The sequence below is a fragment of the Dolomitihabitans soli genome, from assembly GCF_022213955.1.
GTDB classification, from domain to species: Bacteria; Actinomycetota; Actinomycetes; order Streptosporangiales; family Streptosporangiaceae; genus Streptosporangium_A; species Streptosporangium_A soli.
Window position 1 is genome coordinate 1 of the sequence record NZ_JAKNTW010000031.1, and the last position, 57,671, is coordinate 57,671.

Genomic DNA, 57,671 nt, shown 5'->3' on the forward strand with positions numbered 1-57,671 from the left:
CGCACCGTGTACCTCCCGACCCTGATCGCCGGGCGGCCGGACAACAACGGCAACTGGGAACTGATCATGACCGATGCCGCCATCGGCATCGCCGTACACCTGGACGACCGGGCCTCGTTCGACCGGGCTGTCGCGACCTGGCGCGGCCGACTGCCCGCCTACATCTACCTGAAGACGGACGGCTCGCTGCCCAAGGCACCACCAGGCAGCAAGTACAACACCAAAGCCGAGATCATCGACTACTGGAAAGGCCAGACCACGTTCGTGGACGGCCTGGCACAGGAAACCTGCCGCGACTTCTGGCACACCGGATGGGGCATCGCGGCCATCTCCCACGTCGCCGAGACCGCCCGCATCCAGGGGGTGGACCTGTACGCCAAGGCCAAGCACCGGCTGCGGTTCGCGATGGACTTCCACGCCAAATTGCAACTGGGCGCGACGGTCCCGTCGTGGCTCTGCGGTGGGAAGCTCAAGCGCGACCTGGGGGACCACTTCGAGGTCGGCTACAACGCCCTGCACCACGGACTCGGCTACGACATGCCGTACGCCAAGAAGTGGGTCGAGCAGAAACGCCCCGCAGGGGCGTCGCACTTCCTGGGCTGGGAGACCCTCACCCACGCGCAGAACCCCGCCCGCTCCTCCGTGGAGAGCGCCTCGGTTTACGGGGCGATGCCGGACGGGAAGTTGACCTACACCGCCATTGACGCCGCTACCGGACAGCGCACGCGTGGCGCTTTCGTGTCGACGACCACTCTGGGTTTCACTCCCAAGGCGATGGCGACGCTGGATTTCAATACCCTCCTGGTCACCGATAAGGAGGGACGGCTCTACCGAGTCGATATCCGGACCAATCGCGACAGCCTCATCTTCGAGCCGCCTGTCTATCTCGGCAGCGGCTACACCCACGACCTCCTCGCCTACGACGGCAACGGCCACCTGTTCGGCATCGCCGACGGGACCCTGCGCCGCTACACCGTTAATGCGATCAAGCCCACGATCGACAACATCGTCAGCGGCTCTGTCATCGGCGACGGCTTCGCCCTCAAGACCCTGACCGCGACCGGCCCCAACTGGATCCTCGGCACGACGGCCGGCGGCAAGCTGATCTCTTACCGGATCGACGGCCCTGGCTCCTGGAGAAGGTACGAGCTTCGCGACACCACCTGGCAGGTCTTCGACCATCTCCTGTCGCCCGGCGGGGGCGTGTACTACGGCCACCGGAGCAATGGCTCGCTCTTCCGCTACGCTGACAAGAACCCCTACGACGGCCAAGGCGACGACCTCAGCAGCCAGAGCGCCGTCGGCACCGAAGGCTGGACCCAAACCCTTCTGTCCGCCCAACCCGCCAGCATCAGCTGACCGAACAGCCGACAGCCGCTGGAGGACCCCGGATACCTACCGAGGTCCTCCAGCGTGGCCTGGCCCTCGATGCCTGACGGCGGGCGGCCCTGCCAATGCCGGCGAAGGCCATCACGAGCAGGAACACGCCGATGATCAGGGCGAGCCAGGCCAGCCAGGTGGGCTTGGCGTGTCCGGTGGCGCCGAGAGTGCCCAGCAGCGTGATCAGGACCACCCAGCTCATGATCAGCCAGGTGGCCTCGAAGAGCAGGGCTTTGGCGCGGCCGTTGGCGCTGATCAGCAGGGCGATGACGGCCACGACCGGGAACGGTGAGACGATCAGCCCGAGGGTGTAGGGCAGCATGTCGGCGAAGGCCTCACCCATGGTCACTCTCCCGGTAGGCGGTGGCTGCGGCCTCGTTGGAGTCGTAGTAGGTGAGGTCGGTCAGGCCGTAGTGGTCCAGCAGGTGGCGCAGGCCGGTGGTGGCGCGGGCGACGGCGAAGGTGACGCCGCGTTCGCGTAGCACGGCGGTGGTCTCGCGGAGGGTCTGGGCGCCGGTGGTGTCGACGTCGGTGATGGCCTCGGCATCCAGGACGATCCACCGGGCGCCCTGGTCGGCCAGGTGGGTGATCTCGGCTTTGAAGGTGTCGGCGTTGGCGAAGAAGAGCTGGCTTTCGAAGCGGTAGACGGCCAGCGGGCCGCCGGCGGCGCCGCGGATGTAGCGGCCGTGCTCACCTGGGCGCAGGGTGGCGGTGCTGGGCCGGGAGGCACGCCGTACGACATCCACGGCAGACAGCAGGAAGGCGATGACGACGGCGGTGAGCGAGCCGAGCACCGGGACGCCGAGCAGGCAGACGACGGCGATCCAGAATTCGGAGCGGCGCAGCCGCCACAGCTCGGCCAGCTTGCGGACGTCGATGAGCCGGATGACGGCGACGGCGACGATGCCCGCCAGAGCCGCGTTCGGCAGGTAGGCGAGCAGGCCGGAGAAGAACGCGACCAGGACGGCGACCACGATCGCGCAGACGGCGCTGGGGATCTGGGAACGGGAGCCGGTGGCGTCCATGGCGGCGGTGCGCGAGGCGCTGGAGCCGATGGTCATCGACTGGGTGAGCCCGGCGGCGATGTTGGCCAGGCCGAAGGCCCGCAGCTCCTGATTGGCGTCGAGGGAATAGCCGTGTTGTTCGGCGTAGCGGCGGGCGGTGAGCAGGCCGTCGGCCAGGGTGACGGCGCAGATCGCGATGGCGCCGGGGATGAGCGCGGCCCACTGGCCGAGCGTGATCTGCGGCCAGTGCGGGACGGGGAGCCCGGAGGGGACGTTGCCGAGGACCGAGACGCCGCGCTGGTCGAGCCCGGCCCAGGCCACCACCGCCGTCGCGACCACCAGCGCGATCAGCGGGCCCGGCAGCGCGGGGGCGAGCCTGCGCAGCGCGACGATCACCAGTATGGTCGCGACGCCGACGATGATGCTCCACGCCTGGGCCTGCGGGATCTTGTTGATGATCTCCCACAGCTCGGGGAAGAACCGGTCGGCGGTGGTGTGGATGCCGAGGATCTTCTCGACCTGGCTGGTGAGGATCTCGACGGCCAGGCCGGCGATGAAGCCGACCAGGACCGGTTCGGACAGGAAGTTGGCCAGGAAGCCCAGCTTGAAGGCGTAGAACAGCAGGAACACCACCGCGCAGACGAGCGCCTGGGCGTAGGCCAGCTCGGCGTACTGCGGGCTGCCGGGGCGGGCGGCCATCGCCACCAGCAGGGAGGCGATGAGCGCGGCGATGGGCGCGTCCGGGCTGGCGACGAGCTGGCGGGAGGAGCACAGCAGCGCGAACACCAGCATCGGCACGATGGCGGCGTACAGGCCGACGATCGGCGGCAGCCCGGCGATCTGCGCGTAGCCGATGTTGAGCGGGATGGCCAGCGCGGCGAGGGTGACCCCGGCGGTGATCTCCCGGGGCAGGCTCAGCGGGCCGCGCATGCCCGCGGCGAACCACGTCACCACAGCAGCCCGCCCGGCCGTACGCCGGCCGGCAGCACCCCGACGACCGACGGGGCGGCCATCACCGCGATGACCGGGATCGGGCCGATCGCCACGGACAAGGCGAAAGGCGGCAGCCCCCCAGCAACCCCACCCACACCACTCTCCCCTATCGCGACTGGCGTACCCCTTTTGACCTGGGATGATGCTTGACGATCTCGCAGGCTTCCCCTGGCCCCTGCCTGGCTACGAACCAGGCGTCGGCCACAGGAGGGGAGGCTGCGGGTGGGCTGGTCCGCCGTCCCCGGCTGGACGGAGCTGCGCGGCTACCGGCGCGCGTGGCTGCGCCCGGACCTGCTGGCGGCGTTGTCGCTGTGGGCGGTGCTGGTGCCACAGGCGTTCGCCTACGCACAACTGGCCGGGCTGCCCGCGGCGACCGGCCTGTACACGGCCCTCGGCGCGATGATCGGGTACGCGATCTTCGGCGGGGCCCGCTTCCTGAACGTCGGCCCCGAGTCGTCGGTCGCGATCGTGGTGGCCAGTGCGCTCGCCGCCGTCCCGGGTCGGGAGCACCCCGTCCTGGCGGCGCAGCTCGCGCTGCTGATCGCCGTCTTCCTGATGATCGGGTACGTGGTCCGCGCCGGCGTGCTGATGCGCCTGCTGTCCACGCCCGTCCTGACCGGCTACCTGGCGGGTTCCGGCGTGGTGATCATCGCCAGCCAGCTCGGCAAGGTGACCGGTATCAGTGCGAGCGGCACGACCCTTGCCAAGGCCGTTGCTGTGCTGCACGACCTTGCGAACGTGAACGTGTGGGCCCTTGGGTGCGCGGTCCTGACCGCCGCGGCCGTGCTGCTGATCGGCCACTACGCCAGCCGTCTGCCCGGCCCGCTCATCGCCCTGGCCGTGGCGACCACGGTCGTCGCGCTGGCCGGACTGGACGCTCGGCTGGACGTCCTCGGCCCGGCCGAAGGCGGGCTGCCGGTGCCGAAACTGCCCCGGACCGGCCTGGCCGACACGATGCGCCTGATGGGCCCCGCATTGAGCATCGCGCTGCTGGTGTACGCCGGCAGCGTGCTCACCGCCCGCTCCATGGCGGCCAAGGAAGGCAAGGACGCCGACCCGCAGCAGGAGTTCCTCGGCCTGGCCGCGGCCAACGCCGCCGCCGGTCTGCTGGGTGGCTTCCCCGCCAATGGCAGCGACTCGCGCAGCGCCCTGCTGGCCGGATCGGATGCGCGGACCCGGATGGCCGGGCTCGGCGCGGCGGTGGCCGTGGTGGTCACCCTGCTGGCGCTGATGCCGCTGATCCGCGACCTGCCCCAAGCAGCCCTGGGCGCCGTCATCATCCTCACCGCCGCCCGGCTGATCGACCTGCCGGCCTTTCGCAGGCTCTGGCGAATCCGCCGCACGGACTTCGTGCTCGCGTCCGTCACCGCGCTCGGCGTGCTGACCTTCGGCGTGCTCGAGGGCATCGTGGCCGGGGTGGTCGTCTCGCTGCTGGAGGTGCTGCGCCGGGCGGTGATGCCGTACACGGCGGTGCTCGGCCGTACCGGCGAGGAGCACGCCTACCGCGACGTCGTCAACTACCGCGACGCTGAGACACTGCCCGGCCTCGTCGTCTACCGCTTCGACGCACCGCTGTTCTTCGCCAACGCCGACGTCCTCCGCACCGAACTGTCCCGCCTGATAGCCGACGCCGAACCGCCCCTGCGGCAGATCGTCCTTGACGCCGAAGCCGTCTACGACATGGACACCACCGGCGTGGAAGCGCTGCACCGGGTCGTCGATGACTGCGACCGCGCCGGCGTGCGACTGGCGCTCGCCCGCACCCGTACCCCAGTGCGGGCCCTCATGCGTGACACCGGCCTGGACGGGCGCGTCCAGTTCTTCCACCGGGTGGCCGACGCGGTCGCCGCCTACCGTGCCGACCACCCCGAACTTCAGCCGGCGGTGCGATCGGCGCGTCCGCACCGCCGGCGGTTCCTGGACCGGCTGCGCGCCCTGCTGGCCGGGCGACGCTCAGGCGCCTGACACCCTGGCCTTATGGCCGCCGCACGATCAGGTTGACCTCCTGGCGAACGAACAGGCCCATCACTGCGTTGAGCGGCCATGCGCTCGCCGCTCGTCACCGGCCGGGAGAAGGAAGACAGGTAAGCCCGGCCCTGCCCGCGTACGAGACGATCACTCACCCGAAATGCTTACTCTTGGAACTCTCCTGGCCTTCATCGGAGACGCGCGAGGGCAGCACCGTCCCATGGCAGACCTTCCCTTTCACGACCGAGCCGACTTCGAGGCCGCCGACCGCGGGTTCCTGGCCGCGCTGAGCCCCGCGGTGGTCAAGACCGACGGCCGGGTCGTGTGGGACACCGACTCCTACGGCTTCCTGGAGCAGGAGTGCCCGGACAGCGCGCATCCCAGCCTGTGGCGGCAGGGGCAGTTGTGCGTCAAGCAGGGCCTGTATGAGGTGACCGGCGGCATCTATCAGATCCGCGGCCTGGACCTGTCGAACATGACCCTGATCGAGGGCGAGACGGGCGTCATCGTGATCGACCCGCTGCTGTCGGTCGAGTGCGCGGCGGCGGGGCTGAAGCTCTACCGCGACCAGCGAGGGGACCGCCCGGTCCTCGCGGTGATCTACACCCACTCCCACGCCGACCACTTCGGCGGGGTACGCGGCGTCACCGACGGTAGCGTGCCGATCCTGGCGCCCGCCGGGTTCATGGAGCACGCGGTGTCGGAGAACGTCTACGCCGGCACCGCGATGAACCGCCGGGCCACCTACATGTACGGCCCGGCCCTGCCACGCTCGCCGGAGGGCCAGATCGGCTGCGGGCTGGGCATGACTACCTCGACCGGGACGATCTCCCTCATCCCGCCGAGCAAGGACATCACGCACACCGGGCAGGAGGAGACGCTCGACGGCGTACGGATCATCTTCCAGCTCACCCCGGGCACCGAGGCCCCTGCGGAGATGAACTTCCTCATCCCCGACCGCCGGGCGCTGTGCATGGCCGAGAACGCCACGCACAACCAGCACAACATCCTCACGCTGCGCGGTGCGCTGGTGCGTGACACGCGCATCTGGTCGCGTTATCTGACCGAGGCGATCGCCCTGTTCGCCGACAAGGCCGACGTCTGCTTCGCCTCGCACCACTGGCCCACCTGGGGCAGCCAGAACATCGTCACCTTCCTGTCGCAGCAGCGCGACATGTACGCCTACATGCACGACCAGACGCTGCGGATGATGAACAAGGGCATGACGGGCACCGAGATTGCCGAGGCGATGCGGATGCCGCCCGCTCTGGAGCAGGCGTGGCACACCCACGGCTACTACGGCTCGGTCAGCCACAACGTCAAGGCCATCTACCAGCGCTACCTGGGCTGGTTCGACGGCAACCCGGCCCATCTGTGGGAGCATCCGCCCATCGAGCAGGCGCGCCGCTACGTCGAGTGCATGGGCGGACGCGACGGCGTCCTCGCCTTCGCCCGCCGCTACATCGACGACGGCGACCTGCGGTTCGCCGCCTCGCTGCTCAACCACGCCGTCTTCGCCGACGCCGGCGACCGCCAGGCGCGCAGTATGCTCGCCGAGGTCTACACCCGGCTCGGCCACGGCTGCGAGAACGGCACCTGGCGCAACTTCTACCTGGTCGGCGCGCTGGAGCTGACCGGCGACGTCGTCCCCGCCAACCTCGACACCACCTCGCCGGAGATGATCGAGGCCCTGACGGTCGAGCAGGTCTTCGACTCCCTGGCCATCCGCGTCGACGGACCCAAGGCGTGGAACGAGAGCCTGGCCATCGACTGGCGGCTGACGGATCTGAACCAGCGCCACCGCACCACCCTGTCCAACGGCGCGCTCATCCACCAGGCCGACCCGCCGCCGCAGCCGGTGGACCTGACGCTCACGCTCACCAACCAGCACCTGATCGGCCTGCTCACCGGCCGATCAGCCGACGGCATCGAGCACGAGGGCGACATGAACGTCCTGCGCCGCCTGACCGCCGTGCTGGAAGACCCGGACCCCGCGTTCCCCATCGTGACGCCCTGAAGGCGAGCAGGCCGCGCTCGCGGGCCCTGACGTATCGGCTCACTTCACCGACCTGGACGAGCGCCACCACGCCTTATCCCGTCGGCTCTTTCAGCTTCGCAACGGGACTCGCGTGCGCCGGCAAGCTGTCGGTCCCAACCCAGGCCCGCCGTGCGGATACCAGCCGCCGGCAGTGCCGCCCCAGCGCGGCGGCCGTCGCCCAGCGCGGCACCTGCACGCGTGAAGCGACCCTTCGGGCGGCCCTCAGCGCGTTCAAGACAGTGATGGTGTCGAAGCGGTTGGCTGGCCGGCTGTCAGGGGTCCACGCCACCGCCAGCATGCCCCCCAGCAGCCCCAAAATCATGCCCGCCAGGAAACCGCCCAGGTTGGAGTAGACGAAGGACGCCAGGGACAACAGCACCGCGATCACCCCGAGGAACACCCGCTGGCCGGGCTGCAGCCAGAGGAGTACCCCCGCGATCATCATGACCAGGGCGATCAGATAGCCGGCTCCGACCGTGCCGAACATGATGGCCACCGGCAGCGCGTCGATCGCGAGCGGGATGGACAGCAACTCCAGCCCCGCAGCCACGATGAACAGCCCGCCCCAGAACGGCCGGGAACGCCGCCACGACTTCATGATCTTCCGCCCTTCGTCTCGGGCCATGCCCGCCTGCCGGCCGAGAGGCCGGGCCAGGTCCGCCTCAGTAGCACTCGCGCTCACCACGCACCACGTTGAGGCCGAGGTCGGGCAGGCTGAACGTCGCGGCCGTGACGGCCCACGCGCCCAGCCTGACGTTGCGCAAGGTGACCGCTCTGGCCTGGCCGCCGAAGGTGCCGGCCGGCCCCCTGCCACCAGGTACCTCCTCCAAGGTGCTGGCGTCACGACCCAGCTCAAGATCGCGAATGGAGGCGGCGGTCTGTCCCACCGCCACATCGATCACCAGGTCGTCGATGATCACCTCGTTGCCGCCCCGGCCGCCGGTGAGCCGGATCGTGATCGTGCCCACGGGTGTCTTCACCAGCGCGCTCGAGCACAGCTCGGTGATCGCGGCCCGCCGGACGCCGGCCACGATGACGGGGACGAGCCGGCCCTTCCTGGTCCGGTCCACGTCGCTGGCCAGGGAGAAGCCCTGGCCGCGCAGTTCACCGGCGAAGAGTTTGAAGCTGTTACCGGGCACCACGAACGTGGCGCCGATGACTCCTTGAGCCGTGGCACCGATCAGCAGTGACGTCATCGCCGCGACAGGAACGAGGGTCAGGCCGAAGCGCTTCCATCGCACGCGTCCCTGCTCGGCCATGATGCGCTCCACTTCACGTCGGCCCCGGACGAGCCAGCAATATTACAGAGAGTCACAGAGGGCCGCAGTCCGGTCTATCGCCGAGCATGCGGGACGTTCACAGTGCTCGTCGACATACACGCCGGAGGCCGTGGCGCTTATGGCCTGCGGCTGGACAAATTTGCCGATAACCAGAAAGGGCGCTCTCGTGCACCGATCGATTGGGAAGCGCTCATGCGAGCAGATCAAAGGCAGGCTGCGCTGGGCTGCGCGCTCGATGGATTGCACAGCTCCGCCGCTCGGGCTGGCGATGCAAACGTTCGGGACCACGGACGTCACCAGGACTATGGTCGCAAGCGGGGCGGGCCACGACCAGTTCTCTGGCAAGATAACGATCACAGACCAAGCCCGAGCTGGGAGCCTGAGCGACTCAGGCACCGCGAAGGACGGCTCCGACACACGCCGGGGAGCCTTCCACGAGCGGCAAGAAGCCTGAGCGCCGGAGCAGTGGCTGAACAGCCGCCCCGACCACTTCCACCTCTTCCATGACCTGGACGGGTTCGACCAGGTGCGCGGTGGTGGCCTGGATCCGCTCAGCCTGGGCAGCGCCAACATCGACCACCTCGTGCTGACCGGCGACAAATGGCTGATCGTCGACGCCAAAGGCTGCGGCGCCGGAGTACTGGCTGCAGTGCCCGGGGAGGTTGGTCAACCTGGTGATGGCCATGCGCTATCCCTGGGCCCGTGACAACCGGGTGCCGTTGGCCGCACCGCGTAGTACCTGGCCGAAGTAGGCGTCGGCCGGTTCCGTCGACCACGACGGTCGGCCGAGCCAGGCCCGGACCTGCTCGATGTGGATCACCTCGGAAGCTACTCGCGGGGACCGGCCTGTTCGATGGCGGCCGGACGTTGTTGTGCCGCGCGGATCCGCGAGACGTCCAGCTTGCTCGTGCGGTCGAAGCGATAGATGCCGTTCTGTTCCTGGAAGACGTCGGTGAGCTGGGTGTAGCAGTAGCCGAACATCCGGGGGTCGTCCAGCAGGACCGCGACCAGCCCGGCGAACCGCTGCTGGAGCTCCTCCTCGCTCGCGGGGCGTTCGCCGTACCCCCAGGAGCTCTCCCCGGGGCCCGCGTCCGGGTTCCACCAGATGCCCCCGAACTCGCTGCAGAAGTACGGCTGGCCGCGGTACGGCACCGACCATGCCGCGCCGTCGCGATCGGCGTTGATGAAGGGCGTCCCGTCGGCCAGGCCCGCCATCAGCTTGCCGAACGCCTCGGGATCCTGCTCGTAGCAGTGTGAGTCGTAGACGTCGGCGCCGGGAACCCGGTGTGCGTAGCCGGACGCGTCGATCACCGGGCGGGTGGGGTCGGCCGCCTTCGTGGCCAGGTACATGCCTCGGGTGACGTCGTCGAGCACGGTGATCTGGTCGTGCAGCCGCTGCGGTGTCTCGTTGAGGGGACACCAGCCGACGATGCACGGGTGGGAGTAGTCGCGCTCGACCGCCTCCAGCCACTGGGTCACGAACGACGCGGTCGGCTGCTGGTTGTGCCCGGGAGGGCCGCCGACATCGGCCCCCCAGTCCCCGAACTCGCCCCAGACCAGGAAACCCGCCCGGTCGGCGTGGTACAGGTACCGCTCCTCGAACACCTTCTGGTGCAGCCGGGCGCCGTTGAACCCCGCGGCCATGGCCAGCTCGATGTCGTGGCGCAGTGCCTCATCCGTGGGCGCGGTCATCAGACCGTCGGGATAGTAGCCCTGGTCGAGCACGAGCCGCTGGAAGCGCACCTCGCCGTTGAGCAGGACGGCAGGCCCGTCGATGGCGATCGAGCGGAGCCCCGCGTAGCTCGCGGCGGTGTCGACCATGGCGCCGTCGCCGTCGAGCAGGTCGATGCGCAGGTCGTACAGGTGCGGGTCCTCGGGGCTCCACAGCCGTACCCGGTCAGCCGGCAGCGGCAGCCACACCTCAGCGGCCAAGTCGAGGTCGGCGCGCGCCCGCGCCTGCGCGAGGACACCGGCCTGGTCCGACACCGTCACCCGGACCTGGTGCCCGGCGCGGTTGGCCGACACCGGCACGGTGACCCGCAACGCGGACGCCGCGACGTTCGGCGTGATCCGCGGCCGGCCGAGGTGCGCGTCGGGCACGGGCTCGCACCACACCGTCTGCCAGATACCGGTGGTGCGCCCGTAGACCGCACCCCGCCCCTGGAAGGCGGTCGCCTGCTTGCCACGCGCCTGAGGTCCGTTGCGGGGGTCCCGGGCGCGCACGACGACGGTGTACGTGTGCGCCGGGTCGGCCGCGGCGGCCAGGTCACAGGTGAACGGGGTGAACCCGCCCCGGTGCCGGCAGGCTTCGACGCCGTCCACCCACACCGTGGCGTCGTGGTCGACCGCCTGGAAATGCAGCAGCACCCGCCGCCCTGCCCAGTCTTCCGGCACCCGGACGTCACGGCGGTACCAGACGGCCGGATGGAAGTCCGGGTCGTCGATGCCGGACAGCGGTGCTTCCGGGCAGAACGGGACGACGATCTCGGCGGTCAGGTCCCGGTCGAGCAGGCCTCGCTCCAGCCCGGAGTCACCGGGATCCATCTCGAACTGCCAGGTTCCGTTCAGGCACTGCCATGCGGTGCGGGCGAACTGCGGTCGCGGGTACTCGGGGCGGGGGACGGCGGAGGTTTCAGGCACGGTGCTCACTTTCTCGTTGGGGTCGGGCAGAAGGTGATCAGGATTTGACGGCACCCGCGATGCCCTCGACGAAGTACCGCTGCAGGACGATGAACAGCGCGACGACCGGCAGCATCGAGATCGTCGCCGCGGCGGCCATGCCCGACCAGTCGGTGGTGTTCTCGCCGACGAACGCGAGCATGCCGACGCTGACGGTGCGCAGGTCAGGCCGGGAGAACGTGAAGACCAGCGGCAGGAAGAACGCGTTCCAGGTGGATAGGAAGGTCAGTACGGTGACCGTGGCCGTCACCGGCTTGGCCAGCGGCAGCATGATGCGGAAGAAGACGGTCGCGAACCCGGCGCCGTCGATGAGCGCGCTCTCGGTCAGTTCCTTGGGAATGCCGCGGAAGTATCCGACGTAGAGCAGGATCGCCGCCACGTTCGCGGCGCCCGACATCGCCAGGATCATGCCGGTCTGTGAGTTCAGCAGGCCGAGCCGCTGGGAGAGGTCGACCACCGGGATGATGGTGTATCCGGCCGGAACGAACAGCGTGGCGACCAGGACGCCCATGACGACCCGGCGCCCGCGGAACTCGTGGCGGGCGAGGACGTAGCCGGCCATGGCGCACCGGACGACCACGATCACCACCGTGCTCACCGTGACGATCACGGTGTTGAGCAGGTATTTCCCGAACTGCGCATCCGCCCACGCGCGCTCGTAGTTCTCCCACTGCGGGTTGCCCGGCAGCAGGTCGAGCCCCTTGGTGAACACCTCGGCCGACGTCTTCAGCGACGCGGCGATCATCCACAGGAACGGGTAGATCCACAGCAGGCAGCCGATGGCGAGCGCGGCGGCGGCCAGCCACCAGGGCAGCCGGCGCAGCGTTCCGCCCCAGGTCCGGCGATAGGTCCGGCGATTCCGCCTGGCCGGGCTCATGCCGCCCCCCTCGTCCGGCGGGTGGCGCGGAACGCGAGCAGTTGCAGCAGCCCCACGAGGCCGATGAACAGGCCGAACAGGACGGCGGCCGCGGAGGCGTACCCGAGCCGCGGGATCGTCGCGGCGAAGGCCCACCGGTAGATGTAGACCTCGATCACCTCGGTCGAGTAGAACGGGCCGCCCCCGGTCATGGTCAGGACGAGGTCGAAGACCTGCAACGACGCCTCGATCGACAGCAGGGTGATGATGACCAGGAAGGGTTTGAGCAGGGGCACGGTGATGTGCCGCAGGGTGGCCAGCCCGCCCGCGCCGTCGAGGCGCGCCGCCTCGTACACCTCGTTCGGCACGGTCTGCAACGCGGCCAGCCAGTAGATCAGGGTGATCCCGAACCACTTCCACACGTACACGGCGATCGTCGTGCCCAGCGCCGTCGACGACTGACCGAGGAAGTCGATGCCGTCCATCACCAGGCCGGCCTCACGCAACGCGAGGTTCACCGGGCCGCTCGCCGGGTCGAAGACGAACTGCATGACCACGCCGATGATCGCCGTGGTGGTGACCACCGGCAGGAACAGGGCGGTCCGGAACAGCTTGCGCAGCGGCATGCGGGGCGAGTTGAGGAGGATCGCGAGCAGCAGGGTGGCCAGCACCTGGAGCGGCACCGCGAAGACCATGAACGTCAACGTCAGCCGGAACGAGCTCCAGAACATCGGGTCGGCGAGGACCTCGCGGTAGTTGGCCATGCCGATGAACGACCGGTCCGTGTCGAACCCGTTCCAGTCGGTGAGCGAGTACACGTAGCTGCTGATGATCGGGTAGACGGTGAACGCCCCGTACAGCAGTACGGTCGGGGTCAGGAACAGCCAGATGAACGTGGTGTTGCGAGCGGCACCGCGAGGACGGCGCGGCCGCCGCGGGCCGGCGGAGGTCGGCGCGGAACGGAGGGCGAGCGTCATAGGCGGGCCTCGCGAGCGTGCCGCCCGGCGGTGCTCTCGTCGACCACCAGCCGCCATGGTGCCTCCAGCTGGGCAGGCGGGCTCTGGTCACCCTCGACGCGCTCCAGCAGGCGGGCCACGGCGAGCTCGGCGATCCGCTCCTTGTCGGGCGCGATGGTGGTCAACGCCGGGGTGACGAACCGGCCCTCCTCGATGCCGTCGAACCCGACGACGGCGACGTCTTCCGGCACCCGTAGCCCCCGGGACAGCACCGCCCGCACCGCCCCGATGGCGAGCAGGTCGTTGAAGCAGAACACCGCGTCCGGCGGCTCCGCCAGATCGAGCAGGCGGTCCATCGCGTGCCGGCCGTCCTCGCGCTGGTAGCGCCGCACCGGTATGGCGAGCTCGGGACGGACGGGCAGTCCCGCCTCGGCCAGTGCCTGCTCGTATCCGGCCGACCGATGCGCCGGGGTCTCCCGCCGCGGCAGGCTGGGCAGCGCCGCGGTCTCCGTCCGCGGCGGGTGGGGCACCCCGATGGCGGCGATCCGGGTCCGGCCCAGCGAGGCCAGGTGCGCCGTGGCGCACCGGGCCGCGGCGGTGTCGTCGATGGCGACGTGGTCCAAGCCGTCCACCCGCATCTCGCCCAGCATCACCGCCGGGCACTTGCCCGCCCAGCGACGCAACTCGTCCTCGGTCAAGCTGGACGGGCTGAAGATGAACCCGTCGAAGAGAGCCGACCGGTCCCGCCGCATGAGGATCTGCCGCTCCCGTTCGGCCATCCCCGCGGTGCGGTCGATGAGCACCGTGTACCCGCGTTCCTCGGCCCGGTCCACCACGTGGGCGGCCAGCTCGGTGAAGTACGGCACGTCCAGCGGCAGCACGAGGGCCAGCAGGTCGGACCGCCCTCGGTTCAGGCTGCGCGCTGCGACATTGGGCCGGTAGTCGAGTTCGTCCAGGGCCCGCTGCACCTGGGCGCGGGTCTCCTCGGCCACGTAGGCGAAGTTGTTCACGACGTTCGAGACGGTCCGCACCGAGACTCCCGCTCGCCGCGCCACGTCACGTTGTGTCACCACAGTCGTTCACCCTCCAGTCAGGAGCCGATGACACGGATGTTGAAGAAGAGTCTTGCCGCGCGGCATGCCGCGTGGCAAGAATGAATTTGCCACGCGGCAACACTTCTTTACAACCCCTTCACGGCCGCGGGGTGAGAGGCAGGACCGATGACCGCGATGACTCGGCGGGGATTCCTCGCCGCGGCGGGCGCCCTGACCGTCGCGACAGCGACCGGAGCGTGCGGCGGAGGCGGCGGAGGCGCCGGCGGCAACTCGCTGACCTGGTGGGACCACCAGAACCAGCTCCAGAAGACGAAGGCGGAGATCTTCGCCAAGTTCGCCAAGAGCCCTGGTGGCGCACCTGTCCAGTACACGTACTACAACCCCGCGAAGATGGGCCAGGCACTGCAACTGGCCAAACAGAGCGGCCAGCTCCCGGACCTGCGCACCAACGCGGGCCTCAACATACCCGCGGCGGCGCTCGTCGCCGCCGGCTGGGCGCAGCCGCTGAACCTCAGCGACGCGGCCGAGGCCCGGGTGGCGGACTCGCTCATCGAGGGCCTGCACATCTTCGACGGCAAGACCTACGCGTTTCCCATCTTCAGCCATCAGACCTACTCCGCGGTCACATGGTTCAACACCGAACTCGTCTCGCGCGCCGGGCTGGACCCGCAGGCGCCGCCGAAGACCTACGACGAGTTCCGAGCCGCGGCCAAGAAGGTGCAGAGCGCGTCGGGCGGCGAGGCGTACGGCTGGATCTGGAACATCGGCATGCCGGATCGGCTGGGCGAGCAGATCCACGACCTGGCGCAGGCGGCCGGGTTCGCGGGTGGCCACGCCGGGTTCGGGGGTGGCGTCGCGGTGCGGTATGAGACCGGCGAATTCGCCTACCAGTCCGACGAATACCTCAACGCGATCGAGTTTCTGGTCTCGCTGCGTCAGGACAAGGTGCTGGTGCCGGGAGCGAACTCCTGGGTCGACGACGTGGCGCGGGCCCGGTGGACCGCCGGGATGGCGGCGTATTACTTCGACGGGCCGTGGTGTCCCGGCGTGGCGCTGAAGGACACGCCCGAGTTCGGCAAGAAGCTCGGCGTTGGGCCGATTCTGGTGCCTGACGCGGACACCACCGTGGCCACATACCATGTGCCGCAGCCGGGAGACTACTGGTTGTCACCGACGACCAAGAAGGCCGCGGTGGCGAACGCCCTCCTGAACGACTACTTCGCCACGGAGGAGTACTCCCTCCAGGTCGCCAACACCATGTCGCAGCCCCCGCGCGACATCTCCGTGGTCGACCGCTCCGAGGCGCACCCCGCCTACAAGCAGCTGGTCGGCTGGTTCAAGGAGAGCGTCTTCCTCGCTCCCGACCCGGTCGTCGGCAACAAGGACATCCAGCAGGTGCTGATCGAGTACAAGCCGGTGCGCCCCACTGTCGGTGACATCGTGCAGGGTGCGCTCACCGGCGATGTCACGGACGTACGCGCGGCGCTGACCAAGCTGTCCAGCGACAGCGCCAAGGAGCGGGATCGGGCGATCAAGGCGGCGAAGAGCAAGGGCGCGCAGGTCAGTCCGGACGATTACGCCTTCCCCAACTGGAAACCGCGCAAGGACTACCCCGAGCCGATGTACGCGAAGCGCTAGCGGTCGCTCCCGGAGGCCTATCCCATGAACCGACCGAACATCGTGCTGGTCATGACCGACCAGCAGCGCGCCGGCTGGACCGCCGCGAGCGGCTTCGCGCTGGACACCATGCCCTTCCTCGACGGGCTGATGAGCACCGGCGTCCAGCTCCAGCGGGCGTACACCACGTCTCCGTTGTGCGTGCCCGCCCGGGTCAGCCTGCTCACCGGACGATACCCGTCCGCGCACCGGGTCCGGCAGAACAGCGCCGCGGAGCACGTGCTGCGCGGCGATGACTTGGTGGATGTGCTGCGTGGCGCCGGTTACGCGCTGCATCTGGCAGGTAAGACGCACTTCTACCGGAAGCCCGCCGACTTCGACACCTTCGCCGCGCCGTACTGGCATGATCGAGGCCCGGCCGACGCAGCGACGCCCGACCAGGCGCGGTTCGAGCAGTGGCTCGGCTCGCTCGACCACTCGGTCAGCCATGAGCCGACACCATTCCCGCTGGAGAGCCAGTTCCCGTACCGGATCGTCACCGACGCGATCAGCGCGATCGACCGGACGCCTGCCGACCAGCCGTTCTTCACCTGGCTGTCGTTCCCCGAACCGCACAACCCCTACCAGGTCCCGGAGCCGTACTTCAGCCTCTTCGACCCGGACCAGGTGCCTGAGCGGCTGGCCGGGCCCGAAGGCGCCGAGCGCAAGGGCGGCACGTACACCTGGCTGCGCCGGCTGATCGAGGAGAAGCGGCCCGGCTACGACGACGAGTGGCGGCGGTACCGCGCCAACTACTGCGGGATGCTCCGGCTCATCGACGACCAGCTCCGCCGGTTCTTCACGCACCTGCGCGACGGCGGGCGGGACGCGGACACGCTGGTGTTCTTCGTCGCCGACCACGGCGACTACGCCGGTGACTACGGCCTGCAACGCAAGGGCGCGGGCATGCCCGAGTGCCTGATGCGCATCCCGTTCGCCGTGGCGGGGCCGGGCGTGCGGGCGATGGTCAACAGCACCGACTTCGTTTCGCTCGCCGATCTGTTCCCGACGGTCTGCGACGCCCTCGACGTCGAGATCCCGCCCGGCGTCCAGGGCCGCAGTCTGTGGCCCATGCTCACCGGAGAGCCCTACCCGGCTGAGGAGTTCGCCAGCGCGTACGGTGAACGCGGGTTCGGTGGGCAGTCGTACGGCGTCGACGAGCGCCCTCCGTTGCACTTCCGCTACGAAGGTCGCACCTTCGACGAGCTCAACACCGTCACCCAGTCCGGGACCACGGTGATGCTCCGGCGCGCGCAGTGGAAGCTGCTCCTGAACGAGCGCGGCGTCGGCGAGCTCTACGACCTAGACGCCGACCCCGCGGAGCTGGACAACCGGTACGACGATCCCACGCTCGCCGAAATCCGCGCCTGCCTCACCACCGATCTCGCCCGCTGGATGATCCGCGTCCGGGACGACCTGCCGCAGGCGGCCTACACACTCAAACGCGCATCGCACAACTGGCGATAGTCCGGCCCCGCCTCACCCGGCACTCGACGATCGGCCCTGGTCGGCGTCGACAGGCGGGATCGTCCAAGCCGTCCCGGACGATCCCGCCTGCAGCCAGTCGTGTTCACGCGCGTACCGCGCCGTTCGGGTGCGTCAGTCCTGGAGGCTGGGGCGAGTGGCGGCGGACAGCAGGGTGAGCGCGGCCTGGCGGGCGGCGTCGCCCGCCCCGGCAGTGTCGTGATGCGCGGCGACGACGGTCGCCCCCTCGACCAGCATGAGTAGCTGCCGTCCCAGGACGGGCGGATCGACTGCCTGTGGAGGTGACGTCAGACATTCCGGGTCCGCCCGGGGCCTCACCCCACCGAGTGTGACTCGCTGGGCTCCTGATGTCGCGACGCCCGCGATCGAGGCGGTTCGCGTCGCTGTTGTCACCGAGCAGGCCGCGATGAGCCACGAAAGACGCGCCAAGGCGCTCTATATCAGTCGCAATGCCCCGCGGACGTCGCTGAGGAGGGTCGTCATCGCCCGCTCGGCGGCATCCGGATCTCCAGTGCAGACGGCTTCCATGACGGCCTCGTGATAGCCGATGGTCTCGGGGACGGGGTAGTCGGAGCGGCCGTGCGTCGGTGACTCCCTGAGGACCTCCGCGATCGGATCGGCGAGGGCGGTGTACATCTCGTTGCCGGACGCGGCGAGGATGATCCGGTGGAACTCGATGTCCGCGGCGAGGTAGCGCATCGGGCGGTGCGTCGTGCCGTACCGGCGCATGTCCTCCGCCGCGGCGCGGAGTGTGGCGCGCTCGTCGGCGGAGGCCCGCAGCGTGGCCAGGTGCGCCGCGATCGGCTCGATCCCGAGTCGCAACTCGGTGAGGGACCGAAGCTGAGCGGCGCGGTGCCTGCTGTCCAGACGCCAGCGGATCACCCGGGTGTCGTAGACGTTCCACTGCCGTTCAGGTGAGATGCAGATGCCGGTGCGTCGCTGCGAGGTGATCATGCGCAGCGATTCCAGGATGCGCATGCACTCGCGCGCCACTCCGCGGGAGACGGAGTATCGCTGCTGCAGGTTCTCCAGGGTGAGAACCGATCCGGCCGGTAGCTCCCCACTGACGATGTCCGAACCTAGCGCGTCAAGGACCGCCGAATGGAGCGTCGAGGCCGACATATGATCACCCTACTCATAACCGGGACGGCCGTTTACCGTCCCGCCCAGGGGCCCACCCGCTCGGACGACGTTGCGCCAAGGGCGCGCACCGAGCAGAGCCGCCGCGTTGTGGGCGATGAGCTCGGCGTATCCGCGCGGCCGGCCACCGGCGGCGTGCGGACTGACGATCACGTTGGGCAGTGTCCACAGCGGCGAGTCCGCCGGTAGCGGCTCGGTCTCGAACACGTCCAGGGCGGCGCCGCCGAGACGCCCGCGGGCGAGTGCCTCTGCGAGGGCGGTCTCGTCAACGGTGCTGCCGCGACCGACGTTGACCAGCCAGGCGGTCGGAGGCAGCAGCCCGATACGGCGGGCGTCGAGCGTGTGCCTGGTCGCGGCGGTGTCCGGCAGGATCATGATCAGCAGGTCGGTTGCGGGCAGGAGGTCGTCGACGTCGTCGCCGGCCACGACTCGGAAGCCGTCACGCTCGCCGGCGGTGCTCGCCACGCCGGTGACCTCGCCGCCGAGCATCCGCAGATACGGGGCCAGGGTCCGGCCGATCCCGCCGAACCCCCAGATGAGACAGCGGGCGCCGGCCAGCGTGGTGAGTTCGCGAGTGTTGTCGAGGTCCTGCAGGCCGCCCCGGTCGCTCCAGTCACCCGCGAGTTGCGCGCGGATCAGCAGGTCCAGCCGACGCGTGGCGGCCATGCTCAGCATCAAGGCATGCTCGGCCACCGTCGCGTCGTGCAGCGTCGCTCCATTGCAGATGACGACGTCGTCGCCGAACCCGGCGGCGGTCACGGCTTCGTAACCGGCGCCGAGCGTCTGGACCCAGCGCAGCCGCGGCAGCCGGGGGACGGCGGCTTTCGTCCAGGCGCCGCCGCACCCCCAGAGCACCAGCCCTTGGGCGGATGCCGACGAGGCCGGCAGATCGCACGCCGGGTCGTAGGGGATCGCGCGGACGCCGTCGGGCAGGGCGATCGTCGTGTCGATCGTGGTGGGCAGCAGAACTTCGACGGGCTCGGTCATAGGTCAGTCCTTCGCTTCGAGTGTCTGGCGGCGTCGGCGGATCAAGGGCAGCGCCGTACTGAGCACTACCAGAAACGCCAGCATGAGCAACACGATGGCCGTCGGCGAGGACGCGAAGATGCCGAAGCCGCCATCGGAGAGCACCAGCGACCGGCGGAAGTTGGTCTCGAAGATCGGACCCAGGATGAAGGCCAGCACGATCGGCGCCGGCGGGATGCCGATGCTCCTCAGGAGATAGCCGACCAGGCCGGCGGCCACCATGACGCCGACGTCAAAAGTGTTTCCGTTGATCGTGTAGGCGCCGACGACGAGGATCGCCACCGTGAGTGTGGACATCACGGCGGGCGGGATCTTCGCGATCCGGACGAAGATCGGCAGCAGTGGGATGTTCATGACCAGCAGGATCAAGTTGCCGACCACCATCGAACCCACCACGCCCCAGAAGATGTCCGGGTGGTCGAAGATCAATGTCGGCCCCGGTGTGACGCCCTGGATCAGCAGCGCGCCGAAGATGACGGCGAGCACGCCGTTCGGTGGGAATCCGAGCGTGAGCAGCGGGATGAAGCTGGAGATACTGGCGGCGTTGTTGGCGGTCTCCGGTCCGGACACCGCCTGTGGCGCGCCGTGGCCGAACTTCTCCGGCGTGCGGGAGACCTTGCGCTCCACGCCGTAGGAGACCAGCGACGCCAGCACCCCTCCGCCACCGGGCACCAGACCGAGTGCGGTGCCGACCACCGAGCCCCTGCCGATGGCCCCGGCGTTCTCCTTGAGGTCGCGGCCCGTGGGCAGCACCCGGCCGACGTGGTTGGTCGTCGATACGCCGCGCCGATTCTCGACGATGTTGACGAGGATCTCGCTCAACCCGAACAAGCCCATGATCACGGCCACGATGTCGATGCCGCCCATGAGGTCGGGCACGCCGAACGCCCACCGGGTGGCGCCGGACATCGGGTCCTGCCCGATGGACGCCAGCAGCAGGCCGATGCCCACCGCCACCAGTGACTTGATCATTGTTCCGGCGGATGTGTAGGCGACCAGGATCAGCCCCAGGAACGCCAGGACCGTGTATTCGGGCGAGCCGAAGTTCAGCGCGAAGTCGGCCAGGGCCGGGGCGAACAGCACCAGGCAACAGGTGGCGATCAGCCCGCCGACGAAGGAGCCGATGGCCGCGAGCCCCAGCGCGCGACCGGCCTGGCCCTGCCTGGCCATTTCGTGCCCGTCAACGGTGCTGACGACCGAGGCCGCCTCGCCGGGGATGCGCAACAGCACCGAGGTGATGGTGCCGCCGTACATGGCACCGTAGTAGACGCCGGCCAGCAGGATCACCGCAGTGGACGGCTCCAGGCCGAAGGTGATCGGGAGCAGCAGCGCGACGGTCGGTGCGGGGCCGAGGCCGGGCAGGACTCCGACCATCATGCCGACGGACACGCCGAGCAGGACGAACAGCAGGTTCTCCGGGGCGAGGGCCACCTGCAGCCCGTCGGTCAGATTCTGCAGGATGTCCATGACTACCGGATCCCGGTCAGTGTGCCCAGCGGGGAGGGCACTTGGAGCAGTTCGATGAACACGACGACGATCCCCATCGTGATCGCGACCGCTCCGACCAGGCCGCGTAGCGGGGCCGTCCTGGTGATCACTGTGAACCAGTACAGGCAGACCAGCGCTGTGGTGACGGTGAGCCCGAGAAGAGTGAGCAAAGGCGGTGTCAGCGCCAGCAGGGGAACGGCCGCCGCGACGGCGACCCCGTCGGCGCGCGTGATACGGCTGACCCCGTCGATGACGACGCGCGGGTTCAGCAGCGCCACCAGGGTGAACGCGAGGGTGGCAGCCGAGATGCAGCCGACCCAGAACCCGGGCCCGGGCTCGGTCGGGCTGCCGAAGTCCAGTGTGGTGAACGCGCCGACGGTGGAGACGGCGGCCAGGAGCGTCACGACGGCGAAGCCGATCCGGCCGAACCGAAGGTCGGCGGGGGTGACGGCTGCGTCCGCGGGTGTGGTGGCCATGTCAGCCGCGGTTCTTGGCGTAGTCCGAGGCCGCCTGCCGTAGCAGCGTGGCGACCTGGTCACCGCCGATGAAGGAGCTGGGCGCCACGCCCTTGCCGAGACCGGTGACGACCTTGTCGGACGTCATGCAGTTCTTCATCGCGTTCTCAAGCCTGCCGACGACGTCGTCCGGAGTTTTGGGCTGGGTGGCGAGGAACCAGAAGGAGTCGGCGTAGGGGAGGTCGGTGTACCCCAGGGACTTCAGCGTCGGCACGTCCGGCATGGTCTCGATCGGCTCGGTGACCGCGGTGGCGAGCACGCGGACATCGCCGGACTCCACCCGGGGGAGCACGACCGCGGCGTCACCCGACACGTAGCCGGCCTGCACCTCACCGGAGAGCACGGCCGTCATGGTGCCGCCGTTGCCGTCGAACGGTACCGGGGTGATCCCCAGCCCGGTGGAGTCGATCAGTGTGTCGACGGAGATGCCCGGGACGCTCGTCGCGCCCGGGATCCCGAGTTTGACGGTGCCGGCCTTGGCCGCGGCGAAGAAGTCCTTTGCCGTCTTGAAGGGGGAGGCCGCCGGGACCACGAGAACGATCGGCGCCGTGCCGATCATCCCGACCGGCCGGAAGCTGTCGACGTCGTACCCGACGTCGCCTTCCAGGATGGGAGGCAGGACGGCGTTGGCCGCGGTGGTCGACACGAGCGTGTAGCCGTCCGCCTTGGCACGGGCGAACACGCCGTTGCCCACGGCACCGGATCCGCCCTCGCGGTTCTCCACCACGATGGTGGCGTCGAGCTCCTGTTCCAAACAGGGTGCCAGCACGCGTGTGGAGAGATCGGTGGACGACCCCGCCGGGACCGGGACGATGATGGAGATCGATTGCGACGGATATTCGGAGGAGGCCGGAGCCTCGGTCAGAGAACAGCCCGTGACGAGCAGAAGTCCAGCCGACGCGACGGCCGGGATGGTGGGGAACCTCATTGTTCTGATCTTTCTCGAAGTCGCCCGCGCCGGTCGGACGCCCTGTCTTCGTGCGGGTGTTTCGGCGCGGGCTGGGTCATTTCGATACGCCGGCTGGGAACACGTGGGTGTCGATGTCCGGGATGCGCGGCAGCCATTCGGTGTTCCAGCGCTGTTCGATGCCGTTCCGCCACGTCGTGGCCGCCGCGGTCAGCTCGGCCACGAGGGCCGGGTGGTCGCCCGCGCGGTTCACCGTCTCGTTCGGGTCGTCGGCTAGATCGGCGAGGAACACCGGCTCGGCCGGCGGCAGGCCCTCTTCGAGCTGGCCGTCCAGAACGAGTTTCCATCGGCCGTGCCGGATCGCCGTCTGCACGCCCTGCTCCCAGAACAGGTGCTCGTGCGGCGATCGGGCGCCGTCGGTGAGCACGGGCAGGACGTCGTGGCCGTCGAGCTCGTACCTCTCCGGCTCCCCGCCCGCCGCGGCGAGAACGGTGGGGAACACGTCCATGGCCGCCATCGGCTCCGCGACCACCTGTCCCGCAGGGATCGCGCGTGGCCAGCTGACGATGCCCGGTACGCGAATCCCTCCTTCGAAGAGGCTGAACTTGTGGCCCTTGAGCCCGCCGGAGCTGCTGGCGCGGTACGGAGTCTGGCTGCCGTCCATCCAGTTGCGGATCTCGCGGGACGGCCCGTTGTCGGACATGTAGAGCACGAGCGTGTCGTCCCGCACGCCTTGGCGGTCCAACTCGTCCATGACCGCGCCGACGGCATCGTCCAGCGCGCTGATCATCGCCGCCATGATCATCTGATCCCACGGCAGGTGGGCGAAGCGTTCCTTGTACTTCGCCGGCGCGTGCAGGGGATAGTGGGGTGCGTTGAACGGGACGTACAGGAAGAACGGCGATTTCGCCGCGGCGGCCTCGCGTACGGCGCGCGTCGCGCGGTCGGCCACCAGGTCGGTGAGATACTCGCCGTCGAGGTAGATCTCGCTCCCGTTTTCCCAGAGGTCGTGAAGCGGCGTGCCGAGATAGGTCTCGCCATTCATGGGCACCCGGCGGTTGTTCGGGCTGTAGTGGATGTGTGAGTAGTAGTCGACGGCCCCCGCCAGATGGCCGAACGTCCGGGCGAACCCGTGGGCCTCCGGCCGCGACTCCGGGGTGAGACCCAGGTGCCATTTCCCGACCAGTTCGGTGTGGTAGCCGACCTCCCGCAGCGCGCTCGCGAGCGTCGGCACGTCCTGGCTCAGGCCCGGCGTCGTCCGGTACCCCTGCAGGATCGACCGCACGCCCGCGTTTCCCGGATACCGTCCGCTCAGCAGGGCCGCCCGCGACGGTGAGCAGACCGGAGAGTTCGAGTACCAGCTGGTCAGCAAGGCGCCCGAGGCCGCCAGCGCGTCCAGCCGCGGCGTTCGCACCGTCGGTGATCCCATACACGACAGGTCGCCATAGCCATGGTCGTCTCCGACGAAGATCACCACGTTCGGCTGGTCAGGTCCGGCGCTCACAGCCATCGATCAGTACTCCTCACTCCTCGCGATAGCTCGGAAAGGTAGCATTTTTACCTGAAAGATACAATCTTTGGCGCTGGCCGATGAAACCCGCCGGCCCAGGCTGCAGACGGTGCGTGACCGGCTGTCCGAGCAGCGCACGGCAGGGCGGCGAGCCGTGGTGACGGGTTCGGCAGGGTTGCGTGAGCGCTGGTCGCCATGACCTCGGCACGGCGCCGGCGACCAGCGTGCTGACGGAGACCTCAAAGGTCGGGACTTGGGACCGTGTGCCGGCCGGCGAAAGGCGGATCAGTCCTCAACGCGGACGGGTGACACGACACACAGGCTGGGACCGCCTGGTGGCAGGCTCGCGTGGGTCACAGCCAATCATGCTTGGCCGCGTGCCAGACGAGCTGGAGCCTGGTCTCCACGCCGGCCAGACGGGTGAGTTCGCGCACGCGCCTCTGCACGGTCCGGTGACTGATGCCGAACTGCTTGCCGATCGCGAGATCGGTGTACCCGGCGATGATCAGAGACAGCAGCCGTTGATCCTCTGGGCCGAGCGTGTTCCCGGTCGCGGGGAAGGGCACCGCGCCTGCCCACACGGTTTCGAACACCCAGTTGAGCACGTCCAGCAAGGTGCCCGACGTGATCACCAGGGCGGCCGGTTCAACACTGGCCGACATCAACGGCACGAACGCCGCCCGCTCATCGAGGATCATCAGTTTGGTGGGCACGTCGGTCGCGATACGCATCAGCTCGCCGTTGGCGGCCGACCAGGCCAGCTGGTACGGATCGCCGGGCACGTCGATCATCCTGCGCTCGTACACGGTCCGGTAGACGATGCCGGAGGCCATGGCCACCTGCTGAGCCTGGTTGTCGGCCGAGATCACGATCGGCTCCTTGGCCAGGCTCTTGACCGTCTTCTGGGCCGCACGTTGCAGGTGCTGCCAGCGAGCCATGACCTCGGCGGCGCCGATCACGACCTCCACCGCCTCACGGGCGTCACGCAGGGCGGAACGCTCGCGATACTCCTCCATGAGGGTGGCTATGAACGTCTGCATCCGCTGCATCTCTCCGTGGCGGCGCAGCAGCCCGGGTCCGAAGGCGACGTCCGGCGCTGTGGCGAGCAGACGGTTGCCGGCCCGCCGGATGAACCCCTCCTCGACCAGGTGATCAACGGCTATGGAAACCTTCTCGGCGGGGCGCCCCAGGCGCTCTGCGAGCTCGCTCTCATCGCTCGAGGGCAGGCGGAGCAGGGCGAGGTAGGCGCTTTCCTCCAGGTCGTCAAGGCCGAGAGTGCGTAACAAATCGAACCTCCCTTTTCTTTGGATTATTGCGGACCCATATGCCTGACGTATTGCCGCCGTGTCGCTGATACGTCACGAATACTCCGTTGATCCGTAAACAACCTTGCCTGACTATCGCTGTCAGATGATCTCGCACCTTCGTGATCATCGAATCGTCGGAGCCCCTCCAAGGAGCACTGTGGATCGAAACACCAGGCGATGGCGCATGACCGTCGCCGGCATCCTCGCGGCCGTGGCCTTACCCCTGGCCGCGGGACCGGCCCTCGCCTACGACGACCCGACCGAGCCCGTTCAGGCGAAGACGGAGGCCGAAGTCCTTGAGCAGCTCGACAAGGACGACAAGGCCGTCTACTGGGTCCGGCTGAAGGACCAGGCCAACCTCGTCACCGCCCAGCGGGCCACTGACAAGGTCGCCAAGGGCAAGGCGGTCTATGCGGCCAAGACACAGACGGCCGGGCTCACCCAGAAGAACCTGATCGCGCTGCTCGACCAGGCGCAGGTCGAGTACGAGTCGTTCTGGATCGTCAACATGGTCAAGGTCATCGGCGACACCGCGACGCTGGAGCGGATCGCCGAGCTGCCCGAGGTCGCCGCCATCGAGGCCGACGACGCGATCGCGATCGACATGCCCGAGCCGGGCGAGGACGAGCCCTCGGTCAACGCCGTCGAGTGGAACATCAACGCCGTTAACGCGCCCAAGGTGTGGACCGACCTGGGAGTCAAGGGCGAGGGCATCGTCGTCGCCAACCTCGACTCCGGCGTCGACTACACCCACCCGGCGATCAGTTCCAAGTACCGGGGCCTGAACGCGGACGGCTCCTACAGCCACGCGTACAACTTCTTCGACCCCACCGGTATATGCACCGGCGGTGTCCCGTGTGACAACAACGGCCACGGCACCCACACCATGGGCACCATGGTGGGCGAGACCGCCGCCGACCAGATCGGCGTGGCGCCCGGCGCCAAGTGGATCGCGACCAAGGGCTGCGGCACCTCCAGTTGTGCCCGTGAGCACCTGCTGGCCGCCGGCCAGTGGATCGCCGCGCCCACCGACGCCGACGGGCAGAACCCCCGCCCCGACCTCGCCCCCGACGCGGTGAACAACTCGTGGGGCGCCAACGTGGTTGACCTGTGGTACACGCAGATCGTCGACTCGTGGGTCGCCGCCGGGATCTTCCCGTCCTTCTCCATCGGCAACGCCGGACCCTCCTGCGGCACCGCGGGCAGCCCCGGCGTCTACCAGCAGAGCTACGCCAGCGGCGGGTTCGACAGCGCCGGCAACGTCTACACCAACTCCTCGCGCGGTCCCGGCGTCGACGGCGACATCAAGCCGGACATCTCGGCCCCCGCCGTGAACGTCCGTTCCAGCGTGCCCGGCGGCGGCTACGGGTCCAAGACCGGCACCTCCATGGCGGCGCCGCACACGACCGCCACGGTGGCGCTGATCTGGTCCTACTCTCCCGCGTTGCGCGGCAACCTGGCCGAGACCCAGGCGCTGCTCGACCAGACGGCCCTCGACGTCAACAACGTCACCTGCGGCGGCACGGCAGCGAACAACAACGTCTGGGGTCAGGGCAAACTCGACACCTTCGCGACCGTCTCCATGGCGCCGCACGGCCCGACCGGCATCCTGGCCGGCAAGGCCACCTCGGGTGGCGAGCCCCTCCCCGGCGTGACGCTGACCATCGAGGGTCCGATCAAGCGCACGGTGGCCACCGGCGCCGACGGCACCTACGAGGCCAAGAACCTGTCCGTGGGCGACTACACGATCACGGCCACCAAGTTCGGCTACGAGAAGGTGACGGCGACCGCGACCATCCTGGAGAACCAGACGGTCACCAGGGACACCGCACTGACGGCCGCCCCCTCGGGCAAGGTGAGCGGCACGGTCAAGAGCCGGGCCGGGGTCGCGGCCAACGCCGCCATCACGGTGACGGGAACCCCGGTCACCGCTATCACCGACGACCAGGGCAAGTACGGCCTGACCCTGCCGCTGGGCGACTACAGCCTGGAGCTCTCCTCGCCCGACGACTGCGCCGCGGGCACGACCAAGGCGATCTCGGTCACCGGTGACATCACCGCCGACGTCGATCTGCCCGACCGGCTCGACTCCTACGGCTACGCCTGCACGGCAGGCAAGAAGCCCTGGGTCGAGGGCACCGACCCGGTCACCCTGACCGGTGACAGCGCCACCGCCGTCTTCACCCTGCCGTTCACCTTCAACCTGTACGGCAGGCCGTACACCTCCGGGCGGATCGGCACCAACGGCGGCATCGTGTTCAACGGCACCACGCTGAGCAACTCCAACGTCGCCGTTCCCTCGACCGCCACGCCGAACGCCGCGCTCTACGCCCTGTGGGACGACCTCTACCTGGACGAGGACTCAGCGGTCCGCACCGGGGTCACCGGCACCAGCCCGCACAGGACGTACGTGGTGGAATACCGCAACATCGCCTTCTACACCCCCCGTACGGCCCGGCTCTCCTTCGCGGTGCTGCTGGGTGAGGACGGTTCGATCAGCTTCCGCTACAAGGACGTCGACCCGACGGTCAGCAAGGAGACCGGCGCGGAGGCCACCATCGGCATCGAGAACCACACCGGCACCGTCGCGTTCCAGTACTCGCTGAACAAGCCCGCCCTGTCCGACGGGCTGAGCATCGACTTCAAGCCCACCACGACCGGCATCCTGTACGGCGCGGTCACCAACGCCAACGACGACAAGCCCGTCGCGGGCGCCACAGTGACGGTGAAGTCGGGTGAGACGGTGGCCGGCACCGTGACGACCCTCGCCGACGGCACCTACGCCGCCCAGTACCCGGCCGGGGACTACCAGGTCGAGTTGGCGGCGCCGCACTACGAGACCACGACGAAGTCGGTGACCCTGGAGGGCGCCGGGGTGGGCGAGGGCTCGGCCGCGCTGCGCACCGGCGCGGTGGCGTCCTCGCTCGACAGCCTCGAGGTGGTGGTCCCGGTCGCGCAGACGAGGACCAGGACGCTGGAACTCAGCAACCCCGGCCTCGGCACCACCTTCACCGTCGAGGGCGCCACCCCGTGGCTGACCCTCACCCCGGCCACCGGGAACCTGGCCACCGGCGGCACGACCACGCTGACATTCGGGATCGACACCTCCGCCGCGGCGCGGGGCACGCTCCTGGAGACCACCCTGGTGGTCACGTCGGAAAGCGGCAGGACACCGACGATCAGCATTCCGGTCAAGGTCGTCGTCCCCGCCTACCAGGCCGCCATCGACTCGGCCGCGAACACCTCCAGCGTGGACGCGGCCGGTGACACCTGGTACCAGGATCGGGCCTACTCCACCACCACCGGGGTCGGCTACCTCGGCACTACCTCCACCAAGTCCACCAGCCGCACCATCGCGGGCACCGACAACCAGAAGGCGTACCGCACCAACCGGCAGGGCATGTACGAGTACCGGTTCGACAACGTGCCGAACGGCACCTACACCGTCGAGCTGGGCTTCGCCGAGGTTGAGGGGACCAAGCCCAACAAGCGCGTCTTCGACGTCATGGTCGAGGACACCGAGGTACTGCCCAACCTCGACATCGCGCTGAAGGTGGGCACCTACACCGCGCATAACCGGACCTTCACCACCGAGGTGACCGACGGCCAGCTCAATGTCCGCTTCGTCGGCAGCGCGGGCAAGCCGCTGGTCAACACGATCAGGGTGACCGAGCGCTCCGACAAGTAAGTCCTGATCAGTGATCGGCCGGGGTCCCGTCCGGGGCCCCGGCCTCCTCATGCGCCCCGCGTCATCGTCCGGCAGCCGAACCCGTCGGCGTGGACGTTCAGCTGCGGCGCGGTGCGCCCTACCGGACCGGGTCTTCCCGGCGGCGTCAACGCACCGCGTGAGGCTACGGAGATAAATGCAGAATAGCTTCGTTGCATGTAATCTTGGGGTGAGGCTAGAAGAGCGGAGATACGCCGATGAGCGCCATCTCAACGGACCGGATCGCGGATTCCATCTACGACCGGCTACGCGAGGAGATCTTTGCCGGCGATCTGGCGCCAGGGGCACGGTTGAGCGTTCCCGCGCTCGCCGAACGGCTGGCGGTGAGCCGCAGTCCGGTACGCGAGGCCGTCTTCAGGCTGGTCCAGGACCGGCTGGCCAGCGAGGAGCCGCGCCGGGGCGCGGTGGTCGCGAAGATCGGCGCGCGCGAGCTCGCGGCCATCTATGACGTGCGCGAGGTACTGGAAGGGCTCGCCGCGCGGCTCGCGGTGGAGAACTCCGGGCGCAGGCTGGTCACGGCGCTGCACGACGTGCTCGCCGAGCATGAGCGTGCGGTCCGCGACGGCGACGTCGCGGCCGTCACCGAAGCCGACATGCGTTTCCACGCGCTGATCCGCCAGGCCTCCGGCAACCCCGAGGTCGGCCGCCTTCTGGACGCGGTGCAGACGCAGGTGCGCCTGGCCATGCGCACCACCAGGGTGACGGCCGGTCCCCGGCAGGCCATCGACGACCATCGGGCCATCCTCACCGCGATCGAGTCCGGCGATCCCGCCGCCGCCGAGCTTGCGGCGCGCGCGCACATCTTCCGGCTGCGCAGCGCCTTGCTGCGGCAGGCCGAGGGGGAGTGACCGGAATCGCCGTCGCGGGGCCGCGGTCCCGCGCGAACCGGCGGCCGGAGCGTCACCGGGTATCCGGCACCGCCGGATACCGGTGACGACCATCGTCGGGCGTCAAGTGATGCTGACGCCGAACACCTCGAGCATGGTGTAGATGCCCAGCAGCACGATGCCGACGCTGCTCAGCGCCAGCGCCGCCGTCATCCAGCGGTTCGCCTTGAACCGCTCGTCGACCTCGGTGGCGCGCAGCCGCCAGACCGCGACGGTGACGGCGAGGAGGAAGATCCCGGTCCCGATGGCACCGATCTGCACCATGAGCAGGGGTGACTGGACGAAGAGGTAGAAGACCGCCCACAGAGTGGGCAGGCAGAACGTCAGGATGCGCATCGTCCGCCGCCGGACTCTCGCATCGTTCCAGTCGAGCACCCCCAGGAGGCCGAGTGTGTTGGTCCACAGCCGGGGGACGGCGGCGGCGGAGGCGATGTGGGTGGAGAACAGCACCGCCACGGCACCGACCAGGAACAGGTACTCGGCCCAGGTCCCCAGCGTGTCGGTGTAGATGCGGGAGAGCGTGGTGAGCATCTCGTTCCCCTCGGGGACGAGGCCCTGCGGGTTCAGCACGCTCGCGCCGACCAGATAGAACGACAGCGTGCAGGCCGTACAGATGAGCCAGGACATCAGCACGTCGAGCCGCATCACCCGCAGCCAGCCCTCGGCGCGCCGGGCCCGCTCCTCGGTGCCGTCGTCGGGACCGGTCCAGCGGGCGTACCCCTTCTCCAGGCACCAGTACGTGTAGTTGGTCATGTCGTCGGCCCCGACGCCGGTCGAGCCGAACATCGCCAGAGCCAGCCCGATGGTGCCGGCCGGGATCATGAGGCTCAGCCCGGTCGCGAGCTGCGCGGGACTGTAGGAGAACTCGGTCCACGGCAGGATCAGCGCGATGGAGACGGTGGACAGGGTGAACACCGCCACCGATGCCGTGGTCACCCGCTCCACCATGCTGTACTTGCTGCTCTGCAGGAGCAGGACGGTGACCACCGCGATGATGACCGTCCAGGTGATCAGCGACGGTCCGGACATCGCCGCGCCGGTGATCGGCAGCATGATCGAGCAGGCCGCGGCGGTGGCTCCGATGACACCGCCGCGCTGGAAGTTCTTGGCGATGTCCAGGACGATCCACAGCCAGTTGATCCAGCCCATCCGGCCGATCCTCGGCGGGACCGTGCTGTAGCCGTCCAGCGCCGTCCGCCCGTTGAGAATGGCCCAGCGCGCCAGCTCCAGCTGGATCCACACCTTGACCGTGGCGCCGAAGATCACCAGCCAGAGCAGGACGAACCCGGCGCGGGCCCCCAGGGAGGTGGTGACGATCAGCTCACCGGAGCCCACCACCGAGGCGGACAGGACCAGCCCCGGGCCCAGGTAGCGCAGCCTGCCCGCCAGAGTTCGCGGGGGATCGCGAACGTCCTCGGGCCGTAGCCGGTACGCGTCGTCGAGTTCGGGTTCGTGCACGATTTCTTTCACCATGGCGCGGCTTCCTTTCCGCTCCGTGCGGACACGGGTACGCGTGGGAGGGTGCGGGTCCCGGTCAGTGCGACGGGGACGCGGTCGCGTCGAGGAAGCGCCGGGCGCCGTCGGCCAGGGCGTCGGGATCGCCGGCGAGCGCGCGTTCCCCGAACAGCTGGATGCCGACTCCGACCCCGTCGCATCCCGCGCGCACGCACTCGCCCGCGAGCCGTGCGTCGACACCGCCGGTGGCGAGCATCGGCACATCGGGCAGCGGCCCGCGCAGCTGCCGGATGTAGTCGGCGCCCACGGGGCTGATCGGGAAGACCTTGACCACATCGGCCCCCATCCGGACGGCCTGGACGATCTCGGTCGGGGTGAAGGCGCCGGGGATCGAGACCAGCCCGGCCTCCTTCGTCCGCGTCACCACGGCCTCGTCCACGTTGGGGGAGACCATGAACCGCGCGCCGGCGTCGGCCGCGCGCGAGACGTCGTCCGCGGTGAGCACGGTCCCCGCTCCGATGGGAATCTCGCCGCCGTACTCATCGTGCAGCGCCTTGATCGCCGCCAGCGGCTCGTCCCCGCTCAGCGTGACCTCGAAGAGCCGGATGCCCGCGCGGTGCAGCTCGGCGGTGGCCCGCAGGCACTGCCGTACCGTCTGGCCGCGGTAGATCACCATCACTCGATGCTCTCGGATGGACCGCAGCACGTCGTCAGCCATAGGAATCCCTTCGGGGGGTGGGTGGGGCGGGGGAGCCGGGTCAGAGGTGGCGGCGCGGGACGGCGTGTCCGCGCCGTCCGGCCAGGAAGTCGAAGTCCACCCCGGTATCGGCCTGCCGGACGTGCTGCCGGTACAGCCAGGTGTAGCCGCCCTCGGCGGCGGCGTCCTGCGCGGTGGTCCGGCCGGCTTCAAGGGCGGCCCGGCGGCGGGCGAGTTCGTCCTCCGGGACGTCCATGTCGATCCGGCGGGCCGGAACGTCGAGGATCACGCGGTCGCCGCTGCGGAGCAGGGCGAGCGGCCCGCCCACCGCGGACTCCGGCGCGACGTGCAGGACGACCGTGCCGTACGACGTTCCGCTCATCCGGCCGTCGGTGATCCGGACCATGTCCCGGATCCCGGCGTCCAGCAGCTTCCGGGGAATGGCGAGGTTGCCGATCTCGGGCATGCCGGGGTAGCCGGCGGGGCCCGCGTTGCGCACGACGAGCACGGTCGAGGCGTCCACCGGCAGGTCAGGGGCGTCGGCGCACTCGTGGTACTCCTCGATCGTGTCGAACACCAGGGCGGTACCGGTGTGCTGGAGCAACTCGTCGGACGCGGCCGAGATCTTGATCACGGCGCCGTCGGGCGCGAGGTTGCCGCGCAGGACCGCGGTGTGGCCGCCCGGCGCGCGCAGCGGTTCGGCGCGGGAACGGATCACCTCGCGGCCCCAGTTCTCGGCGTCGGCGGTGTTCTCGCCCAGGGTGCGGCCCGTGACGGTGGCGGCGCCGGTGTGCAGCAGGTCGCCGAGCTCCCGGATCACCGTGGGCAGGCCGCCCGCGTAGGCGAAGTCCTCCATCAGGAAGCGGCCGGAGGGCAGCAGGTCCACCAGCAGCGGGACATCGGCGGCGAGCGCGTCGAAGTCGTCGAGGCACAGGTCGACCTCGGCGCGCCCGGCCATCGCCAGCAGGTGGACGACCGCGTTCGTCGAGCCGCCGATGGCGGCGTTGACCCGGATCGCGTTCTCGAAGGAACGGCGGTCCAGGATCGCGGACGGGGTGAGCCGCTCGTCGACCATCGCGACGATGCGGCTCCCGGCCTGCTCGGCGATGTTGTGCCGGCGGGCGTCGACGGCCGGGACGGCCGCGCTGCCCGGAAGCGAGACGCCCAGCGCCTCGGCCAGGCAGGCCATGGTGGAGGCGGTCCCCATCGTCGTGCAGTGCCCGCTGCTGCGGGACAGGCAGGCCTCGGCCGCGCTGAAGTCGGCGCGGCTCATCCGGCCGGCGCGGAACTCCTCGCTGAACTTCCAGACATGCGTGCCCGATCCCGCGTCCTCACCGCGGAACTTGCCGTTGAGCATCGGCCCGCCGGTCACCATGATCGCCGGCAGGTCCGCGCTGAACGCACCCATGAGCTGGGCGGGAACGGTCTTGTCGCAACCGCCGAGCAGCACCACACCGTCCAGCGGATTGGCGCGCAGGCTCTCCTCGACGTCCATCGCCATGAGGTTGCGGAAGAGCATGGCCGAGGGGCGCATCAGGGTCTCGCCCAGCGACATGGTGGGGAACTCCAGCGGCATGCCCCCGGCCATCAGGACGCCGCGCTTCACCGACTCGGCCACCTGCCGGAGATGCGCGTTGCAGGGTGCGAGGTCCGACCAGCTGTTGCAGATCCCGATCACCGGACGGCCGTCGAACATCGACGATGAGTAGCCCTGGTTGTACATCTTGGACCGGTGTACGAATCCGAGCTTGCCGTCAAGTCCGAACCACGCGGCACTGCGCCGGGCACCGGGCAGGCCCGTCCCATCGTCTGGATTCACCGAGGTTTCCTCACTCGCCTAGAGGATTTACATGCAATTTCACAACATCGCATAAAATTAGCGTCGACTATATGTAGAAGTCAACGGTCCGAGGCGGGGGTCTCGCGCCCTCCGGCCGCCCGCGCGCCGTACTGACGGACTGCTGCGCGGAGGCTCTGGGGCCGTGCCGGCACGGCGTTGTTCAAGCTCAGGCCGGGTCGGAGGCGGACTTTTCCGCACCAGACGGATCCGGGGCAGGCCGGGCGCCGGACGTACTCGTCGCGCGCGAAGGCCCCACCGACGTCCCCGGATGCGTGGGGGAGGATCGGCAGGGCCTGGTGATGTCCGCGTACTACGTTGGTGTCTTCCGCGGGAAGCGCTGCTGTCAGCCGAGCGGTGCGGCGATCTGGATGAGGTCGATGTTCGGTGCGTAGCCGGACGAGGCGTTGGCGAATGTGATCGTGTTCGCGCCCGCCACCAGGTTCACGTCCACGACGGTGGTCCGGTAGTTCGACCAGCCGAGCGTGTTGCGGAAGTAGTGTCGCGTGGCCGTACCGCCGTTGGCCGAGATGTCGGCGTAGCGGTCGACGATGTTGGAGTTGTAGTTGGTCGCGCCCTCGCCCAGTTCGCCGTTGGCGTAGGTGACGACCATGCGGTAGCGGCCCGCGGACGGGACCGTCACGTTGTTGAAGCGGAGCGTGTTGGCTGCGCCCGCGCCGACCCAGCCGACGTAGCGGCCGCCGGAGGCCGCCCCGTCGGCGACGGTCACCGCCGTGCCGCCGAGGGTGTTGCCGGCCGTTTCGGCCTGGTAGGCGGTGATCGCGCCGGTGGCCGCGGTCACGTCCAGGTAGTCGACGTTGATCGCGTCCCGGTCGTCGCTCGCGTAGGCGTTGATGTCGACGCGGTTGATCCCGGCCGTCAGGAAGACCTTGGTGGTGACGGTGTTCCAGGTGTTCCAGTCCGCGGTGCCGGGTAGCGCCACGTCGGTGAGGTCCGTGCCGTTGAGCCGCAGGCGGATCGAACGGGCGGCGGGCGCGCCGCCGTAGGGGCCGGCCGAGTAGCGCAGGGCGAGGGTGAAGTAGCCGTCGTTCGGCGCCGTGACCACGAACTTGGTGCCGGCGTTGGTGCTGGCGCCGTAGCCCTCCGAGAACGAGGTGCCCGAATAGCCGGTGTTGGCGCCATACGTCACCCGTGCCGAACCCGACAACGCCGCGTACTCGGCTTCGTAGCGGGAGGCGGAGGCGGCCGGGGACAGGTCCTTGTCCGGGGTGAGGATCACCTGGTAGGCCGACGTGCCCTTCAGAGCGGTCAGCGGGATCGTGATCTGGCCTCCCGAGACCGCGTAGTCCGCCTCGGCCACCCGGTACGGGCCGCCGGAGGGGTTCAGCCCCGTGGTGTCGACGCCCCACACGGTCGCGTGCACCCGCGAGCCCAGCGCCGTTCCGATGCCCTTGACCACCACGTTCGTGTCGAAGGTGCCGCTCGCCGGGTTATTGCCACCGAAGATCACCCGTGCCTGTTTCTTGGCCGCGTCGTAGGCCGCCAGCCCCTGCAGGCTGCCGCCCGCCGCCGGCGGGGTGACCGCCACCGTCGTGCCGGTCAGCTCGCCGTACCACTTGTACAGCCACCAGCCTCCCGTCGCCTGGTTGTTACGGGTGACCAGGTCGTTCAAGCCGCCCGCCGTCGTCCAGTACGCCAGGCACCCGTCGACCTTGCTGTTCTCGAACCTGGCCACGAACTGCACCAGATTGCCCGGCACCCCCAGGTCGCCCGAGAAGCGGCCGTACTCGTTGATCGTGATCGGGCGCGGGCTGATGCCCAGGCTCGACTCGATCGCGCGGTAGCCGTCGTAGTGGCTCTGCCAGCCGGAGAAGAAGTCGTCGCCCAGTTCGTGCCAGGCCATCACGTCCGGCAGCACGTTGTTGTCGCGCGCGAACGTCAGGAATGCGCGCAGGTCCGCCGAGCGGTAGGAGGAGAAGCCCGGGCCCGCGATGCGGGCGCCCGGGTCGATGGAGCGGATCTTCTGGTGGGCGAGCTTGTAGTCGCCGAGGAAGCGCGTCAGGTCGCCGCGGTACCAGATCAGGTCGGGCTCGTTGAACGGCACGTAGACGTAGGAGGTCCGGTAAGGGTCGGCCACGACCTTCCGCGTCATCGTGTCGATCTTGGCGAGGTAGTCGGTCATGCCGAGGTTCTCGTACGGCCACTCCTTGTAGATGTCCTGCATGTAGATCTGGATCTCGCGGCCGCCCGCCCGCTTGAACATCGGCGCCACTTTGAGCGCATCGCCGTTCGGATGCTGCAGGCCGCCGGGCGCCTTCTGGGCCGTCACCTGGGGTTTCAGTGCGGCCAGCATCGTCTCGTTCGGAATGCCCTCATCGCCCAGCCCGTACAGGAAGCCCGTCGCGCCGTAGCGCAGCGCGCCGGTCTGCGCCGCCAGGTCCACGACCAGTTGGGACGCCGCCGCATGCCCCGGCGTGGCGGGAAGCGCGGCGGTTGCCGCGATCACGGCGATCGCTGCCGCCAGCCAACGTCTGCCTCTCATGCTGTGGTCACCTTTCTGCTGCTGCCCGGACCCCGAGATGCTCATCGTGTGACCGTTCACACAACGCCTGAGTGTGAACGGTCACATGGCCAAGGAAAAGGGGGAGTTACCGGGTTGTTACCCGCGGATGTCGAAGCCGGCGTACTCCTCAAGGTCGTGCCGGCAGCCGTAGAGAGGCACGCAACGGTCTGCACGGAACGTGAGCCGCAGACTCATGCGCCAACGATCATGCCCGGCTCGCGCCCGGCCCTGCGGCCTACCATGTGGTCGTGAGTCCGAATTCCCAGCGCGCGCCTCGCTCCGCCGCCATCCCCAGCATCCGGGACGTCGCCGCGGCCGCGGGCGTCTCCTACCAGACCGTCTCGCGAGTGCTGAACGACTCGCCCCGGGTACGGTCCGAGACGCGAACCGCGGTGCTGGGGGCCATCGAGCGGCTCGGCTTCCGGCCCAGCCGGGCCGCGCGCGCGCTGAGCCTGGGCCGCGCCCGCGGCATCACCGTCGTGACGTCCAACACCGTGCTGTACGGCTACGCCGCGACGCTGCAGGGGATCGAGGAGGCCGCCCGCGCCGAGGGCATGGCCATGGGCATCAGGGTCGTGGAGTCGGCCGAGCCCGCCGAGGTGAAACAGACTGTCGACTACGTCAGCGACGCCAGCGCCGGCGGCGTGGTGGTGATCGCGTTCGACCCGATGGGCACCGCGGTGCTGGAGGCGCTGCCGGAGCATGTGCCCGCCGTCGCGGCGGCCGAGCCGGCCGCGCCCGACCGGGGGAGGGTGGCGATCGCGCTGGACGAGCGCCGCGCCGCCGCGGATGCCACCGAGCACCTGCTGGCGCTGGGCCATCGCACCGTGCACCACGTGGCGACCCCGTCCGAGGGCCGCTCCAGCGGCCGGCAGGCGGGCTGGCGCGACGCGCTGGAGCGAGCAGGCGTCGAGGTCCCCGAGGTGCTGAGCTGCGGCTGGGACATCGGCTCGGCCTACGCGGCCGGGCAGTGGCTGTCCACGCAGGCGCGGACTACGGCCATCCTGTGCGGTAACGACGACATCGCCCAGGGCGTGCGCCGCGCGTTGTACGACGCCGGCAAGGATGTTCCCGGCGATGTGAGCATCGTCGGTTTCGACGACATCCCGGGTTCGGCGTACTGGACTCCCGCGCTGACCACCGTGCGGATGGACTTCGCCGGGCTGGGTCAGGCCTGCTATCGGGCGGCCGTGGCGGAGTTGACGGGGCAGGCGCAGCCCGTGCCCGTTCTCGTGCCGCCGAGCCTCGTGCTGCGCGAGTCCACCGCACCACCGCCGAGTGCCTGAATGCCGCATTTTCCACATCTGTGCGTAACGATCCGGCAAAGAGCTCTTCCCCTTGTGTCGTGTGGCCGCTCACACTGTCGCCATTGATGTGACCGGTCACACCCGCGGATGCCACGTGGCCGGTGCCGCCGTCTTACGAGGAGAGCCGTGATTCCTGCTGACGCCGTCGAGACCCTGCACTGGGGGCACGCAGGCCTCGCCGCCGTGCTGGAGATCCATCCAGATCGCCCGGTGGTGCTGCGCGAGCTGTCGGCGGGGTCACCGGCGCCGCGGGCCCGGGTGTCGCAACCGCTGGTGGAGATACTCACGCCCGGCGAAGGCCGGGCCAGAGCCTCGCAGCGGTTGTCGGAGACGGCGCTGGGCTGCCGCCTGCGCTACGCGGGCGCCGACCAGTCCAGCACCGGCGACTGGCATGAGCTGCGCGTCCGCATGCGCGACGAGGCGTCCAGGCTCGACGTGGAACTGCTCTTGCGTTCTCACGACGGAGTACCGGCCGTGCAGGCTCAGGTCCAGGTGACCAACGGCGGCGACGAGCCGGTCCTGCTCCTCGCCGTCACCTCCTTCGCCGCGGCCTTCCTGGGACGGCCGGTGAGCGAGCTCGACATCCTGCACGCCGACAGCGAATGGCTGGGCGAGAACCGCTGGACCAGACAGCCGCTGAGCGAGCACGTCGCCGACCTCGCCCTGGCCGGGCACGGCCAGCACGGGCGCGGCGCCTTCGCGCTGACCAGCTCCGGCACCTGGTCCAGCGGGCAGCACGTGCCGATGGGCGGGCTGACCGACCGGCGCACCGGCCAGACCTGGCTGTGGCAGATCGAGCACAACGGCCCCTGGCGCTGGGAAGCCGGAGATCGGCTGGACGGCGCCTACGTCGCCCTGTCGGGACCGACCGACATCGACCACCAGTGGAGCGAACTGCTCACTCCCGGGAAGTCGTTCACGACCGTGCCCGTCTCCATCGCCGTCTCCGGCGACGGCGTGGAGGCCGCCGCGGCGGCCCTGACCGCACACCGCCGCGCACTGCTGCGCCCCCACCCCGACCGGGCCGCGCTACCAGTCGTGTTCAACGACTACATGAACACGCTGATGGGCGACCCGACGACGGACAAGCTCCTGCCCCTCATCGACGCCGCGGCGGCGACCGGGGCGGAGGTCTTCTGTGTCGACGCCGGCTGGTACGACGACGACGGCGACTGGTGGGACAGCGTCGGAGAGTGGCAGCCCTCCCAGACCCGCTTCCCCCGCGGGCTGCAGGAGGTCCTGGCCCGCATCGCCGGCCACGGCATGACCGCCGGTCTCTGGCTGGAACCCGAGGTGATCGGCGTGCGCAGTCCGATGGCCGACAAACTGCCCGCCGAGGCGTTCCTCCAGCGCGGCGGCGTGCGCGTCACCGAACACGGCCGCTACCACCTGGACCTGCGCCACCCGGCCGCCGTCGCCCACCTCGACCAGGTGGTGGACCGGCTGGTGGGAGAGCTCGGCGTCGGCTACTTCAAGCTCGACTACAACATCAACCCCGGCGCGGGCACCGACCAGGACGCCACCTCCGTCGGCGCCGGCCTGCTCGCCCACAACCGGGCCCACCTGGCCTGGCTGGACGGAGTCCTGGACCGGCACCCCCACCTCGTGCTGGAGAACTGCGGCTCCGGCGCGATGCGCATGGACTACGCGCTGCTGACCCGCCTGCAGTTGCAGTCCACCAGCGACCAGCAGGACTTCCTGCGCTACCCGCCGATCGCGGTCGCCGCACCGCTGGCCCTGTTGCCCGAGCAGGCCGCCAACTGGGCCTACCCCCAGCCCGGAATGACGGACGAGGAGATCGTCTTCACCCTGTGCACCGGCATCCTGGGCCGCCTCTACCTGTCCGGCAACCTGCACCGGATGAGCGGCCCCCAGCTCGACCTGGTCAAGGACGGAGTCCGGCGCCACCAGAGCCTTCGCGCCGACCTGACCCGGGCGACGCCGTGCTGGCCGCTCGGCCTGCCCGGCTGGGACGACCCCTGGCTCGCCCTCGGCCTGCGCACCGAGGAGAGTACGCACGTGGGCATCTGGCGACGGCCGCCCGCACCGCAGGGCGCCGTCCTGTCACTTCCCCACCTCGCCGGCCACGACCTGCACGTCGAGACGGCCTACCCCGCCGAGCCGGGCGGCTGGTCGTACGAGTGGAACCCGCAGCAGGCCGAGCTGACCCTCACCAGCACCGTCTCCGGGCCAAGCGCTCGCATCCTCCGGCTCCGCCCGCTCTGACCCCCCCGACCCCTCTGACCCTTCGACGAAGGACATCACCGTGAGCCTCGCACCACGCGCCCTCACCTCGATCGCCGTCGCGGCGACCGCACTCGCAGCCCTTGCCGCCTGCAGCGACCCCGCCTCCGGACCCGCGATGCCGCCCACGGCCGGCGCCGCCACGGCCTGGCCCTCACCCACCACCCGGCTGGACGGTGTCACGCTCACCATCTGGGCCGCCCAGAACAGCAACACCATGCCCAAGCAGGTGACCGACGCCTTCACCCAGGCCACCGGCGCCAAGGTCGAGGTCGTCACCATCCCCGACCCGTACGAGCAGGGCGTGCAGACAAAGGTGGCCACCGGCGACAAGCCGGACCTGGCCTTCTGGCAGCCGACGGCGTCGATGCTCACCGCCCTCAACGCCCGCGCCAACCTTCAGCCGCTCGACGGCGCCCCCTGGATCTCCTCCCTGTCGCCCGAGCTGCGCGACATCACGGGCCTGCTGGGCAAGACCCGGTACGCCGCCCTCGTCACCAGTCCCGCCGTCGAGGGCGTCTACTACAACAAGGAGGTGTTCGCGGCCAACGGCGTCGAGCAGACACCGAAGAACTTCGACGAACTGGTCGAACTCGCCCGCACGCTCAAGGGCAAGGGCGTCACCCCCTTCTTCGAGATGGCCGGAGACAAGTGGGCCACCCAGTGGTGGGTGCAGGTCCAGCTCGCCGACGCCGCCCGCGACGGGCTGTGGGAGCGGGTCAACACCGGTAAGGAGACGTTCGAGGACAAGACGATCCTGGACGCGATCAAGAAGTACCGGGCGCTGATCGACGAAGGCCTGTTCAACGCCGATATCAAGACCGCGAAGTTCGAGGATCAGGGCGAGGCGCTGCTGTCCGGCAAGGCCGCCATGGCCGTACAGGTGAACTCGTTCTTCGGCCAGCTCCAGGCCAAAGCCGACACCGCGACCCTGGACAAGAAGATCGGCTTCTTCCCGATCTCCCCATCGGGCAACGTCGGGACCTTCATCCCCGACCAGTCCAACGCATTGGTCGCCTTCCGCACCGGTGACGCCAAGCGGGAAACCGCCGCCCGGCAACTGCTCGCGTACTGGATGGGCCCCGGCTACGCCGGCTTCGCCGCCGACCGTAAGACCGTCTCGTTGCGCGCCGACGTGCCCACCCCCGACGGAGTGCCGCAGGCGCTGGCCGACGTGCACGCCTCGCTAGGCCAGGCGGTCGGCTCGATGCAGGCGCTGGCCGTGGCCAACCCCGACCTGTACCTCAACCTGGCCGACATGATCACCGGCAGCCTGACGCCCGAGCAGGTGGCCGCCGCCACCCAGAAGCAGTTCGCCCAGCTCGCCAAGGCGGCCGGAGCCACCGGCTTCTGACTTCGTCCCGCCGGCGGGAGGCAGCCGCCTCCCGCCGCCCACACCACCGAGGAGCCGTCCGTGCCGCCCGGTCAGGAGACGCTCACCCGCCCATCCACCGAACGCCGCGCCCCCGCCCGACGGCGCACGCCCGTGAAGATCGGGCAGAACCGAACCCATCCGATGTGGTTCCTGGCGCCGGCCTTCGCGATCCTGTTCGTCTTCTTCTTCCTGCCGACGCTGTTCAACTTCATCTACGCCTTCACCGACTGGTCCAGCTTCAAAAGCGACATCCGCCCCGTGGGCTTCGACAACTTCAGCTACCTGCTGTCGGACGGAACGCTGTTCAGCGCGCTGCGCATCACCGTCGTCTACGCCGCCCTGGTCGCGTTGTTCCAGAACTTGTTCGGCTTCGGCCTGGCCGTACTGCTGGAGAAGGACACCTGGCTCAACCGGGTGGCACGCCTGTTCTTCCTCATCCCCGTCCTCATGTCCGCCCTGGCCGTCGGCTATATCTTCCAAGCCCTGCTCAAGCCGGACGGCAGCCTCAACGACCTGCTGTCGGCGCTGACCGGGCAGCAGGTGAACATCGCCTGGCTGGGCAGCACCACCTGGACCCTCGTCCTGGCCGCGATCATCCACGCCTGGAAATGGATGGGCCTGTCCATGCTCATCTACCTCGCCGGGCTCAAAACCGTGCCCGAGGACGTCACCGAGGCCGCCAAGATGGACGGCGCGTCCAGCTGGCAGGCATTCTGGTCGATCCGCTTCCCGCTGCTCGCCCCCGCCATCACCTTCAACGTCGCCACCGCGCTGCTCGGCTCGATGAACGGCTTCGACATCGTCCAGGCGCTCACCGGCGGCGGCCCCGCGCGCAGCACGGAGATCCTCAACATCTTCATCTACCGCACCTTCGGCCAGGGCCTGTTCGCCCAGGCCACCACCATGAGCCTGGTCCTGTTCCTCATGGTCGCCCTGCTGGCCTTCCCGGTCATCCGCATTCTGCGCAAGAGGGAGCAGATCCTGTGACCGTCCCCGTCTTCGGCGCCCCCGCCCGGCACCGCGTCCCGGTGCACCGCCCACGCGGCCTCGCCGCCCGGTTGCGGCCCTTCGCCGTCGTCGCCCTCGTCGTGCTGGTCATGGGCGTGCCGTTGTGGCTGGTCGTCGTGACCGCCGCCAAGTCGCAGAGCGAAGCCCTGTCCCCGGACCTGTCCCTGCCCTCGCACTGGCACCTGTGGGACAACCTGGCCCAGGTATGGCAGCAGGGCGAGATCCCGGGCGCCTTCCTCGGCAGCCTGCTGGTCGTCGCGCCGTCGGTGGCCCTGGTGCTGACGCTCGGCTCGATGGCGTCCTGGATCCTCGCCCGGCGTGCCGGCAGGATTAATGCCGTGCTGTACGCGCTGGCCATAAGCGGCATCGTGCTGCCGCCCGCCGTCATCACGATCGTGCTCCTGCTGCGCCAGCTCGGCCTGGCCGGCAGCCCTGCCGGCATGATCGGCGTCTACGTCGGCATCTACCTGTCCACGGTCATCTTCTTCGTGACCGGCTTCGTGCGCACCGTGCCGCTGTCGCTGGAGGAGGCCGCCCGCATGGACGGCGCGGGCCCGGTGCGGGTGTTCGTCTCCGTCATCCTGCCCCTGCTGCGCCCGGTGCTGGCCACCGCGACCATCCTCATCTGCCTGTACGTCTGGAACGACGTCTTCTACGCCTTCTTCGTCGTCGGCGGGCGCCTGGACACGCTGCCGCTGAACCTCTTCCAGGTCGCCAACGCCGGCCTCTACCTCAACAACTGGCACCTGATCTTCGCTTACATCATCCTGATGAGCCTCCCCCTGCTGATCGTCTTCGCCGTCGCCCAACGAAAGATCATCTCCGGCATCACCGGGGGCGCCGTGAAGTGAACCCGGCCTCTCCGATCCATCCGAGCGCGTGGCGCTGGTTCCCTGAGCACTCTGACGGGTGTGGGGCCATCGGAAACAGCACCGGCAGACGGGGTGCGTCGCGGTGGCGGCTGGGTAGCGAAGGACATGAACCGGGCACCAGGCATGGTGGTGTGGCACGCGAAGGAACAACTTCCTACTGTCCTTCATCATGCTGTCCGACCAGGACAAATACCCCATCACTCTGGGCCTGTACACATTCATGGGCAAGGGCGCGGGGGAGGGCGATCTGTACTCGCTGGTCATCGCGGGGTCGGCCGTGGCCGTCATCCCGCTGATCATTCTCGTCCTGGTCCTGCAGCGCTTCTGGCGCGCGGATCTCCTCGCGGGCGGACTCAAAGGGTGACCTGGTCACCGTTGTCTGAAAAGGGATCTGGGCGAGTGCTACTTGGCGAGCGGTGTCACCGCGATCCTGTCGACGATGGGGGCGTACGTCGGTTCCGGAGTTGCGGGCATAGCGCGGGAAAGCGCGGCTGGAGACCTGGACCCGGATGCGGTCAGCTCGCAGGTGCCGCGCACCTCTACCGCAGCGGGCTGCACTATGTTATCCGTTTACATCATGGAAAGACTTCTTTGACCGAAATATCCTGATAGCTGGTTCGTGTCGGGAGGACAGATCCACCATCGTGTGCCGGCCCGATCGCGAGGGCGGCCGGGCGTGATCTGAGTGAAGTGGACGAGGTGGAGATGGCGAACGAGCGCCGGTCCGTCCTGCAACGGGCCCTGCGGATCCTGGACACATGCAGGGGTGCCGAAGGCGGCCTGTGCCTGTCCGAGCTCAGCCGCCGCTCCGGCGTGCCGCTCACCACGACGCATCGGATCGTGGCGGAGCTGCACGAGTGGGGAGCGCTCGAACGCGACGGCTCGGGCGACTACCGGATCGGGCTGTGGCTGTGGGAGGTGGCGGCCCTTGCACCCCGGTCGATGGGCCTGCAACGCATCGCTCTGCCGTTCATGCAGGATCTCTTCGAGACCACGCACCGCGGTGTGCACCTGGCGGTGCGCGAGAAGGACCAGGTCGTCTTCGTCGAGCGCTTCGTCAGCCCGGAGACGGCCAGTGAGCGCCCGCGGGTGGGCGGCCGGTATGCCATGCACGCGACCGCGGTCGGGCTGGTGCTGCTCGCGTACGCACCGCCTGAGCTGCAGGAAGAGGTGATCGGCGGGCCGCTGGTGTCCTATACCTCGCGGACCTATTCCAGCGAGCGCGAGCTGCGGCAGGTGCTCGCCGAGGTCCGCCGATCCGGCTACGCCGTCAGCGACAGGCAGATCAGCACCGTCTACACCTCGGTCGCCGCGCCCATCTTCGGCCCCGGCGACACGGCCGTCGCGGCGCTCTCGCTGATCGTGCCGCACACCGAGTCGCACGGGCCGAGCCTTCCGCACCTGGTCCAGGCCACCGCACGGGGGATCTCGCGTGCCCTGGGAGCGACCCTCAGGCGATCTCGCCCGGAGATGCCTTCCGATATGCGGAAAGGTAGGTAGCGGGTTACGGGGATGTGGCGCGAATCTCAATTCGTCGGCTACGGGGTGTGAAGCTGACCAGACCCAAATCTAGGAGGACAAATCGTGCCTTCCGTCAAATTCACCTCGACCCCCCTAAGTCGTAGGTCCTTCCTCAGGCGTTCCGCCTTCGCCATGGCCGCCGCGACCGCGGGATCCTCGCTGCTGACAGCGTGTGGCTCGGACGCCGCGAGCGGGGGCGACAGCGAGAAAGTCACGTTCCTGAGCTATCTGCCGCTGGAAACCCTCTCGCTCGCCCCCGAACTGCTCGCCGTGGTGGGCGGCCACTTCAAGAAGCACGGGCTCGACGTCACGTTGCAGCCGGTGAAGGGGTCGCCCCAGGCCATGCAGACGCTGCTGTCAGGTGTCGCGCCCATCACCCGCGTGGGCCAAATCGACGTCATGACCGCCATCGCGGAGTCCGGTCAGCCGCTGCTCACCATCGGCGCCCTCAGCCGGGGCTCGTCCCTGCGCTTCGTCTACAGCAAGAAGAATCACCCGCTGGAGAAGCCCGAGGATCTCCTCGGCCAGACGATGGGGGTCCCCTCCGAGGGAGGGACGAGCGACAAGGTGGTCTCGCTCGTGCTGGCCAACGCCGGGCTCGACCCGGCGAAGACCAAGCGCCAGGTCGTCGGGCTCACCCCCGGCACGTTCAACCTGGTGGAACAGGGCCGTCTGGTCGGCTACGTGGTCAGCATCGACACCGCCAACATCCTCACAGCCCAGAACGCCGATGTCGGCCTTTTCAACCCGGGTGAGACCGTCAAGTCGGATGTGCAGGTCTACGTCACGAGCAAGGACGCGTTCAAAAAGGACGCGGGAGTCCTTGAGGCGTTCATGGCGGGAATCCACGACTCGTTGGCCGCGATGGTGGCCGATGAATCGCTGGAGGAGACCATCAAGCAACTGCGTAGCAAGTACTCCTTCGCCACCCTCGACGACGACAAGCTCGCCAAGGCGAGCCTGACCATGCTGCGCAGGACCTGGACCGGCGGAGACTCGAGCAAGCCGTTGCTCGTCACCGACAAGGCGGCATGGGCGGCCGGTTACGGGGAGCTGACCGCGGCGCGGGTCGCCAAGGCGGGCGGCGACCCCGCCTCCTGGTTCGACAACGGCCTGCTGCCCAAGGCGTGAGCCAGATGGATCAAAGGAGTCAGATGTCCGCTCACAGCGCCGAGACGATCGAGCACGCCTCGAACGCCCTGGACGCGCCGGCCAAGCTGGAGTTGTCCGGGGTCGGCAAGGAGTTCCGTACCAAGCGGGCGAGCACCCACGCCCTGTCCGACATCAACCTGACGATCAGGGACGGCGAGTTCGTGTCCCTGATCGGGCGGTCGGGGTGCGGCAAGACCACGTTGCTGCGCACGCTGGCCGGGCTGGTCAGCCCGACCACCGGCGAGATCCTGATCGAGGGCAGGTCGCTCTGGAACGGCTCCAAGGTGGACTCCTCCGTGGTGTCCAAGCTCGGCGTCGTCTTCCAGGAGGCCAACCTGTTCCCCTGGTACACCGTCGCCGACAACATCTCCCTCCCGTTGCGCCTTCGCGGGGACGGCAAGCAGGATCGGCGGGCCCGGGCCGACGAGCTCGCCGAACTCGTCGGTCTCAAGGGCTTCGAGAACTCCTACCCCCGCGAGCTGTCCGGCGGCATGCGCCAGCGGGTCGCGATCGCCAGGGCGCTGAGCATCCGGCCGAAGCTGCTGCTGATGGACGAGCCGTTCGGCGCGCTCGACGCGCTCACCCGGGAACGGATGAACCTCGAGTTGCAGCGCATCGCGCTGGCCACCAAGGCGACCGTCGTCTTCGTCACCCACGACATCACCGAGGCGGTCTTCCTCGGTGACCGGGTGGTCCATCTGACGCCGCGGCCCGGCCGGATCCGCCAGATCAGGTCCATCGGCTTCGAGCGGCCGCGCAGCATCGACGTGCAGACCGAGCCGGAGTTCGGCGCGATCGTCCGCGACCTGCGCCACGCGCTCGACGAGGAGGAGTAGGGCATGTCGAAGGAACGGTCCAAGAAACTGCTTCCCTGGATCAGCACGCCGTTGATCCTTTTGGTCTTCTTCCTCGCCTGGGACCTGTTCGTCCGCGTCTACGAGGTCTCCGAGCTGGTGCTGCCGCCTCCGCTGACGGTCTTCGAGAGCCTCGCGGAGGTCGTCGCCGACCCGGTGACCTGGGACCACGCCCGGGTCACGGCGATCGAGACCATCGGCGGGTTCCTGATCGCCCTGGTGTGCGGCGTCGCGGCGGGAGTCGTCCTCGGCAAGGTGGCCTGGATGGAACGCAGCCTCCGGCCGATGATCGTCGCTTCCCAGGTCGTCCCGAAGGTGGCGCTGATCCCGCTGTTCGTCATCTGGTTCGGCTTCGGGATGACGTCCAAAGTGATCATCTCCGCGATGCTCGCCTTCTTCCCGATCATGCTCAACGTGCAGCTGGGAGTCCGGTCGGTGGAGGCCGGTCAGCGGGAGGTCATGCGGAGCCTCAGCGCCAGCAGGTGGCAGACGTTCACCCATCTGGAGCTGAAGAGCACCATGCCGTACGTCTTCGCCGGGATGGAGGTCGGCATCGTCTTCGCGATCATCGGCACCATCGTCGGCGAGTATCTCGGCGGGAGCGAGGGCCTGGGCTATCTCGTGGTGCGGACGCTCAACGAACTGGACGCGCCCGCGCTGTTCGCGGTGATCATCCTGCTGTCGGTTCTCGGGCTGATGTTGTACTTCGCCGTCCACGGCCTCAAGAGATTCTTCATCCCCTGGCACGAGTCGGTCTACAGCCAGCAGGACGTGAACCGATGACAAGAGATCTGCGCAGCAACCTCCCGGTCGGCAGCCCGCGCTGGGCCACCAGACGCGCGCAGTGGCACGCGCTCGGGCTGACCGACGAGGACCTGACCAAGCCCAAGATCGCGATCGTGAACTCGTCGTCCGAACTCGCTCCGTGCTTCAGCCACCTGGACCCCATCGCCGCCGCGGTGAAGGAGTCGGTCCAGGCCGCGGGCGGCGTGGCGTTCGAGATCCGGACCGTCGCGCCGACGGACTTCATCATGAGCGCGGGCGGCAGCGGCGGCTATGTCCTGTCGAGCCGTGACCTGCTGGCCAACGACATCGAGGCGGTGGTCGAGGGCGCCCAGCTCGACGGCATGGTCTGCCTGGCGTCGTGCGACAAGACGACCCCCGGTCAGATCATGGCCGCGGCCCGCCTCGACGTGCCGACCCTGGTCCTGTCCTGCGGCTACCAGAGCTGCGGGCGGCTCGACACGGGTGAACGGGTCGACATCGAGGAGGTCTTCCTGCAGGCGGGCCATCTGAAGTTCGGCGGAATCACCCTCGAGAGCCTGTGCGACATGAGTTCGCGCGCCATCACAGGGCCCGGCGTCTGCACCGGGATGGGCACCGCGAACTCCATGCACGTCGTCGCCGAGGCGCTCGGCATGACGCTGCCGGGCTCGACCCCGGTGCGAGCGAACAGCGAACCCATGTGGCGGGCCGTCCGGGAGAGCGGCGCGGCGATCGTCGAGGCGGTTCTCGCGGACCGCCGGCCGCGCACGATCCTGTCGCGCGCCGCGTTCGAGAACGCGGTGATGGCGGTGCTCGCGATCAGCGGCTCGATCAACACCGTCAAGCACCTGCAGGCGATAGCCCGCGAGGCGGACACCGACATCGACGTGTACGGGTTGTTCGAAGAGTACGCCGCCACGATCCGGCCGCTGTCGGCCGTACGACCCAACGGCGAGGACACGATCGAGGAGTTCGAGGACGCGGGTGGCGCGCTCGCCGTACTCAAGCAGCTCGGCGACTCCCTGATCGGCGAGGCGCTCACCGTGACCGGGGAGACGATGGCGGCACGAGCGGCACGAGCGGTCGTGACGGACGCACAGGTCATCCGGCCGCTGACGGACCCGCGAGGCGACCACCCGACCGTCGTGGTCATCCGCGGCTCGCTCGCACCGGAGACGGCGATCGTGAAGCTGTCGGTCAGCGAGGTCCGGGCCCCGGCCTTCGAGGGCACCGCCCGCGTCTTCGACGACGCCCCGTCGGCGATCTCCGCCATCGAGAGCGGTGTGGTGCGGCCGGGCGACGTCCTGGTCCTGCGCGGGCTCGGCCCGGTGGGCACACCCGGCATGGGCATGGCCTCCCAGACCGTCTTCGCGCTCAACGGCGCGGGCCTGACGGAACAGGTCGCCGTGGTGACCGACGGACAGCTGTCCGGGCTGGTCAACAAGGGAATCGTCGTCGGCGAGGTCGCGCCGGAGGGGGTGCTGCCCGGCCCGCTCGGCGTGGTCGCGGACGGCGACACGATCTCGATCGACCTGACCGCGCGCCGTGCGGACCTGCTGGTCGAGGAGGCGGAGCTGGAACGGCGCCACGGAGAGCGCGCGCGGCACCAGGTCCCCGGCGGGAAGTCCGGCTGGCTGCCGGTCTACGCGAGGTCGGTCGAGCCGCATCCGCACGGCGCGACGCTCCGCGGCAACGATCTCCCCGCGACCCGCGCCTGACCACGCCGCGCCGAATCCTCCAGGAGAACAGATGCCCCACCCACTCACCGAGCTGAAGATCAACACCGTCACCAAGCCGGACGGCAACCCGGCCGAGGACCTCGCCGCCGACATCTGCGTGGTCGGAGCAGGCATCTCCGGCCTGTCCGCCGCTGTGGAGGCCCGCCGGCTGGGCCGCTCCGTCGTGCTCGTCGACGCCCTGCCCGTCCTCGGCGGGCAGTGCGTGAACTCGCTCATCGGGCTGTTCTGCGGCGTGTACGGCAACGGCCCGGAGTACCGCCGGCTCACGCATGGGATCTTCGACCCGATGTTCGAGGACCTGGGCAGGACGAACGACATCCACTTCAACAAGGGCCACACGATCACCGTCAGCTACGATGAGGTCGCCCTCGGCCGGTGGATCGAGAACCTCGTGCAGTCGCTCGGGATCCAGGTCGTCCTCGGGGCCTCCGTGCTCGACGTCGACGCGAGCGACGGCCAGATCCGGCGCACCACCTTCTCCACGCGGCACGGCCTGGTCCGGGTGCGCGCGACCGGTTTCGTCGACGCCAGTGGCGACGCCTCCCTGACGTGGGAGGCCGGCATGCCGTGCCGGGTCCCGGAGCGCACGGTCTGGGGTTCGCAGCAGATCCGCCTGGAGAACCTGCGTGAGGAGTTCAAGCCTGAGCCCGCCGAGCTGGTCGCCAGGGTCGAGGAGAAGGCGGAGCGGTACGGGCTCGTACGCCGTGACGGCCTCGCGTTCTTCTTCCCCGGCCGGAACACGGCGGTGATGAACATGACGCACGTCGAGGCGCCCCTCGAAGCGGTCCGGGCGGCCGCGGCGCAGCTCGAAGGGCGGGCGCAGGCCGACCGCGTCGTGGAGTTCCTGCGCGTGGAGTTCCCCAAGGCGTTCGGCGAGGCGAAGGTCCGCAGCTACGGCTTCCCCGGTCGCCGGCAGACCCGCTGGATCGCCGCCCTCCACCAGTTGAGCGTGGAGGAGGTCAGGTCCGGTGTCCGGTTCGAGGACGCGGTCGCCCGTACGGCGTGGCCCATCGAGCTGCACGACCGGGTGGAGGGATACGTGTGGGAGATGTACGACTCCGACCACGTGCACTATGTCCCGCTGCGCAGCCTGATACCGATCGGTGCGCACAACCTCGTCGCGGCCGGCCGCTGCGTCGACGGCGACGCCGCCGCCCTGTCCAGCGTCCGGGTGATGGGGCCCTGCGCCGCCATGGGAGTCGGCGCGGCGAACGCGCTCGACCTCGCGGGCGAGGGCAGCGTCCAGGAGATCGACCGGGCCGAGCTGCGCCGCCGCGTCCACGACAACGTCGACAGCTAGGTCGACAGCTAGGAGGCACCGTGAAATTGGCGGATGACGAGAAGGCGATGCGGGACGGCGCGGAGGGGCCGGCGGTCGCCGCCGCGATGGACCTCCTGGTCCGTTACGGCGAGGCGCTCGGGGCCGAGCGTCTCTGCGACACCCGCAACGTCGCCGGGACCATGACCCAGCCGTCGCCGGTGAAGGCCAAGCTGGTCAGCGAGGGCGGCTGGAACAAGTCCTTCTCGGTGATCAACCTCGACAGCGACGACGACTTCGAGATCCCGCACATGCGGGTGCCCACCTGCCAGCTGCAGCACGGGTTCAGCGACGACGCGCTCGGGATCGCGCCCTACCCGCAGAGCATGGTCGAGCTCCAGGGAGACGCCGAGTCGTTCTACGGCGCGCACGGCGTCAACATCCTCGCCACCTGCACGCCGTACCAGGTGGGAAACCTTCCGGTGCGGGGCGAGCACTGCGCCTGGATGGAGTCCTCCGCGGTGGTCTACTGCAACTCCGTGCTCGGCGCCCGTACCAACTGCGAGGGCACCGCCTCGACGGGGGCGGCGAGCCTGACGGGGAAGATCCCCTATTGGGGGAACCATCTGGCGGGGAACCGCTACGGCACCCACCTGATCGAATCGGCCGTGCCGGTGGAGGGGTTCCTCGACTGGGGGATGTTCGGCTATTTCGTGGGTGACATCGTGCAGGAGAACCGTCCGGTGGTGACCGGTGACCTGCGGCAGCCCGACATGACCGACCTCAAGCACTTCGGGGCGGCGACGGCGTCATCCGGAGGCGTGGAGATTTACCACATTCCCGGCATCACACCCGAGGCGCCGACGGTCGAGGCCGCGTTCGGCGGGCGACGGACACCGGACAAAATCGTGTACGGCGAGCGCGAGCGGCGAGCGGTCTACGAGACGCTGAACAACCAGGGCGAGTCCACCGACGTCGACTTCATCCTCCTCGGGTGCCCGCACGCCTCGCTCGACCAGATCGCCAGGGCGGCTCAGGCTCTCGAAGGCAGGAAGCTCAACCCGGGCACCGAGTTGTGGCTCATGACCCCGCGCGCGCTGCGGAGCGTCGCGGACCGCAACGGCTACACCGAGATCATCCGCAAGGCCGGAGGACGGATCCTGACCGACTCGTGCCCGGCGATGTCGAAGTCCGCACCCGAGGGCACCCGCGTCTTCGCCACCGACTCGGCGAAACAGGCGCACTATCTCCCTGCGATCCTGGGCATCGAGGCCTGGTTCGGGACCCTGGAAGACTGCATCGACGCGGCCGTCACCGGAACCTGGCGAGGAGAACTGCGATGACCATCACGATCGAGGGCCGTGGCATCGTGCCCGGCTACGCCGAGGGGGAGGCGCTGGTCTCCCGCGAGACCATCTCGGGCTGGGGCGGCATCGACCCCGCGACCGGGACCGTCATCGAGCGCAGGCACGAGCTGTTCGGAGTCTGCTTCACCGGGAAGGTGCTCGTCTTCCCCGGCGCCAAGGGCTCCTCGGGGTGGTCGGGTTTCTTCCAGAGCACCCGTCTGCTCGGCACCGCGCCGCTCGCGATGGTCTTCACCACGCTGTCCACGAAGTCCGCGCTGGGCGCGGTGGTCACCCGGGTCCCGACCGTCTCCGAGTTCGACGGGGATCCGGTGGAGATCATCCGGACCGGCGACTGGGTCACCGTCGACGCCGACCGGGGCATCGTCACCGTGCACCCCGATCGACGGGGCTAGTGGGTCTACCAGGGCTCAGCGGGTCGCGCGAAAGGGATCCAGGCCGGCCGGCCGCAGACGATGGTGGCGGGGACCGAACGGCCTCGGCTGCGGCGGGCTCACAGGTCGAGGACCAGCCGGCTGCCCCGGCAGCGTGAGACGCAGATCAGCATGCTCTCGTTCGCGGCCCGCTCCTCCTCGGTGAGGATCGAGTCGCGATGGTCCGCCTCGCCGTCGAGGATGTCGGTCTCGCAGGTGCCGCAGGTGCCCTCGGTGCAGGAGTACAGCACCTGCACGCCGGCGTCCTGGACGGTCTGCAGGATGGTGCGGCCCGCGGGCACGGTCAGCGTCAGTCCGGAGCGTCGCAGGACCAGCTCGAAGGAGTCCGCGACCGCGTCGGGGCCGGGCTCCCTGGGCTTGAACCGCTCCACGTGCAGCGCGCCGGACGGCCACGTGCGGCACCGCTCCTCGACGGCGTTCAGCAGCGGCTCCGGGCCGCAGCAGTAGACCAGGGTGCCGGGGGCCGGCTCGGCCAGGAACGACGCGAGGTCCAGCAGGCCGTGTTCGTCCTCTGGCGAGATACGCACCCGGTCGCCTCGGGCGGCCAGCCGGTCCGCGAACGCCATCGAGCTCCGGGTGCGCCCGCCGTACAGGAGCGTCCAGTCGGCGCCGGCGGCCTGCGCGGCGGCGGTCATCGGGAGTATCGGCGTGATCCCGATGCCGCCCGCGATGAACAGGTAGCGGGGGGCGGTGCGTAGCGCGAAGTGGTTGCGCGGGCCCCGGACCAGGACGGGCGTGCCCTCGGTGAGGTTTTCGTGGACGTATGCGGAGCCGCCTCGCCCGGCGGGCTCGCGGAGCACGGCGACCTGCCAGGCGGCGAGGTCCGCCGGGTCGCCGCACAGGGAGTACTGGCGAGTCGGCCCGCCGTCCATGACGAGGTCGATGTGGGCGCCGGGCTCCCAGCGGGGCAGGGGCTCGCCCGCCGGGTGACGCAGGGTCAGGGAAACCACGTCCGCGGCCTCCCGGGTCCGGCGGCTGACGACCAGCTTGCTCTCGTACTCGGTCATCGAGGCTCCGCTCCGTGGCCCACCGGGTGGGCGAGCATCCACTCCCACATCTCGACCGGGTCCTGTCCCGACCGCTCCGCGCCGCAGTGGCACAGGCCGTGCAGGGTGTCGGTGCCGGGGACCCAGTCGATCCGGTAGACCTCGGTGGTGGGCGGGCCGCTCATCGCGCCGGGGCCGGTACGGGAACGGACGGTCCCGCTCCCTCGGCGGCGAGCCTGGCCAGGATCCGGCGGGCGGCGAGGCCACCGGTGTCGATGTTGATGCTGAGCTCCTGGTAGCCCTCCGGCTCGGTGTCCAGGGCCTTCTGCAGCAGGTTGAGCGCGTCCACGTCCTGCATGACGACGGTCCGGTTGAAATCGTGCAGGAAGGTGGTGACCTCCTCGTCGTCCTGCGCGAAGTCACGGGAGACACACCAGAAGTCGTACACGTGACCGTCGGTGGACGGGGTGATGGCGTAGGTGATCTCGACGTGGAAGGCGTGGCTGTCGTCGCCGTCGGGGCCGGGGAGCACGCCGACCGGGGCGATCCGGCTGTGCAGCAGGTAAAGGCACGGGGCGTGATACTCGATGTCCTGCCAGCGGGTGATGCGGCCCTCGATGCCGGTGGAGCGGGCGTAGAACGGCGGACACTCCGCGTCGTCCATGTGCCTGCTGACCCGCACGATCCCGGCGCCCTCGTCGACCTCGGTGGTCGTCGGCGTCTCCGCGACCTCGGGGGTGCCGATGTAGCCGCCGTGCAGATAGGTCTCGTGCGAGAGGTCCATCAGGTTGTCCACGAGCAGGCCGTAGCCGGCGTCGATCGGCTCCATGCCGCCGACGGTGGTCCACCCCGGGTCGGCCAGGTGCTTCGCGCGGGGGACGGCCCCCGGGTCGGCGAGCGCGGGGTCGCCGATCCACACCCACACGAAGGAGTCCTGCTCCACGACGGGGTAGGAGTTCACCCGCGCGGTCCGCGGGATACGTTTCTGGCCGGGCACGTACACGCAGGTGCCGGTCGTGTCGTAGGTGAAGCCGTGGTAGCCGCAGACCACCCTGTCGCCGTCGAGGCGGCCGGCGGTCAGCGGGAAGCGCCGGTGCACGCACCGGTCGGCGAGTGCGACGACCGTGCCGGTCTCCTCGGACCGGTAGAAGGCGACCGGCTCGTTGAGGATCGTGCGTCCCAGCAGGTCACGGCCGACCTCGCGGCCGTAGGCGGCGACGTACCACTGGTTCCTGGCGAAGGCTGTCATGACGCTCCCGTCCGTTCTCAACGGTTTGGCAGAGGACCAGCATCGGGACGGGCGCCGCACCGCGGCAACACGTCTTCCATGTGGCGGAAGGCTCCGTTACGACGGGACGGAGGGTGAGGTGCGGCCGGGCTGCCAGCCCAGCGTGCGCGAGATACCACGCGCCGCGACCTGTACGGCGGGCACCAGAGCCCCCGCGCGCGTGCCCTTGACCGGCACCACGACGGACACCGCGGCGATCACGTCACCGCGCGGCCCTCGTACGGGCGCGGCAACGGATACGGCGTCGTCGGTGATCTGACGATCGCTCACCGCGCAGCCGGCCCGCCGTACCTCCGCGAGCATCCGGCGCAGCCGGGCCGGGTCGGTCACGGTGTACGGCGTGAACGCGGTGAGCGGGCGCTCGTAGACCTGCTCCTGCAGCTCTGTGCCGCCGTGGGCGAGCAGCACCAGCCCGACGCCGGTCGCGTGCAGCGGCCACCGGGCGCCTACCCGGCTGCGCACGCCGACGGCCGAGCGCGCTGAGATCCGCTCGATGTAGATGACCTCGAACCCGTCACGAACCGCGAGGTGGACGTTCTCGTGCGTGGTTTCGTAGAGGTCCTCCAGGAACGGCATCGCCGTCTGCCTGAGACCCATCCCGCGCGGGGCGAGCGCGGCGACCTCCCACAGCCGCAGCCCGATGTGGTAGTCGCCGGCCTCGTCGCGCTCCAGCGCGCCCCACCGGGTGAGAGCGCCGACGAGCCGGTGAGTGGTGGCGAGCGGCAGGTCGGCCCGCCGGCCGATCTCGGTCAGGGACAGCGCGGGGTGATGCAGGTCGAACGCGGCCAGTACGTCCAGCAGCCGGTCGGCGGCGGAACGGGGCGGGGTGGCCGGGGGCATGCTTCAGCTCCGGTCTCGTTCCGCGACCCGCTGCAGCAGGGCGTGCAGAGCCGCGCGGTCCTCGGCGTCCAACGGGCCGAGGAGGTCGTCGGTGACGCGGTTGCCGGCCTTGTCCGTGTCACGCAGCGCGTCCTTGCCGCGTTCGGTCAGCACCACGATGCGGCTGCGCCGGTCACCCGGGGACGGCCGGCGTTCGACCAGTTCGAGCCGCTGCAGGTCATCGACCAGGCTCACGATGGCGCTCGGGTCGTAGCCCAGACGGTCGCTCAACTCCCGCTGCGGCGCGCCCGCCACGCTCGACAGGTAGCGGAGCAGGGCGTAGTGCCGCAACCGCAGACCGGACTCCTCCAGGATCGCGTTGAACAGCCGCCCGGATTGCAGGCCCAAGCGGTAGAGCAGATAGCCGGTGTCGGCGTTCAAGGCCCGCATCCAGGGCGGGTCCGTCTCTTTCTCAGCGATCTCGAGCTCCCGGTTAACGGCCCTGAGGGCCCGCTGCGTATCGCCCCAGCATGGAGCATATTGAGGCTGTAAACAACTATTGACGACAACAATGATTGGCCTTAGCTTCTATTTCGCGAGCAGCCCCCGGGATCAGTGGATCCCCGCGGCTCCCTCCTCCCCCTCCCCGATGAAGGGACAAGAACCAGTGCCGAACGTCCCCACCGACCTGACCGGCAAGGTCGCCGTCGTCACCGGCAGCGGTCGCGGCCTTGGCTTGGCCTACGCCACAGCCCTGGCCAGGTCCGGCGCCCGCGTGGTCGTCAACGACGTCGATGAGGTGGTCGCCGAGCAGGCCGTACGGTCGATCACGGCGGCGGGCGGACAGGCGGTCGCCGAGGCGGTCGTCGTGGGCACCGCCGAGGCCGCCGACCGGCTCGTCGCCCGCGCGGTGGACAGCTTCGGGCGCCTGGACGTGATGGTCACCAACGCCGGCATCCTGCGCGACAGGGTGCTGTGGAAGATGACCGATGAGGAGTTCGACGCCGTCATCGATGTCCACCTGAGGGGCACCTTCACGTGCGCCCGCGCCGCCGCCGTCCGGATGCGCGAGCAGGGCGAGGGCGGCACCCTCGTGCTCGTGGGCTCGCCCGCCGGTCAGCGCGGCAACTTCGGGCAGACCAACTACGCGGCCGCCAAGGCCGGCATCGCCGCCATGGCGCGCACCTGGTCCATGGAACTCGGGAGGTCGGGCATCACCGTGAACGCCATCGTGCCGGTCGCCGCCACGGCCATGACGGAGACCATCCCCGCCTTCGCGCCGTACGTCGAGGCGATGCACCGCGGTGAACCGTTGCCCGCCTTCCTGCGCAAGGGTGAGGGCTTCGGCACTCCCGAGGACTGCGCGGCACTCGTGCCCTTCCTCGCCTCCGAGGCCGCCCGGGGCATCACCGGCCAGTGCGTCGGCATCGGCGGTGACAGGCTCACCCTGTGGTCGCATCCGCAGGAGATCTCGGTGGCGTACGCCGACGGCGGCTGGACGCCGGAGACCATCGCAGCCGCCTGGCACACCTCGGTCGGCAGCGAACCGGCGACCGTCGGCATCCCCGCGCCGCAGATTCCGCAGGCCTGAACCCGTGACCGCGATGAACGTGGACGAACTGGTCGCGATCGATGTTCACACCCACGCCGAGGTGTCCGCGACGGGCGACGCGTCGCTCGCCGCGGACCTGCTCGACGCCTCCAACGCCTACTTCAAGGTCCAGGGTGAGCGGAAGCCCACCCTGGAGGAGACGGCCGCCTACTACCGCGCGCGGAAGATGGCCGCGGTGATCTTCCCCGTGGACGCCGAGCACGCCACCGGCACCCCGCCCGTCCCCAACGAGGAGGTCGCCGCGGCGGCCGCCGCCCATTCCGACGTGCTGATCCCCTTCGCCAGCATCGACCCCTTCCGCGGCCGCGCGGGGGTGAGGCAGGCGCGCCGCCTGGTCGAGGAGCACGGGGTGAGGGGCTTCAAGTTCCATCCCAGCATCCAGGGCTTCTTCCCGAACGACCGGATCGCCTACGAGCTGTATGCGGTGATCGAGGAGGCCGGCGCCATCGCGCTGTTCCACACCGGTCAGACCGGGATCGGGGCGGGGGTGCCCGGCGGCGGCGGGATCCGGCTGAAGTACTCCAACCCGCTGCACGTCGATGACGTCGCCGCCGACTTCCCGCACCTGAAGATCATCCTGGCACACCCCTCTTTTCCCTGGCAGGATGAGGCGCTGGCGGTGGCCACCCACAAGCCGGGTGTCCACATCGACCTGTCCGGCTGGTCGCCGAAGTACTTTCCGCCGCAACTGGTGCAGTACGCC

Annotated in this window: 50 protein-coding genes (1 of these 50 running past the window's edge); 23 read left to right on the top strand and 27 right to left on the bottom strand. The window is 69.4% G+C overall.

Going from position 1 to position 57,671, the window contains the following annotated elements; genetic code table 11:
• Nucleotides 1–1,359: tachylectin-related carbohydrate-binding protein (locus MBA17_RS39025; RefSeq protein WP_238502733.1), on the top strand; the 1,359-nt coding region annotated here is incomplete at its 5' end.
• On the opposite strand, the gene MBA17_RS39030 is transcribed toward MBA17_RS39025, so the two are convergent.
• Both MBA17_RS39030 and MBA17_RS39035 read right to left on the bottom strand, forming a co-directional pair.
• Entirely contained in the window at nucleotides 1,352–1,723 is a 372-nt protein-coding gene (locus MBA17_RS39030; protein WP_238502734.1) for a GAP family protein, read from the bottom strand. The genes MBA17_RS39025 and MBA17_RS39030 overlap by 8 nt on opposite strands.
• Nucleotides 1,716–3,335 (bottom strand): SulP family inorganic anion transporter, encoded by a 1,620-nt coding sequence (locus MBA17_RS39035; RefSeq protein WP_238502735.1) that lies wholly within the window; start codon nucleotides 3,333–3,335, stop codon nucleotides 1,716–1,718. Before MBA17_RS39035 ends, MBA17_RS39030 begins: the two co-directional genes overlap by 8 nt.
• A 264-nt stretch (nucleotides 3,336–3,599) precedes the next feature.
• Between MBA17_RS39035 and MBA17_RS39040 the strand changes: the two genes are divergently transcribed.
• Complete coding sequence (locus MBA17_RS39040) at nucleotides 3,600–5,342, top strand: SulP family inorganic anion transporter (RefSeq protein ID WP_238502736.1); 1,743 nt, start codon at nucleotides 3,600–3,602, stop codon at nucleotides 5,340–5,342.
• Nucleotides 5,343–5,565: 223 nt separating this feature from the next.
• A complete protein-coding gene (locus tag MBA17_RS39045; RefSeq protein ID WP_238502737.1) occupies nucleotides 5,566–7,362 on the top strand; it encodes an alkyl/aryl-sulfatase in 1,797 nt (598 codons plus the stop codon).
• 73 nt (nucleotides 7,363–7,435) lie between these two features.
• Here the strand turns inward: MBA17_RS39045 and MBA17_RS39050 are convergent, their stop codons facing one another.
• The 8 genes from MBA17_RS39050 to MBA17_RS39080 all read right to left on the bottom strand — a co-directional run bounded on the left by MBA17_RS39050 (nucleotide 7,436) and on the right by MBA17_RS39080 (nucleotide 14,227).
• Entirely contained in the window at nucleotides 7,436–7,981 is a 546-nt protein-coding gene (locus MBA17_RS39050) for a DUF6114 domain-containing protein (RefSeq protein WP_238502738.1), read from the bottom strand.
• Between the two features lie 64 nt (nucleotides 7,982–8,045).
• Nucleotides 8,046–8,642, bottom strand: a complete 597-nt coding sequence (locus MBA17_RS39055; protein WP_238502739.1) for a DUF6230 family protein — start codon at nucleotides 8,640–8,642, stop codon at nucleotides 8,046–8,048.
• 409 nt (nucleotides 8,643–9,051) lie between these two features.
• Complete coding sequence (locus MBA17_RS39060; protein WP_238502740.1) at nucleotides 9,052–9,348, bottom strand: hypothetical protein; 297 nt, start codon at nucleotides 9,346–9,348, stop codon at nucleotides 9,052–9,054.
• A gap of 3 nt (nucleotides 9,349–9,351) precedes the next feature.
• A complete protein-coding gene (locus MBA17_RS49920; RefSeq protein WP_274386650.1) occupies nucleotides 9,352–9,483 on the bottom strand; it encodes a hypothetical protein in 132 nt (43 codons plus the stop codon).
• A gap of 8 nt (nucleotides 9,484–9,491) precedes the next feature.
• Nucleotides 9,492–11,303, bottom strand: coding sequence for a glycoside hydrolase family 2 protein (locus tag MBA17_RS39065; protein WP_238502741.1), 1,812 nt, complete (start codon nucleotides 11,301–11,303; stop codon nucleotides 9,492–9,494).
• A gap of 37 nt (nucleotides 11,304–11,340) precedes the next feature.
• On the bottom strand, nucleotides 11,341–12,219 hold the full coding sequence (locus MBA17_RS39070) for a carbohydrate ABC transporter permease (protein ID WP_238502742.1): 879 nt from the start codon (nucleotides 12,217–12,219) through the stop codon (nucleotides 11,341–11,343).
• Nucleotides 12,216–13,175, bottom strand: coding sequence for a carbohydrate ABC transporter permease (locus tag MBA17_RS39075; protein ID WP_238502743.1), 960 nt, complete (start codon nucleotides 13,173–13,175; stop codon nucleotides 12,216–12,218). Before MBA17_RS39075 ends, MBA17_RS39070 begins: the two co-directional genes overlap by 4 nt.
• Nucleotides 13,172–14,227: a LacI family DNA-binding transcriptional regulator gene (locus tag MBA17_RS39080; RefSeq protein WP_238502744.1), complete on the bottom strand. Its 1,056-nt coding sequence runs from the start codon at nucleotides 14,225–14,227 to the stop codon at nucleotides 13,172–13,174. The genes MBA17_RS39075 and MBA17_RS39080 overlap by 4 nt, the downstream gene beginning before the upstream one ends.
• A 147-nt stretch (nucleotides 14,228–14,374) precedes the next feature.
• Here MBA17_RS39080 and MBA17_RS39085 point away from each other — a divergent pair, with 147 nt between their 5' ends.
• A complete protein-coding gene (locus MBA17_RS39085) occupies nucleotides 14,375–15,847 on the top strand; it encodes an ABC transporter substrate-binding protein (protein ID WP_238502745.1) in 1,473 nt (490 codons plus the stop codon).
• A gap of 24 nt (nucleotides 15,848–15,871) precedes the next feature.
• On the top strand, nucleotides 15,872–17,332 hold the full coding sequence (locus MBA17_RS39090) for a sulfatase-like hydrolase/transferase (protein ID WP_238502746.1): 1,461 nt from the start codon (nucleotides 15,872–15,874) through the stop codon (nucleotides 17,330–17,332).
• 132 nt (nucleotides 17,333–17,464) lie between these two features.
• Here MBA17_RS39090 and MBA17_RS49930 read toward each other — a convergent pair whose 3' ends face one another.
• The 8 genes from MBA17_RS49930 to MBA17_RS39125 all read right to left on the bottom strand — a co-directional run bounded on the left by MBA17_RS49930 (nucleotide 17,465) and on the right by MBA17_RS39125 (nucleotide 25,222).
• Complete coding sequence (locus MBA17_RS49930) at nucleotides 17,465–17,587, bottom strand: hypothetical protein (protein WP_274386651.1); 123 nt, start codon at nucleotides 17,585–17,587, stop codon at nucleotides 17,465–17,467.
• Between the two features lie 198 nt (nucleotides 17,588–17,785).
• The gene (locus MBA17_RS39095) at nucleotides 17,786–18,472 is read right to left on the bottom strand and encodes a FadR/GntR family transcriptional regulator (protein WP_238502747.1); all 687 of its coding nucleotides are present in this window, start codon (nucleotides 18,470–18,472) and stop codon (nucleotides 17,786–17,788) included.
• A 9-nt stretch (nucleotides 18,473–18,481) separates the two neighbouring features.
• A complete protein-coding gene (locus MBA17_RS39100; protein ID WP_238502748.1) occupies nucleotides 18,482–19,477 on the bottom strand; it encodes an NAD(P)-dependent oxidoreductase in 996 nt (331 codons plus the stop codon).
• A 3-nt stretch (nucleotides 19,478–19,480) separates the two neighbouring features.
• On the bottom strand, nucleotides 19,481–20,983 hold the full coding sequence (locus MBA17_RS39105; RefSeq protein ID WP_238502749.1) for a tripartite tricarboxylate transporter permease: 1,503 nt from the start codon (nucleotides 20,981–20,983) through the stop codon (nucleotides 19,481–19,483).
• Between the two features lie 2 nt (nucleotides 20,984–20,985).
• A complete protein-coding gene (locus MBA17_RS39110; protein ID WP_238502751.1) occupies nucleotides 20,986–21,480 on the bottom strand; it encodes a tripartite tricarboxylate transporter TctB family protein in 495 nt (164 codons plus the stop codon).
• Between the two features lies 1 nt (nucleotide 21,481).
• On the bottom strand, nucleotides 21,482–22,447 hold the full coding sequence (locus MBA17_RS39115) for a tripartite tricarboxylate transporter substrate binding protein (protein ID WP_238502753.1): 966 nt from the start codon (nucleotides 22,445–22,447) through the stop codon (nucleotides 21,482–21,484).
• Between the two features lie 76 nt (nucleotides 22,448–22,523).
• Complete coding sequence (locus MBA17_RS39120) at nucleotides 22,524–23,936, bottom strand: sulfatase family protein (protein ID WP_238502755.1); 1,413 nt, start codon at nucleotides 23,934–23,936, stop codon at nucleotides 22,524–22,526.
• A 353-nt stretch (nucleotides 23,937–24,289) separates the two neighbouring features.
• Complete coding sequence (locus MBA17_RS39125) at nucleotides 24,290–25,222, bottom strand: helix-turn-helix domain-containing protein (RefSeq protein WP_238502756.1); 933 nt, start codon at nucleotides 25,220–25,222, stop codon at nucleotides 24,290–24,292.
• A 178-nt stretch (nucleotides 25,223–25,400) separates the two neighbouring features.
• Between MBA17_RS39125 and MBA17_RS39130 the strand changes: the two genes are divergently transcribed.
• On the top strand, nucleotides 25,401–28,931 hold the full coding sequence (locus tag MBA17_RS39130) for a S8 family serine peptidase (protein WP_238502757.1): 3,531 nt from the start codon (nucleotides 25,401–25,403) through the stop codon (nucleotides 28,929–28,931).
• 236 nt (nucleotides 28,932–29,167) lie between these two features.
• On the top strand, nucleotides 29,168–29,818 hold the full coding sequence (locus MBA17_RS39135; RefSeq protein ID WP_238502758.1) for a GntR family transcriptional regulator: 651 nt from the start codon (nucleotides 29,168–29,170) through the stop codon (nucleotides 29,816–29,818).
• 102 nt (nucleotides 29,819–29,920) lie between these two features.
• Here the strand turns inward: MBA17_RS39135 and MBA17_RS39140 are convergent, their stop codons facing one another.
• The 4 genes from MBA17_RS39140 to MBA17_RS39155 form a co-directional block, all read right to left on the bottom strand.
• Nucleotides 29,921–31,330 (bottom strand): Nramp family divalent metal transporter, encoded by a 1,410-nt coding sequence (locus MBA17_RS39140; RefSeq protein ID WP_238502759.1) that lies wholly within the window; start codon nucleotides 31,328–31,330, stop codon nucleotides 29,921–29,923.
• Between the two features lie 61 nt (nucleotides 31,331–31,391).
• Nucleotides 31,392–32,030, bottom strand: a complete 639-nt coding sequence (locus MBA17_RS39145; RefSeq protein ID WP_238502760.1) for a bifunctional 4-hydroxy-2-oxoglutarate aldolase/2-dehydro-3-deoxy-phosphogluconate aldolase — start codon at nucleotides 32,028–32,030, stop codon at nucleotides 31,392–31,394.
• Between the two features lie 40 nt (nucleotides 32,031–32,070).
• Entirely contained in the window at nucleotides 32,071–33,828 is a 1,758-nt protein-coding gene (locus MBA17_RS39150; protein WP_238502761.1) for an IlvD/Edd family dehydratase, read from the bottom strand.
• 364 nt (nucleotides 33,829–34,192) lie between these two features.
• Entirely contained in the window at nucleotides 34,193–36,349 is a 2,157-nt protein-coding gene (locus MBA17_RS39155) for a carbohydrate-binding protein (RefSeq protein WP_238502762.1), read from the bottom strand.
• Nucleotides 36,350–36,618: 269 nt separating this feature from the next.
• Here MBA17_RS39155 and MBA17_RS39160 point away from each other — a divergent pair, with 269 nt between their 5' ends.
• The 14 genes from MBA17_RS39160 to MBA17_RS39225 all read left to right on the top strand — a co-directional run bounded on the left by MBA17_RS39160 (nucleotide 36,619) and on the right by MBA17_RS39225 (nucleotide 52,224).
• Nucleotides 36,619–37,656, top strand: a complete 1,038-nt coding sequence (locus MBA17_RS39160) for a LacI family DNA-binding transcriptional regulator (protein WP_238502763.1) — start codon at nucleotides 36,619–36,621, stop codon at nucleotides 37,654–37,656.
• Between the two features lie 147 nt (nucleotides 37,657–37,803).
• On the top strand, nucleotides 37,804–39,903 hold the full coding sequence (locus MBA17_RS39165) for an alpha-galactosidase (protein ID WP_238502764.1): 2,100 nt from the start codon (nucleotides 37,804–37,806) through the stop codon (nucleotides 39,901–39,903).
• A gap of 40 nt (nucleotides 39,904–39,943) precedes the next feature.
• Complete coding sequence (locus MBA17_RS39170; protein ID WP_238502765.1) at nucleotides 39,944–41,275, top strand: ABC transporter substrate-binding protein; 1,332 nt, start codon at nucleotides 39,944–39,946, stop codon at nucleotides 41,273–41,275.
• 60 nt (nucleotides 41,276–41,335) lie between these two features.
• Nucleotides 41,336–42,283, top strand: coding sequence for a carbohydrate ABC transporter permease (locus tag MBA17_RS39175; protein ID WP_238502766.1), 948 nt, complete (start codon nucleotides 41,336–41,338; stop codon nucleotides 42,281–42,283).
• On the top strand, nucleotides 42,280–43,155 hold the full coding sequence (locus tag MBA17_RS50740; RefSeq protein ID WP_238502767.1) for a carbohydrate ABC transporter permease: 876 nt from the start codon (nucleotides 42,280–42,282) through the stop codon (nucleotides 43,153–43,155). The genes MBA17_RS39175 and MBA17_RS50740 overlap by 4 nt, the downstream gene beginning before the upstream one ends.
• Nucleotides 43,156–43,345: 190 nt before the next feature.
• Entirely contained in the window at nucleotides 43,346–43,540 is a 195-nt protein-coding gene (locus tag MBA17_RS39185) for an ABC transporter permease family protein (protein ID WP_238502768.1), read from the top strand.
• A 326-nt stretch (nucleotides 43,541–43,866) separates the two neighbouring features.
• Nucleotides 43,867–44,676, top strand: coding sequence for an IclR family transcriptional regulator (locus MBA17_RS39190; protein ID WP_238502769.1), 810 nt, complete (start codon nucleotides 43,867–43,869; stop codon nucleotides 44,674–44,676).
• Nucleotides 44,677–44,760: 84 nt separating this feature from the next.
• The gene (locus MBA17_RS39195; RefSeq protein ID WP_238502770.1) at nucleotides 44,761–45,828 is read left to right on the top strand and encodes an ABC transporter substrate-binding protein; all 1,068 of its coding nucleotides are present in this window, start codon (nucleotides 44,761–44,763) and stop codon (nucleotides 45,826–45,828) included.
• A gap of 23 nt (nucleotides 45,829–45,851) precedes the next feature.
• Nucleotides 45,852–46,685, top strand: coding sequence for an ABC transporter ATP-binding protein (locus MBA17_RS39200; RefSeq protein ID WP_238502771.1), 834 nt, complete (start codon nucleotides 45,852–45,854; stop codon nucleotides 46,683–46,685).
• 3 nt (nucleotides 46,686–46,688) lie between these two features.
• Nucleotides 46,689–47,486, top strand: a complete 798-nt coding sequence (locus MBA17_RS39205; RefSeq protein ID WP_238502772.1) for an ABC transporter permease — start codon at nucleotides 46,689–46,691, stop codon at nucleotides 47,484–47,486.
• The gene (locus MBA17_RS39210; protein ID WP_238502773.1) at nucleotides 47,483–49,186 is read left to right on the top strand and encodes a dihydroxy-acid dehydratase domain-containing protein; all 1,704 of its coding nucleotides are present in this window, start codon (nucleotides 47,483–47,485) and stop codon (nucleotides 49,184–49,186) included. The genes MBA17_RS39205 and MBA17_RS39210 overlap by 4 nt, the downstream gene beginning before the upstream one ends.
• A gap of 31 nt (nucleotides 49,187–49,217) precedes the next feature.
• Nucleotides 49,218–50,507, top strand: coding sequence for an FAD-dependent oxidoreductase (locus MBA17_RS39215; protein WP_238502774.1), 1,290 nt, complete (start codon nucleotides 49,218–49,220; stop codon nucleotides 50,505–50,507).
• A 20-nt stretch (nucleotides 50,508–50,527) separates the two neighbouring features.
• On the top strand, nucleotides 50,528–51,808 hold the full coding sequence (locus MBA17_RS39220) for an aconitase X (protein WP_238502775.1): 1,281 nt from the start codon (nucleotides 50,528–50,530) through the stop codon (nucleotides 51,806–51,808).
• The gene (locus MBA17_RS39225) at nucleotides 51,805–52,224 is read left to right on the top strand and encodes an aconitase X swivel domain-containing protein (RefSeq protein ID WP_238502776.1); all 420 of its coding nucleotides are present in this window, start codon (nucleotides 51,805–51,807) and stop codon (nucleotides 52,222–52,224) included. The genes MBA17_RS39220 and MBA17_RS39225 overlap by 4 nt, the downstream gene beginning before the upstream one ends.
• Nucleotides 52,225–52,322: 98 nt before the next feature.
• Here MBA17_RS39225 and MBA17_RS39230 read toward each other — a convergent pair whose 3' ends face one another.
• The 5 genes from MBA17_RS39230 to MBA17_RS39250 form a co-directional block, all read right to left on the bottom strand.
• On the bottom strand, nucleotides 52,323–53,270 hold the full coding sequence (locus MBA17_RS39230; protein ID WP_238502777.1) for a PDR/VanB family oxidoreductase: 948 nt from the start codon (nucleotides 53,268–53,270) through the stop codon (nucleotides 52,323–52,325).
• Entirely contained in the window at nucleotides 53,267–53,434 is a 168-nt protein-coding gene (locus MBA17_RS39235) for a hypothetical protein (protein WP_238502778.1), read from the bottom strand. The genes MBA17_RS39230 and MBA17_RS39235 overlap by 4 nt, the downstream gene beginning before the upstream one ends.
• The gene (locus tag MBA17_RS39240) at nucleotides 53,431–54,498 is read right to left on the bottom strand and encodes a Rieske 2Fe-2S domain-containing protein (protein ID WP_238502779.1); all 1,068 of its coding nucleotides are present in this window, start codon (nucleotides 54,496–54,498) and stop codon (nucleotides 53,431–53,433) included. The genes MBA17_RS39235 and MBA17_RS39240 overlap by 4 nt, the downstream gene beginning before the upstream one ends.
• Nucleotides 54,499–54,594: 96 nt before the next feature.
• A complete protein-coding gene (locus MBA17_RS39245; protein ID WP_238502780.1) occupies nucleotides 54,595–55,377 on the bottom strand; it encodes an IclR family transcriptional regulator in 783 nt (260 codons plus the stop codon).
• 3 nt (nucleotides 55,378–55,380) lie between these two features.
• Nucleotides 55,381–55,797, bottom strand: coding sequence for a MarR family winged helix-turn-helix transcriptional regulator (locus MBA17_RS39250; RefSeq protein WP_238502781.1), 417 nt, complete (start codon nucleotides 55,795–55,797; stop codon nucleotides 55,381–55,383).
• Nucleotides 55,798–56,023: 226 nt separating this feature from the next.
• On the opposite strand from MBA17_RS39250, the gene MBA17_RS39255 reads away from it, so the two are divergent.
• Nucleotides 56,024–56,947, top strand: a complete 924-nt coding sequence (locus tag MBA17_RS39255; RefSeq protein ID WP_455432940.1) for an SDR family NAD(P)-dependent oxidoreductase — start codon at nucleotides 56,024–56,026, stop codon at nucleotides 56,945–56,947.
• Nucleotides 56,948–56,960: 13 nt separating this feature from the next.
• Nucleotides 56,961–57,671: the 5' portion of an amidohydrolase family protein gene (locus tag MBA17_RS39260; RefSeq protein ID WP_238502878.1), read on the top strand. 168 nt of this gene lie beyond the right edge of the window; only the first 711 of its 879 coding nucleotides appear in the window; it begins with the start codon at nucleotides 56,961–56,963; its stop codon lies off the right edge, out of view.

Excerpts from the sequence above, each read along its gene's own strand:
- MBA17_RS39210 (WP_238502773.1), top strand. The coding sequence starts at position 47,483 with ATGACAAGAGATCTGCGCAGCAACCTCCCGGTCGGCAGCCCGCGCTGG.
- MBA17_RS39185 (WP_238502768.1), top strand. The coding sequence starts at position 43,346 with ATGCTGTCCGACCAGGACAAATACCCCATCACTCTGGGCCTGTACACA.
- MBA17_RS39145 (WP_238502760.1), bottom strand. The coding sequence starts at position 32,030 with ATGGCTGACGACGTGCTGCGGTCCATCCGAGAGCATCGAGTGATGGTG.
- MBA17_RS39215 (WP_238502774.1), top strand. The coding sequence starts at position 49,218 with ATGCCCCACCCACTCACCGAGCTGAAGATCAACACCGTCACCAAGCCG.
- MBA17_RS39140 (WP_238502759.1), bottom strand. The coding sequence starts at position 31,330 with ATGGTGAAAGAAATCGTGCACGAACCCGAACTCGACGACGCGTACCGG.
- MBA17_RS39110 (WP_238502751.1), bottom strand. The coding sequence starts at position 21,480 with ATGGCCACCACACCCGCGGACGCAGCCGTCACCCCCGCCGACCTTCGG.
- MBA17_RS39070 (WP_238502742.1), bottom strand. The coding sequence starts at position 12,219 with ATGAGCCCGGCCAGGCGGAATCGCCGGACCTATCGCCGGACCTGGGGC.
- MBA17_RS39055 (WP_238502739.1), bottom strand. The coding sequence starts at position 8,642 with ATGGCCGAGCAGGGACGCGTGCGATGGAAGCGCTTCGGCCTGACCCTC.
- MBA17_RS39245 (WP_238502780.1), bottom strand. The coding sequence starts at position 55,377 with ATGCCCCCGGCCACCCCGCCCCGTTCCGCCGCCGACCGGCTGCTGGAC.
- MBA17_RS39225 (WP_238502776.1), top strand. The coding sequence starts at position 51,805 with ATGACCATCACGATCGAGGGCCGTGGCATCGTGCCCGGCTACGCCGAG.
- MBA17_RS49930 (WP_274386651.1), bottom strand. The coding sequence starts at position 17,587 with ATGCTGGTCGAGGGGGCGACCGTCGTCGCCGCGCATCACGACACTGCC.
- MBA17_RS39240 (WP_238502779.1), bottom strand. The coding sequence starts at position 54,498 with ATGACAGCCTTCGCCAGGAACCAGTGGTACGTCGCCGCCTACGGCCGC.
- MBA17_RS39050 (WP_238502738.1), bottom strand. The coding sequence starts at position 7,981 with ATGAAGTCGTGGCGGCGTTCCCGGCCGTTCTGGGGCGGGCTGTTCATC.
- MBA17_RS39090 (WP_238502746.1), top strand. The coding sequence starts at position 15,872 with ATGAACCGACCGAACATCGTGCTGGTCATGACCGACCAGCAGCGCGCC.
- MBA17_RS39230 (WP_238502777.1), bottom strand. The coding sequence starts at position 53,270 with ATGACCGAGTACGAGAGCAAGCTGGTCGTCAGCCGCCGGACCCGGGAG.
- MBA17_RS39200 (WP_238502771.1), top strand. The coding sequence starts at position 45,852 with ATGTCCGCTCACAGCGCCGAGACGATCGAGCACGCCTCGAACGCCCTG.
- MBA17_RS39030 (WP_238502734.1), bottom strand. The coding sequence starts at position 1,723 with ATGGGTGAGGCCTTCGCCGACATGCTGCCCTACACCCTCGGGCTGATC.
- MBA17_RS39205 (WP_238502772.1), top strand. The coding sequence starts at position 46,689 with ATGTCGAAGGAACGGTCCAAGAAACTGCTTCCCTGGATCAGCACGCCG.
- MBA17_RS39155 (WP_238502762.1), bottom strand. The coding sequence starts at position 36,349 with ATGAGAGGCAGACGTTGGCTGGCGGCAGCGATCGCCGTGATCGCGGCA.
- MBA17_RS39105 (WP_238502749.1), bottom strand. The coding sequence starts at position 20,983 with ATGGACATCCTGCAGAATCTGACCGACGGGCTGCAGGTGGCCCTCGCC.
- MBA17_RS39100 (WP_238502748.1), bottom strand. The coding sequence starts at position 19,477 with ATGACCGAGCCCGTCGAAGTTCTGCTGCCCACCACGATCGACACGACG.
- MBA17_RS39235 (WP_238502778.1), bottom strand. The coding sequence starts at position 53,434 with ATGAGCGGCCCGCCCACCACCGAGGTCTACCGGATCGACTGGGTCCCC.
- MBA17_RS39085 (WP_238502745.1), top strand. The coding sequence starts at position 14,375 with ATGACCGCGATGACTCGGCGGGGATTCCTCGCCGCGGCGGGCGCCCTG.
- MBA17_RS39095 (WP_238502747.1), bottom strand. The coding sequence starts at position 18,472 with ATGTCGGCCTCGACGCTCCATTCGGCGGTCCTTGACGCGCTAGGTTCG.
- MBA17_RS39045 (WP_238502737.1), top strand. The coding sequence starts at position 5,566 with ATGGCAGACCTTCCCTTTCACGACCGAGCCGACTTCGAGGCCGCCGAC.
- MBA17_RS39115 (WP_238502753.1), bottom strand. The coding sequence starts at position 22,447 with ATGAGGTTCCCCACCATCCCGGCCGTCGCGTCGGCTGGACTTCTGCTC.
- MBA17_RS39135 (WP_238502758.1), top strand. The coding sequence starts at position 29,168 with ATGAGCGCCATCTCAACGGACCGGATCGCGGATTCCATCTACGACCGG.
- MBA17_RS39120 (WP_238502755.1), bottom strand. The coding sequence starts at position 23,936 with ATGGCTGTGAGCGCCGGACCTGACCAGCCGAACGTGGTGATCTTCGTC.
- MBA17_RS39060 (WP_238502740.1), bottom strand. The coding sequence starts at position 9,348 with ATGGCCATCACCAGGTTGACCAACCTCCCCGGGCACTGCAGCCAGTAC.
- MBA17_RS39075 (WP_238502743.1), bottom strand. The coding sequence starts at position 13,175 with ATGACGCTCGCCCTCCGTTCCGCGCCGACCTCCGCCGGCCCGCGGCGG.